The sequence below is a fragment of the Mucilaginibacter sp. P2_D11 genome (assembly GCF_056404435.1).
This window is the reverse complement of sequence record NZ_JBFUEA010000003.1, coordinates 346,028-402,287: the sequence shown is the minus strand read 5'-3', so window position 1 is coordinate 402,287 and position 56,260 is coordinate 346,028. Positions and strand designations below refer to the sequence as shown.

General features: G+C 47.8%; 62 protein-coding genes, 1 tRNA gene and 2 pseudogenes (2 of these 65 cut by a window edge). 49 read left to right on the top strand and 16 right to left on the bottom strand.

The window, feature by feature from the left end:
* On the bottom strand, positions 1-249 hold the 5' portion of the coding sequence (locus tag AC1DXC_RS06585; RefSeq protein WP_477458344.1) for a hypothetical protein. Its footprint begins 114 nt before the window's first position; only the first 249 of its 363 coding nucleotides appear in the window; its start codon is at positions 247-249; its stop codon lies beyond the left edge, outside the window.
* 629 nt (positions 250-878) lie between these two features.
* Between AC1DXC_RS06585 and AC1DXC_RS06580 the strand changes: the two are divergent.
* Positions 879-1,160: pseudogene (locus tag AC1DXC_RS06580) on the top strand (IS630 family transposase); the annotation flags it as partial.
* A 364-nt stretch (positions 1,161-1,524) separates the two neighbouring features.
* Here the strand turns inward: AC1DXC_RS06580 and AC1DXC_RS06575 are convergent.
* Genes AC1DXC_RS06575 through AC1DXC_RS06565 form a run of 3 tightly spaced genes read right to left on the bottom strand, consistent with a single transcriptional unit; the run spans position 1,525 to position 4,528 of the window.
* A complete protein-coding gene (locus AC1DXC_RS06575) occupies positions 1,525-2,220 on the bottom strand; it encodes a hypothetical protein (protein WP_477458343.1) in 696 nt (231 codons plus the stop codon).
* 10 nt (positions 2,221-2,230) lie between these two features.
* A complete protein-coding gene (locus AC1DXC_RS06570) occupies positions 2,231-3,520 on the bottom strand; it encodes an amidohydrolase family protein (protein WP_477458342.1) in 1,290 nt (429 codons plus the stop codon).
* A gap of 3 nt (positions 3,521-3,523) precedes the next feature.
* Positions 3,524-4,528: a hypothetical protein gene (locus tag AC1DXC_RS06565; RefSeq protein WP_477458341.1), complete on the bottom strand. Its 1,005-nt coding sequence runs from the start codon at positions 4,526-4,528 to the stop codon at positions 3,524-3,526.
* A gap of 350 nt (positions 4,529-4,878) precedes the next feature.
* On the opposite strand from AC1DXC_RS06565, the gene AC1DXC_RS06560 reads away from it, so the two are divergent.
* The 5 genes from AC1DXC_RS06560 (at position 4,879) to AC1DXC_RS06540 (ending at position 9,548) form a co-directional block, all read left to right on the top strand.
* Entirely contained in the window at positions 4,879-6,090 is a 1,212-nt protein-coding gene (locus tag AC1DXC_RS06560) for a dipeptidase (RefSeq protein WP_477458340.1), read from the top strand.
* Positions 6,091-6,105: 15 nt separating this feature from the next.
* The gene (locus tag AC1DXC_RS06555) at positions 6,106-7,386 is read left to right on the top strand and encodes a metallophosphoesterase family protein (protein ID WP_477458339.1); all 1,281 of its coding nucleotides are present in this window, start codon (positions 6,106-6,108) and stop codon (positions 7,384-7,386) included.
* A gap of 122 nt (positions 7,387-7,508) precedes the next feature.
* Positions 7,509-7,592, top strand: coding sequence for an Lrp/AsnC ligand binding domain-containing protein (locus AC1DXC_RS06550; protein ID WP_477458368.1), 84 nt, complete (start codon positions 7,509-7,511; stop codon positions 7,590-7,592).
* A 123-nt stretch (positions 7,593-7,715) separates the two neighbouring features.
* A complete protein-coding gene (locus tag AC1DXC_RS06545) occupies positions 7,716-8,333 on the top strand; it encodes a DNA/RNA non-specific endonuclease (RefSeq protein WP_477458338.1) in 618 nt (205 codons plus the stop codon).
* Positions 8,334-8,765: 432 nt separating this feature from the next.
* Complete coding sequence (locus AC1DXC_RS06540) at positions 8,766-9,548, top strand: DNA/RNA non-specific endonuclease (protein ID WP_477458337.1); 783 nt, start codon at positions 8,766-8,768, stop codon at positions 9,546-9,548.
* On the opposite strand, the gene AC1DXC_RS06535 is transcribed toward AC1DXC_RS06540, so the two are convergent.
* The 4 genes and pseudogenes from AC1DXC_RS06535 to AC1DXC_RS06520 form a co-directional block, all read right to left on the bottom strand.
* Positions 9,545-9,769, bottom strand: a complete 225-nt coding sequence (locus AC1DXC_RS06535) for a hypothetical protein (protein WP_477458336.1) — start codon at positions 9,767-9,769, stop codon at positions 9,545-9,547. The two genes, AC1DXC_RS06540 and AC1DXC_RS06535, sit on opposite strands and share 4 nt — an antisense overlap.
* A 304-nt stretch (positions 9,770-10,073) precedes the next feature.
* A pseudogene (locus AC1DXC_RS06530) lies at positions 10,074-10,136 on the bottom strand (DUF2256 domain-containing protein); the annotation flags it as partial.
* Between the two features lie 347 nt (positions 10,137-10,483).
* On the bottom strand, positions 10,484-10,780 hold the full coding sequence (locus AC1DXC_RS06525) for an RNA recognition motif domain-containing protein (protein ID WP_477458335.1): 297 nt from the start codon (positions 10,778-10,780) through the stop codon (positions 10,484-10,486).
* A gap of 812 nt (positions 10,781-11,592) precedes the next feature.
* The gene (locus AC1DXC_RS06520) at positions 11,593-11,736 is read right to left on the bottom strand and encodes a hypothetical protein (protein WP_477458334.1); all 144 of its coding nucleotides are present in this window, start codon (positions 11,734-11,736) and stop codon (positions 11,593-11,595) included.
* Between the two features lie 562 nt (positions 11,737-12,298).
* Between AC1DXC_RS06520 and AC1DXC_RS06515 the strand changes: the two genes are divergently transcribed.
* The 36 genes from AC1DXC_RS06515 to AC1DXC_RS06340 all read left to right on the top strand — a co-directional run bounded on the left by AC1DXC_RS06515 (position 12,299) and on the right by AC1DXC_RS06340 (position 41,696).
* Positions 12,299-12,772 (top strand): hypothetical protein, encoded by a 474-nt coding sequence (locus AC1DXC_RS06515; RefSeq protein WP_477458333.1) that lies wholly within the window; start codon positions 12,299-12,301, stop codon positions 12,770-12,772.
* Between the two features lie 22 nt (positions 12,773-12,794).
* Positions 12,795-12,935: a hypothetical protein gene (locus AC1DXC_RS06510; RefSeq protein ID WP_477458332.1), complete on the top strand. Its 141-nt coding sequence runs from the start codon at positions 12,795-12,797 to the stop codon at positions 12,933-12,935.
* A 228-nt stretch (positions 12,936-13,163) separates the two neighbouring features.
* Complete coding sequence (locus AC1DXC_RS06505) at positions 13,164-14,684, top strand: Fic family protein (protein ID WP_477458331.1); 1,521 nt, start codon at positions 13,164-13,166, stop codon at positions 14,682-14,684.
* 150 nt (positions 14,685-14,834) lie between these two features.
* On the top strand, positions 14,835-15,260 hold the full coding sequence (locus AC1DXC_RS06500) for a plasmid mobilization protein (RefSeq protein ID WP_477458330.1): 426 nt from the start codon (positions 14,835-14,837) through the stop codon (positions 15,258-15,260).
* 76 nt (positions 15,261-15,336) lie between these two features.
* Positions 15,337-16,386, top strand: coding sequence for a relaxase/mobilization nuclease domain-containing protein (locus tag AC1DXC_RS06495; RefSeq protein ID WP_477458329.1), 1,050 nt, complete (start codon positions 15,337-15,339; stop codon positions 16,384-16,386).
* Between the two features lie 15 nt (positions 16,387-16,401).
* Positions 16,402-17,025, top strand: a complete 624-nt coding sequence (locus AC1DXC_RS06490; protein WP_477458328.1) for a ParA family protein — start codon at positions 16,402-16,404, stop codon at positions 17,023-17,025.
* Positions 17,018-17,329, top strand: coding sequence for a hypothetical protein (locus tag AC1DXC_RS06485; protein ID WP_477458327.1), 312 nt, complete (start codon positions 17,018-17,020; stop codon positions 17,327-17,329). Before AC1DXC_RS06490 ends, AC1DXC_RS06485 begins: the two co-directional genes overlap by 8 nt.
* Entirely contained in the window at positions 17,326-17,628 is a 303-nt protein-coding gene (locus AC1DXC_RS06480; RefSeq protein WP_477458326.1) for a hypothetical protein, read from the top strand. The genes AC1DXC_RS06485 and AC1DXC_RS06480 overlap by 4 nt, the downstream gene beginning before the upstream one ends.
* Positions 17,629-17,631: 3 nt before the next feature.
* Positions 17,632-17,883, top strand: coding sequence for a DUF4134 domain-containing protein (locus AC1DXC_RS06475; protein ID WP_477458325.1), 252 nt, complete (start codon positions 17,632-17,634; stop codon positions 17,881-17,883).
* 30 nt (positions 17,884-17,913) lie between these two features.
* Positions 17,914-18,219, top strand: a complete 306-nt coding sequence (locus AC1DXC_RS06470; RefSeq protein WP_477458324.1) for a DUF4134 domain-containing protein — start codon at positions 17,914-17,916, stop codon at positions 18,217-18,219.
* A gap of 2 nt (positions 18,220-18,221) precedes the next feature.
* Entirely contained in the window at positions 18,222-18,527 is a 306-nt protein-coding gene (locus AC1DXC_RS06465; protein ID WP_477458323.1) for a plasmid transfer protein, read from the top strand.
* Positions 18,505-20,934: a TraG family conjugative transposon ATPase gene (locus AC1DXC_RS06460; RefSeq protein ID WP_477458322.1), complete on the top strand. Its 2,430-nt coding sequence runs from the start codon at positions 18,505-18,507 to the stop codon at positions 20,932-20,934. The genes AC1DXC_RS06465 and AC1DXC_RS06460 overlap by 23 nt, the downstream gene beginning before the upstream one ends.
* Complete coding sequence (locus tag AC1DXC_RS06455) at positions 20,931-21,596, top strand: hypothetical protein (protein WP_477458321.1); 666 nt, start codon at positions 20,931-20,933, stop codon at positions 21,594-21,596. Before AC1DXC_RS06460 ends, AC1DXC_RS06455 begins: the two co-directional genes overlap by 4 nt.
* A gap of 85 nt (positions 21,597-21,681) precedes the next feature.
* Positions 21,682-22,314, top strand: coding sequence for a hypothetical protein (locus AC1DXC_RS06450; protein ID WP_477458320.1), 633 nt, complete (start codon positions 21,682-21,684; stop codon positions 22,312-22,314).
* A complete protein-coding gene (locus AC1DXC_RS06445; RefSeq protein WP_477458319.1) occupies positions 22,311-23,015 on the top strand; it encodes a hypothetical protein in 705 nt (234 codons plus the stop codon). Before AC1DXC_RS06450 ends, AC1DXC_RS06445 begins: the two co-directional genes overlap by 4 nt.
* Entirely contained in the window at positions 23,012-23,761 is a 750-nt protein-coding gene (locus AC1DXC_RS06440) for a hypothetical protein (RefSeq protein WP_477458318.1), read from the top strand. The genes AC1DXC_RS06445 and AC1DXC_RS06440 overlap by 4 nt, the downstream gene beginning before the upstream one ends.
* A complete protein-coding gene (locus tag AC1DXC_RS06435) occupies positions 23,761-24,924 on the top strand; it encodes a TraJ family protein (protein ID WP_477458317.1) in 1,164 nt (387 codons plus the stop codon). Before AC1DXC_RS06440 ends, AC1DXC_RS06435 begins: the two co-directional genes overlap by 1 nt.
* A gap of 14 nt (positions 24,925-24,938) precedes the next feature.
* Positions 24,939-25,553, top strand: a complete 615-nt coding sequence (traK, locus tag AC1DXC_RS06430) for a conjugative transposon protein TraK (protein ID WP_477458316.1) — start codon at positions 24,939-24,941, stop codon at positions 25,551-25,553.
* The gene (locus AC1DXC_RS06425) at positions 25,531-25,947 is read left to right on the top strand and encodes a hypothetical protein (protein WP_477458315.1); all 417 of its coding nucleotides are present in this window, start codon (positions 25,531-25,533) and stop codon (positions 25,945-25,947) included. The genes traK and AC1DXC_RS06425 overlap by 23 nt, the downstream gene beginning before the upstream one ends.
* A complete protein-coding gene (locus tag AC1DXC_RS06420; protein ID WP_477458314.1) occupies positions 25,944-27,047 on the top strand; it encodes a conjugative transposon protein TraM in 1,104 nt (367 codons plus the stop codon). The genes AC1DXC_RS06425 and AC1DXC_RS06420 overlap by 4 nt, the downstream gene beginning before the upstream one ends.
* 4 nt (positions 27,048-27,051) lie before the next feature.
* Positions 27,052-27,840, top strand: a complete 789-nt coding sequence (locus AC1DXC_RS06415; protein WP_477458313.1) for a DUF4138 domain-containing protein — start codon at positions 27,052-27,054, stop codon at positions 27,838-27,840.
* Between the two features lie 44 nt (positions 27,841-27,884).
* Positions 27,885-28,313: a hypothetical protein gene (locus AC1DXC_RS06410; RefSeq protein ID WP_477458312.1), complete on the top strand. Its 429-nt coding sequence runs from the start codon at positions 27,885-27,887 to the stop codon at positions 28,311-28,313.
* 55 nt (positions 28,314-28,368) lie between these two features.
* Entirely contained in the window at positions 28,369-28,584 is a 216-nt protein-coding gene (locus AC1DXC_RS06405) for a hypothetical protein (protein WP_477458311.1), read from the top strand.
* A gap of 345 nt (positions 28,585-28,929) precedes the next feature.
* The gene (locus tag AC1DXC_RS06400) at positions 28,930-29,247 is read left to right on the top strand and encodes a hypothetical protein (RefSeq protein ID WP_477458310.1); all 318 of its coding nucleotides are present in this window, start codon (positions 28,930-28,932) and stop codon (positions 29,245-29,247) included.
* A gap of 54 nt (positions 29,248-29,301) precedes the next feature.
* Positions 29,302-29,622: a hypothetical protein gene (locus AC1DXC_RS06395; protein WP_477458309.1), complete on the top strand. Its 321-nt coding sequence runs from the start codon at positions 29,302-29,304 to the stop codon at positions 29,620-29,622.
* A gap of 59 nt (positions 29,623-29,681) precedes the next feature.
* Entirely contained in the window at positions 29,682-35,120 is a 5,439-nt protein-coding gene (locus AC1DXC_RS06390; protein WP_477458308.1) for a helicase-related protein, read from the top strand.
* Positions 35,117-35,542 carry a hypothetical protein gene (locus AC1DXC_RS06385; RefSeq protein WP_477458307.1) on the top strand — a complete coding sequence of 142 codons (426 nt, stop codon included), beginning with the start codon at positions 35,117-35,119 and terminating at the stop codon, positions 35,540-35,542. The genes AC1DXC_RS06390 and AC1DXC_RS06385 overlap by 4 nt, the downstream gene beginning before the upstream one ends.
* A complete protein-coding gene (locus AC1DXC_RS06380; protein WP_477458306.1) occupies positions 35,526-37,502 on the top strand; it encodes a type IV secretion system DNA-binding domain-containing protein in 1,977 nt (658 codons plus the stop codon). Before AC1DXC_RS06385 ends, AC1DXC_RS06380 begins: the two co-directional genes overlap by 17 nt.
* A 3-nt stretch (positions 37,503-37,505) precedes the next feature.
* On the top strand, positions 37,506-37,919 hold the full coding sequence (locus AC1DXC_RS06375) for a hypothetical protein (protein WP_477458305.1): 414 nt from the start codon (positions 37,506-37,508) through the stop codon (positions 37,917-37,919).
* Positions 37,916-38,341: a M23 family metallopeptidase gene (locus AC1DXC_RS06370; protein WP_477458304.1), complete on the top strand. Its 426-nt coding sequence runs from the start codon at positions 37,916-37,918 to the stop codon at positions 38,339-38,341. The genes AC1DXC_RS06375 and AC1DXC_RS06370 overlap by 4 nt, the downstream gene beginning before the upstream one ends.
* Positions 38,334-39,353 carry an ArdC-like ssDNA-binding domain-containing protein gene (locus AC1DXC_RS06365; protein WP_477458303.1) on the top strand — a complete coding sequence of 340 codons (1,020 nt, stop codon included), beginning with the start codon at positions 38,334-38,336 and terminating at the stop codon, positions 39,351-39,353. Before AC1DXC_RS06370 ends, AC1DXC_RS06365 begins: the two co-directional genes overlap by 8 nt.
* Positions 39,350-40,105: a DUF4099 domain-containing protein gene (locus AC1DXC_RS06360; protein ID WP_477458302.1), complete on the top strand. Its 756-nt coding sequence runs from the start codon at positions 39,350-39,352 to the stop codon at positions 40,103-40,105. The genes AC1DXC_RS06365 and AC1DXC_RS06360 overlap by 4 nt, the downstream gene beginning before the upstream one ends.
* Entirely contained in the window at positions 40,105-40,710 is a 606-nt protein-coding gene (locus tag AC1DXC_RS06355; RefSeq protein WP_477458301.1) for a hypothetical protein, read from the top strand. The genes AC1DXC_RS06360 and AC1DXC_RS06355 overlap by 1 nt, the downstream gene beginning before the upstream one ends.
* A complete protein-coding gene (locus AC1DXC_RS06350) occupies positions 40,667-41,140 on the top strand; it encodes a PH domain-containing protein (protein ID WP_477458300.1) in 474 nt (157 codons plus the stop codon). The genes AC1DXC_RS06355 and AC1DXC_RS06350 overlap by 44 nt, the downstream gene beginning before the upstream one ends.
* Complete coding sequence (locus AC1DXC_RS06345; protein ID WP_477458299.1) at positions 41,140-41,544, top strand: hypothetical protein; 405 nt, start codon at positions 41,140-41,142, stop codon at positions 41,542-41,544. The genes AC1DXC_RS06350 and AC1DXC_RS06345 overlap by 1 nt, the downstream gene beginning before the upstream one ends.
* Positions 41,541-41,696 (top strand): hypothetical protein, encoded by a 156-nt coding sequence (locus tag AC1DXC_RS06340; RefSeq protein WP_477458298.1) that lies wholly within the window; start codon positions 41,541-41,543, stop codon positions 41,694-41,696. The genes AC1DXC_RS06345 and AC1DXC_RS06340 overlap by 4 nt, the downstream gene beginning before the upstream one ends.
* Before the next feature lie 129 nt (positions 41,697-41,825).
* On the opposite strand, the gene AC1DXC_RS06335 is transcribed toward AC1DXC_RS06340, so the two are convergent.
* Positions 41,826-42,464 (bottom strand): TetR/AcrR family transcriptional regulator, encoded by a 639-nt coding sequence (locus AC1DXC_RS06335; RefSeq protein ID WP_477458297.1) that lies wholly within the window; start codon positions 42,462-42,464, stop codon positions 41,826-41,828.
* A gap of 166 nt (positions 42,465-42,630) precedes the next feature.
* Between AC1DXC_RS06335 and AC1DXC_RS06330 the strand changes: the two genes are divergently transcribed.
* Positions 42,631-43,110, top strand: coding sequence for a magnesium chelatase subunit ChlI family protein (locus AC1DXC_RS06330; protein ID WP_477458296.1), 480 nt, complete (start codon positions 42,631-42,633; stop codon positions 43,108-43,110).
* On the opposite strand, the gene AC1DXC_RS06325 is transcribed toward AC1DXC_RS06330, so the two are convergent.
* On the bottom strand, positions 43,079-43,531 hold the full coding sequence (locus AC1DXC_RS06325) for a hypothetical protein (protein WP_477458295.1): 453 nt from the start codon (positions 43,529-43,531) through the stop codon (positions 43,079-43,081). The genes AC1DXC_RS06330 and AC1DXC_RS06325 overlap by 32 nt on opposite strands.
* A gap of 141 nt (positions 43,532-43,672) precedes the next feature.
* Here AC1DXC_RS06325 and AC1DXC_RS06320 point away from each other — a divergent pair, with 141 nt between their 5' ends.
* The 5 genes from AC1DXC_RS06320 (at position 43,673) to AC1DXC_RS06300 (ending at position 46,545) form a co-directional block, all read left to right on the top strand.
* Positions 43,673-43,933, top strand: coding sequence for a DUF3276 family protein (locus AC1DXC_RS06320; protein ID WP_477458294.1), 261 nt, complete (start codon positions 43,673-43,675; stop codon positions 43,931-43,933).
* 2 nt (positions 43,934-43,935) lie between these two features.
* Complete coding sequence (locus AC1DXC_RS06315; RefSeq protein WP_477458293.1) at positions 43,936-44,610, top strand: UPF0758 domain-containing protein; 675 nt, start codon at positions 43,936-43,938, stop codon at positions 44,608-44,610.
* Positions 44,600-44,767, top strand: coding sequence for a hypothetical protein (locus tag AC1DXC_RS06310; protein WP_477458292.1), 168 nt, complete (start codon positions 44,600-44,602; stop codon positions 44,765-44,767). Before AC1DXC_RS06315 ends, AC1DXC_RS06310 begins: the two co-directional genes overlap by 11 nt.
* A gap of 264 nt (positions 44,768-45,031) precedes the next feature.
* A complete protein-coding gene (locus AC1DXC_RS06305) occupies positions 45,032-45,418 on the top strand; it encodes a single-stranded DNA-binding protein (RefSeq protein WP_477458291.1) in 387 nt (128 codons plus the stop codon).
* 59 nt (positions 45,419-45,477) lie between these two features.
* Positions 45,478-46,545: a DUF932 domain-containing protein gene (locus AC1DXC_RS06300; protein ID WP_477458367.1), complete on the top strand. Its 1,068-nt coding sequence runs from the start codon at positions 45,478-45,480 to the stop codon at positions 46,543-46,545.
* Positions 46,546-46,815: 270 nt separating this feature from the next.
* Here AC1DXC_RS06300 and AC1DXC_RS06295 read toward each other — a convergent pair whose 3' ends face one another.
* Positions 46,816-48,039, bottom strand: a complete 1,224-nt coding sequence (locus AC1DXC_RS06295) for a site-specific integrase (protein ID WP_477458290.1) — start codon at positions 48,037-48,039, stop codon at positions 46,816-46,818.
* Between the two features lie 307 nt (positions 48,040-48,346).
* Positions 48,347-48,420: transfer RNA gene (locus tag AC1DXC_RS06290), tRNA-Pro, on the bottom strand.
* 357 nt (positions 48,421-48,777) lie between these two features.
* Between AC1DXC_RS06290 and AC1DXC_RS06285 the strand changes: the two genes are divergently transcribed.
* The gene (locus AC1DXC_RS06285; RefSeq protein ID WP_477458289.1) at positions 48,778-53,013 is read left to right on the top strand and encodes a hybrid sensor histidine kinase/response regulator; all 4,236 of its coding nucleotides are present in this window, start codon (positions 48,778-48,780) and stop codon (positions 53,011-53,013) included.
* A 48-nt stretch (positions 53,014-53,061) separates the two neighbouring features.
* Here the strand turns inward: AC1DXC_RS06285 and AC1DXC_RS06280 are convergent, their stop codons facing one another.
* The 4 genes from AC1DXC_RS06280 to rpe all read right to left on the bottom strand — a co-directional run.
* Complete coding sequence (locus AC1DXC_RS06280; protein ID WP_477458288.1) at positions 53,062-53,595, bottom strand: DinB family protein; 534 nt, start codon at positions 53,593-53,595, stop codon at positions 53,062-53,064.
* Positions 53,596-53,934: 339 nt separating this feature from the next.
* Positions 53,935-54,888, bottom strand: a complete 954-nt coding sequence (locus AC1DXC_RS06275; RefSeq protein ID WP_477458287.1) for a D-2-hydroxyacid dehydrogenase — start codon at positions 54,886-54,888, stop codon at positions 53,935-53,937.
* A gap of 82 nt (positions 54,889-54,970) precedes the next feature.
* Complete coding sequence (gene serC / locus AC1DXC_RS06270; protein ID WP_477458286.1) at positions 54,971-56,038, bottom strand: 3-phosphoserine/phosphohydroxythreonine transaminase; 1,068 nt, start codon at positions 56,036-56,038, stop codon at positions 54,971-54,973.
* Between the two features lie 148 nt (positions 56,039-56,186).
* Positions 56,187-56,260, bottom strand: partial view of a ribulose-phosphate 3-epimerase gene (gene rpe, locus AC1DXC_RS06265; protein ID WP_477458285.1) — the final stretch only. 583 nt of this gene lie beyond the right edge of the window; 74 of the gene's 657 nt are visible here — the last part of the coding sequence; its start codon lies off the right edge, out of view — the gene reads right to left on this strand; it ends in the stop codon at positions 56,187-56,189.

Here is a 56,260-nt window from a genome sequence, read left to right as displayed (position 1 = left end):
TTTTTCATCGGGTGCAAGCGTGCTGTCTTGCATTATCCGGGCCATTTCCTGCTGATGGTAGTTCAGTGCATCCTTTATCTCGCCGGCCTTTTTCTTACTCACCGAAAGGCGTTTGATCAGATTATTAACCACGCTATCCGCGTCGTTTGCGTCCTTTGTTTGCGCCTTTAACGCGGTGCCTGATATCAGCAATAACAGCAGCAGCGGCATATTTTTGCAGTTGCTTCGGATCCATTGTTTTATGGCCATATTGATCGTTTGAAAATGTGATTTGTTTAGATATTGATTACGGTGTTTTTTATTGTGCGGGTAAGTTCAATTACGAAGTGGGGTTTCGATAAAAATATGTTTTGATTTAAAGGCTTTATTTTTAAGAAATAATTAAGTGTTCAAAACTCGGTACAAAGACAATTATAATACATGGACACGGGCACTGAAGGGTGGTACTGTAATGGTTATAGCGCTGAAACGCAACCACGATGGCCCAACGGGCTACATCATGTTAATAACATTGGCCGCGAAATGATAATTCCTTCGATCTGACAATAAGCGTGAATCAATTTTGCAGTAAAAATGGCTTGCACTGCTCGAGAAAAAGAGTGATAGGAAACCGCCGACATAATATGATAAGGTATAAGGGTTTATAGTTCGCTAAAGATACTGGTTTCCCTACAGCTGGCAGGGGGTACATTTGTTCCAAAATAGGGCGACTTATGTTAATTTTGCGTGGTTTAAAGGCAAATAACCAAGTCGATATATGATTTCAAAGCGCCCTGCCTAACATGTGGACGGCCTGAAGTTAAAATCCAAAAACCGATATGCAAATCGGAATGATTTATTTTGACGCGTAATCTCAAAATAAATGTACCGGCTATGATGTGTACGAGGCTTTTGAGCCGAAAGCCAAACGCCTAAGGGATAGGTATGAATTTGTTTATACCCCTAAGCATGGAAGCTGGTTGAAGATGGCGGAAATAGGACTTGAACGTTTTGATGGGCAATGCTTAAATCGGAGAATTGACAATATCCAAAAAATGCAAAAAGAAGTATTGGCGTGGCAAACCCACCGAAACAATAAAGAAGCCACAATTAACCGGCAATTCACCAATGAAGATGCAAGAATCAAACTCAAAAGATTTTATCCGGCAATTTTAGATTGACGTGACACTAGAATGGTCTATCTAAAATTCCGTCCCTTTCTGCTGTCAACAATACTTTGAAATCATCCATGATAAGGTTGGAATTTTGGTAATTTATTAAACTAAAGCAAATTACATATTTAGCTTATTAACTTTGAAATTAATATATAAAAATTGGCGCTGCGTATAGAGCCTTTGAAAAAGGATTCCTTAATATGCTTGTGTGCTTCCGTCTTGCGTTCATCAAGCAATTATGCAACGAGGATTTCATCTTCATTTTGGCGGTCTGGCGATTCTCCGGCTGGCCCGCTTTCAAACCAGCAACGCTCCTATTCCGCATAAATTGCTTAAAGTGTGTCAGGATGCCATGATACCTGGCACCTAATTACTGTGGGTGCTTTAGGTTCTTCAAATCCCTGAACCACCAGTCTTTGCTATCGGTCATGACCCAATAGTACTTTTTATAATAGTTAAGATAAAGCCAGATACTCCACAATACCGGGAACACAGAAACGGCCCAAAAGGTGAACCCGCCCAGTCCATGTAACCGGACGCTACAGATCAGGTTTGTTTTAAAGCCGAAAGAAAGCAGCATTAACAGGTGCAGCAATGCGATGCCGAAATAGAACATCCGGTTGAATTCAGGCTGGTAGTCGGCCAGGTTCCGTCCTGCGGGGTTAAAAGATATTTTCCCGAAATAATCGGCATACTCAGACCGGAGGTTTTTCCGGCGGAAGTTATAGATGACCTTTTGGTCCCGGCGGAAGCCGTAACCCATATTGAGGATGACCGTACCCAACAAGGTCAGGATGAGCTGCGCTATAATATAGGTGCCGAACAAATGTAAAAACGAAAAACTGGTCATTGCTGGATTGGTCCCAGGCAGCTGCTTGAGGTCGATCAACTCTGCCAGTGCCGAGGTATTGGCAAAAATATAACCGTATCCTGTCAGCACCACCAAGATTGCGGAGAGGAACTGGATAAATATGGTCTGATGGTGGTTCTGGTTAGTAGCGAACTGTTCGTAGAACGAAAATATTATTTTATCGGACATCTGTTCGGGCTTCGGAGATTTATTCATGGGTTTGGATTTAGGCTATCAGGGTACTGCGCGGTTGATACGTACTTTCCAGGAAATCGTAAATATTGTTCTTTGCAGCCTGATCCCAGGCCGTTATGTTACCATAGTTGGTCAGCGGGACCGCTAAGGCTGCTTGTTTGAACGTTTCGAAAAGCATCTTTTCAGGCTGGTCGCGTTCGGCCAGGAAGTAGTCGGTTCCATACATGATGCGACTGCCGATATCCGGGTCATTAAGATCTGTGGTAATATAAGGATGCACGCTTTTATCGGCCAGCGTGTAAGCGATATCGGTATAAACGCCCGGATAATTTTGCATCAATTCCCGTACCTGCTGGTACCAGTTCTTTTTAAGGATGCCATAAAGCTGCTTTTCCTCTTTGTCGGGCAACCTGCTGCCGTGCTGGATACCCATCATTTCGCTGCCGCCAAAATGCGCCAGGCACAGCTTCAGCGGCTTTTCCTTCTTGCTGAAATATTTAAAGACCTCCTCGTAACCATGTGGTTCCAGGAAGTAGGAACAGGTATTGCTATTGTTATAGGCAGCATTCGTGCCGAGCAGCCATCTCCCCCATTTGCGTTGCGCGATGTAGCTTGCACCGTGAGCGGTATTGGTAAACGGGTTGATGACATTGATATTGTTACGGAGGTAAGCCTCGTCATTGTTATAGATCCCGCCGCGATAATAACAATGACTCAACACTGGTACACCCTTGTCTGCGGCCCATTCATAGGTTTCCATCAGGTTTTTGTCGAAAGCGTAAAAACCCATGCTTGGATAAAGCTTAAGTCCCGTAAAAGGCGCAACCGTTTGCCCCTTGCCTACCGCCAGACGCTGGTCGAAGTAAGCTTCTACCGTTTTCCTGAGTTGGGTACCGTTTAATTTCCAGCGGGGATCTATGCCCATAAAAAGATGCAGGCGCTCGGGGTACTGTTTCTTTATCGTGATCAATTCCTCGAGCTGGCCTTCGAAACCACTCGACGAGCTGCCCGCGCCGCATTTTTCCATATACATGCTCAGCGCGATGAAACGCATCTGCTGATCATCGTATTGCCGGAGCAGGTTCTCGAATACTTCCAATTGGTTCTTGCTTTTGCCGATACGCAGGAAACTGGCGTACCGTTTGCCACCGGCCCCGAAAACAGGCAAAGAAAGGAGGCGCGACAAGGCCGCTGCTCCGGCGCTGGTATTCGTCACTTTATCGATTAAATCCGCAGCGATATCAGGCAGGTATAAATGCAGAAAACGCTCCGGCGCATTGCTCATAGTAAAGACATGGCTATGGATATTGTAAGCAGGCATGGTTTAGGGATTAGGTTTGCTATATATTTTTTTGATGACATCGAACCAGAACGGCGCGCCGAAACTTGCCGCAAAAGCACTGATGAGCAGGCCCAATAAACGGAGCGCTATGCTTCCCCAAGCGCCATATCCGGCACTCGCTTCAGCCCCGCCCCGCTCCGGCCAGCCCAACGGGATCGCACTTGAAGCCGCAAGGGTATCAAGTTGCGCTTTCAGTGCGATGGAAATCACGTTCAGTGAATCCTTTGCCTTCTGTCGTTCCCGAGCATCTGCGTCCAGGGACGCAGCGATTGAAGAAAGCTCCCGTTCATGCCGGTAGTAAAAGGCAATCAGCGAAGCTCTAGCTGCCGTATTTTGATTATAATACCGGAACAAACGGATTGAATCGGCATTGAGCAGGCATGCCAGGACCAAGCCGAGGATAAACAGGCGCTGCCGGGTTTTCTTTTTATACCAGTATCCAATACGACCGGTAAGCCCGGTGAACCAATCAGAGATATTGCCAAGCAGGTGCTGATAAATCAGTGCCTCGTCAAGCCCCCCGTCCGAAGTGGCTCTCAACTCGGCATCACGCATGGCTTGTGCCAGGAAAGCAGCCACATCGCTTGGCTTAAGCACGAGCGTAGCGGCTTTGAAATCATCCAATAAACTGTTTTTATAAATAAGCCTGTCCTTTACGGCGGCTTTATTCATCTGTACCAAATGCGCGCCGCCTACGACCTCCACGAGCGCGCGGGCAAAAAGTTCGGGCGGGATATCATTGGTCGGTTTTTCGGGCGCCCGGCTTAGCAGGTCCACGGCACCATTCAAATAAACAAGGGAACCCCAATTCACCCCGTTGGGCAAATCCTGCAGTTGCTGAAAAAGGTACTTCTTCATAAAACGGCCCCTTTCTGCTTTCAATTGCGCAATAGCTTCATTGATAAAACTGCAGCAAATAGCAAATAAAGCCCAGCAAATCAAAAGGCAGAACACAGTGGATATTAAGGGAATGCCGGATAGGTCCATGGCTGATAAGGTTTAGTTTTTAAGTGAGTTAAATATAATAAATATTTAAACAAAATAAAAAAATACATAAAAGCTGCCGAAATTCTTTGGATGGGGCAATATCGCTTTAACCGGAAGTTTTACAGCGGGCAAAGGCTTCCTCCAACTATCATTATCAGGCACACTGGTTAAAAAGCGACCTTGTTACAGATAATTAATCGATTTTTATTCGAAAATAATTTATATATAATATATTTTATATATTTACCTATTAGCAATCTATTGCCAAAACGGCCTGCCGACCTTTTGCGGCTTCGGAAACAGCAGTGACGGCGGTTCGCTTATATATTCAACCTTAACCCTTATTCTATATGGATGCAACATTTCCCATCATCGACGTTCATTGTCACCCTTCGCTTAAAGTCTATTTATGCAATACGGATATCAGCCAGGAACATCGGCCAAAAGACGATTTCGTCCCCGGAGGCATGCATGTAGATTTGCCGGGGATGCAGGAGGGGAACGTAAAAGTGATTATTTCCTATCAGTATGTACCGGAAGCCGGCCTTCGTCATATGCGGAACGTAGCCTGGCTGGCTACTATACTGCGGAAGCTCCGGGTAAAAATGATTGAAAAATTCGAATCCGGCGATGATGGGCTTGACTGTTTCGAAAAGGCGATGGGCGGAATTAACCTACTTAACGGACAAGTGGCCGCCTCTGCAACAGCTTTTAACGTTACCAGCCCCAAATCCCTGTCGGAATTCGATGCGGCGATGGCCGATGGCAAAACTATTATCCTGCATGGCCTCGAAGGCGGGCACCATCTCGGCAAAAATCTTGATACCGTACAAGCCTATATAGATAACCTTCAGCAAATGAAATCGGCAGGTGTATGCGTGCTGACGCTGGCCCACTTTTTCCAGAACAGCCTTTGCGATTCTGCAGGGGGCATTCCGCCAAGCGAGGCACACTTGCTAGGATACAAGCGGCCTGTATCTCTCAGCAACGGCCTTACAGAGGCTGGCAGGGCCGTCGTAGGATGGTGCCAGGATAACGGGATGATCATCGATCTGGTGCATTCTACGATCGAAACCCGCCGCCAGGTTTACGCGATACTGGACGAGCGCAAGCGCACCGGGAAGACCGTCAGGCCGTTCATGTTCTCGCACACCGGCGTGCGTACGCGCGTAGAACCACGGATGATCAGCGAAGAGGACCGGCAGATCCTGCCGGATGTTGACGACATGATCAAGGTAAAGGAACACGGCGGCATCCTTGGACTGATCCTGATGAATTACTGGCTGAGCGGCGAAGAAGACAACGGTATTTTTGCCCATGCGAAAGCTATCGACAACGTCATCGGAACCATGAAATGGATCCGTTACGCCTGTACGGACGACGTAAGCAATATCGCCATCGGGACCGACCTGGACGGCTTCACCCAGGTTCCGGGCGATGTCAAGCATATACGGTTTATCGGCCTCCTGCGTTACGCGATCGTCAAAGAATTCGGTGCTGAAGAAGCTGCAAAAATCTGCTCAGGCAACGCCCTGCGCGTAATCCGTGCTAATTTAACCTAAACTTCAGATAATTTTATGCGAGACACCAAAGACCTGATCAATATCGACCGGATGCCCACGGCAAGCCGGTTAAAAAGCATACAAGACGTATTGCTACATGGCAAACCACACTATAATATGTTCGGGTTGGTCGAAGAAAATGTGCTGTCCTGGCTTTTCCGCAACTTGTGGAACCTGGGGAATACGCATTATCGTTATGGGCGTTACCTGGACCAGCGCAAGGGCGGGATTTTTAAAATCATCGGGGACGGCGGAGAACCAGCAAAAATCGCTCTGCTAAGCGACTGGGCATCCGACACTCCTGAATCGCATTTGATCGCGGCGCAATGCGGCCAACAGGATTATAGCATCCACATGGGTGATACTTATTTCGTTGGCAACGACAAAGAAATTGCTTACAATTTCAGCCGCATGAACGGCAGCTGGCCTTATGGCAGCCTGGGCAGCTTCGCGATGCTGGGCAACCATGAGATGTATTCGGGCGGCAAGAGTTATTTTACGCAATTATTGCCATTTATGGGCATTTATGAACCAGGTACCGAAACAGTACTGGAGCAACAGCGCGCAAGTTACTTCTGCCTGGAGAATAAATATTGGCGTATCATCGCACTGGATACAGGTTATTATTCCTTAAAAGGGTGGCTGGGTTTAAAACCCGATGAAAACCTTAAATTACATCCCGAACAGGAGGCCTGGTTGCGGGACGTCGTCCGCTTAGGCGACCCGGACGATAAACGGGGAATTATTATCTTATCCCACCATCAAAGCTTATCTGCTTTCGAATCCGAATTCCCCTACCCGATGCAGACAATTTCTTCGTTGATCGGCGCGGGACGCAAAATCATCTGGCTTTGGGGCCATGAGCATTGGTGTTCTGTTTATGGCGCAAACCCGATGCATCACGGCTCAACGGTCTACGCACGCTGCATAGGAAACAGCGGCATGCCGGTGGAGCTTAATCACCAGGGGCAAGCCAAGGCGCCAAAAACGAAAGCGGGTATCGTACCGGCATACCGGAACCTGGTTATGTACGACAAGCGTCAACGGGAAAAGCTCGGCGACATACAGCTCGGTCATAACGGCTACGTTATCCTGGGCCTAAGCGGTGATGAGCTGGCGATCAACTACTATGACGATAACTTCCGGCAACCAAAATCGCGGCCTACGCTTCGGGAAACATGGCGCATCGACTTAGGAACTGGTCAACTAGGGGGTATGCATATCGAAGATTTTACGACAAATGACGAATTTAGCCTAAGTCGTTTTAATGGCAATATCAATGAGGCGATACGTTAGGTCCGGTTAAATAGTTAAAAACCCATCAGGATCTTGGCCAAAGCATATCCGATTGCGAGTGCATCCGCATCCTGTGTGGACACTCGTCCGGTTTGTATAGATTAATAGGCGCAGATGAAGTCATGGAATATTACCATATGTCCGGCGACTTTGATTTTATACTGAAAGTGGCGACTAAAGACATGAACGCTATTATGATTTTTTGATGAACAAACTCTTTAAGGTGATGGAGATCGGCTCCCTCCATAGTACCTTTGTGATGAAGGGCGCCAAATCCGAGCCAGCCTTTATTTTGGACGTCGCGAAAGCAAAATAAAAACAAACCCGCTATGTTAAACGGCTATTACCAGCTTTTCAGCGAATTGCCCGGGGGCGATTATGAAACCTGCGTCAATTTCTTAAAGAAAGAGCTGGCATCCGCTTTGGAAGGTGCGTACCAGGAAGAATTCGGGAACGCCGACATCAGGCATTTCAACGATACCGCGCGGCGCCTGTATACCTTATACTTCGACTGCACGGAAGATAATGAAAGTACAGATTTCTATAGCCGCAGCGCAAGGGTTGTCTTTGTTTTCGGCCTATCCGCCCCTGCCACCGGTATACGGAACCAGAAACGTATGCGGCAATGGCTCGGGGCATTCCGGGATCAGCAAGAATATACGGGTTACGACAAAGGACATTACATAGCTCATTGCAATGACGGGCAAGTGGACCAGAATCTTTATCCGCAATTACGGGAGCTGAATCGCGGGATCTCCCAGCAGGGAAAGCTCTATCGTTCCATGGAGCGCTACCTGGCACAAAACCCCGGCGTCTTCTATTTTGTGCGGCCATTATACAGCGACCTGACCTGGATACCCGATCAGATAGATTTTGGCATTTTTACAAAAGAAAAAGGCCTGCTGCTAAACCGGTTCGATAATAGGGCGCCAAAATCCGGCAATTGAACCGATAATAACCATATTTGATTATGCCTATCGTAATCCTCCTGATCATTACCGCCTTGATGCTATACTTTTATTTAAAGTGGGACAAAGATCTACCTGCCTGACCCTTTGTTTTTAACAACCGGTTGCTTTAATATTGCGGCATGGTCGTATGTAAAGGAAATGACTATCAATTATCCGTATATTTGAAATGCCAGTTATAGCCGAAAATAAGAGAAATATATTTTTCACTTAATATCAACGGTTATGAATCCCCCTTCAAAACTCCACTGCATTTGCGGTACCACCAATTGGTTCCGGATTCCCCGCCCGTTATGGGTCAAAATCATGTTCTTTTGGCTACCCCTGAAATGGTATAAGTGCTACATGTGTGACCGTAAGAAATGGGTACTCGGCAGATAACAACATGAGTCAAAATATCTATATTTGACTATGTCTAAGCCGGTACTGTTCGTTTTGTTATTCGGGATTTGGGGTAGCAGTTATGCCCAGGAAATCAATGCAGCTTATGTCAAAGCGCTTTATGCCCGTTACCCTACCCAGAAATCCGATCATTGCGCCAGTTGTAAATTATGGATAAACCCCTATTACAAATCCATCGCTGATACTGCAGCGCACATGCCGCTCCTCACCTACTATGTTTATACCAAAGCGCATCGTTTAGAACAAGAGGCATTGGATTTGCCGCGTGAAGGAATCTATAGTTCATGGCACTCCGCTTACAGACAGCCAAACGAGACAACCTTATACAGCTATGCCAATAAAAATTCCGCAGACATGATTGCCAAAGGCCATTGCCAGGCCTGGATCCTCATGGCCTGGTCAGCCGATGCTGCCATACTTTCAGACACCTATACCTTCAACGCCGCCATGGAATACCAGGGGCAAAATATCGGTACAGAAATAGAAACAGAAGAATTTTGCAGGGAACTCACCGGCCATAAAGGCGAATCAATCACGGACAGTGTAAAGATCTGGTGCGGCACCTCTGGCACACTCAAAACATATACCCTTAAAAAGCTGACGGCAACCGTCCCCGCTTACTATTATAAGATTATTCAGTACCGGGACCACAACGTTGGCGGCGATATTGTTCTCTGTTACTGGATGCCAAATGACCCATCCGAGAACCGCGCCAAGTTAAAGCAGCGCCTGATCAGTTATCCCGAACTGGTAGCTAAACTTGGGTTCGAGCCGAAAGCGATCTTTAATTAGAGTTTGATGTAAGGCGCCAGCCGCGCCACGCTGGTAAAGCCTTCGTAACGCAGGATCTCGTTTTGCAGCGGGTCATAAAACACCTCGATGTAAAAGTTGTCCAGTCGTTGCAGTTGCACAACAACAGCGCCTTGCTGCCGGTCTCCCAGGAAAGTCCCGGTAATGGCGACGTTGGCCTGTTCTTCCAGCGCCATCTGATTAAAATCCAAAACCGTGATCATGCCGGTAAAGTTTGAAGCGCTTCTGCGGTAGCCCAAAGGAGGCCGGGGTTTGCTTGCTTGAGTTGAAAATACTGCGTCATAAAGCCGCAAAGATGGGCGATTTATTTTAAATTGAACCAGGCTTAATCAACTTTAGTTGCCGCGCCGGATACCGGCAAAAGTTACTTCCATTGTTCCCATTTCCCCTGCGTTCATCTAATATTTTCCAGGTCGCTATCCGGGCAGCTACGCTGGAAGCTGGTGGCAAACAGTCAAATGCGCCTTTAAAAAGTTCCGCCTAAAGCATCCATCCGTAACCTTACTGTCAAAGGCCTGTTCTCTGAGTTCTGCATCTGTCTGAACAATACTTCACCAAATCCCAACATTTTCCCTACCGGCCGATCTCCGGCATATAGCGTTAACCAATCGGCACGCCCTGCTCACCCCTCCGGCCCGGTACAATTCCGGATGTTCCCCGTGATTAAAATCTGGTTTCAAGAATATTCTTTCCGGTCGAAATTCTCAGAACTGGCCCTTTCATATCAGCATTGCTAACGGGCACCAACGGATCCTGACAGGGATCGCACCATAGTTTAACATTTTTTTTTATTATCTACCACTAAAGAAAATTAGTCGGCTTATCTTTACACTATCTTAAAGCGGCAACTCTGCCGCATTGTGATAAGGTTTAGGTTTAAAGTCCCCGGCGGCGAGCGTTCGGGGGCTTTTATTTTTTTACCGCCTTGGCCGCTTCGCTCTTGGCGCGTCGGATCGGCCCGGCACCGGCGCCTTTTCTTCGGCGAAACGGACGCTGATCGTCCTCCCGCCGATGCTCGCACCATTCAGAGCGGCAATAGCCCGTTGCGCACCCGCATCGTCCATAACCGTTACAAAACCGTAACCCTTACTTTCACCACGCTGCAGGTCTGTTACAATTGTTACGGTATTAACCGTGCAATGGATACTGAACATTTCCAGCAATTGGATCTCCTGCATATCCTTTGGAATCCCAACAATAAAAAGCTTCGCCATACTACAAATATAACCGGCATAATTGTTTAAAAACTTTTCTACCCGTATAAAACACCTTTACACCGCTATCCCACACTACGTTTGCAGTAATAAAACTCAAATCATGAAAACCGCAACCCTATTCTTCCTTGTACTATTCCTGTTCACCTTACCCTCCCGAGCGGGCTGAGTGCCAAAAACCCGTTGCCAACCTTCGCCGCCGTCATCCACATCTGGATCATCTACAACACCCTCATGTGCCCTCTACGCAGGCGCGGCAATACCGGCGCAAATGGAAGTGCCTCGAAGTCCAATACATGCGCACCTTCATCCGCAATAACCGGTATTACTAATTATCTACCACCACCAGCTATATTGCTATATAACCTTGTAACATGAAACATATCGTGATAGAAGATATCCACCGACGAAACAACCGGCAGGAATTACATGATCAGCTATATCGACAAATCAGTCATCTATATCGACGTACTGCACACACAAACGCGGTTCTTCGAACTCGATATATAACCATATAGCATGAAACACTTCATCATCGGCGACCTGCATGGCAGGGATATTTGGAAAAAAGTCAATTTTGCTGACTACCAAAAAGCAATATTCCGGGTGATGATGTAGACAGTTACTTGCGTTCCGATAAACAAATCCGGCAGAACTTAAAAGACATCATTACCCTCAAAAAATCGGCCTCTACGGATCAGGTTATTATGGGGTAACCACGATGTGCAGTCTCTCCACTACCCCAATATTTTTGCCCTGGTTTTCACCCTTCCATGCAACAGGAGATTAGCCTTTCTTCTCCGCATACACCGTCACCTGTTCCAGATGGCCTGCCAGCGCCGGAATATGATCTGTACCCATAGCGGCATCACCAATACCTGGTACCGCCGGTTTTGGAATTCCGATGCAGCAATGAAAGCGATGTCCTGAACCGGTGGGATCGCAGGCCTGCTCAATGCAGTAGAACTATCCGATTACCGGGATATCCTCTAGAACCCAAGCCCTTATTGAACCGGTCAAGATGATAACGGCAAAATACTATTCATGGAAAAGCAAGTCCACCGCCTACCTCAATTTGATTCATAGACAGCATTATTTTCATAAGCTACATTGCTAACCAGTCAATTTCTCCGAAGTAGGGTAATTACAATTGTTGCTTATTCAGATCACCTTGGAAATATTTAACTCCAAATTATTGAAAATCAGTCACAAAGGAATTTATTGCAATATTTTGCAGGTCTCCACCCATCTTGCTACCCAAAGCCCCATCCCGAACCAGCCAACTTTGTCCTGTCGCCGGCCGCCATCTGTAAGCCCGGCGACATGACGTTATTTGACATCCAGGGAAGAAACATTACTCTGCTAAACACAGAGAATCCGGCGAAAGTGAGCGTAAAACCGCAAGACCCGAAAGCGCCGGGGCAGGCTGAAATGCCCGTATCGTAGGATATGACGCGAGTAATCCCGAAAAAAGATATTTAAAGGGAGCCCCTCAAAAGGCTCCCTTTTGTTTTGTATATGGACTACAAACGCAAACGCAGGCACGCCAGGAAGCTCCCGCACTACCAGATATCTGAGATAAAGCCACTTGGCCAAAACAGGGAGAGCGAAACCTTTTTACGTGCTTGCGGTATCTGGACAGCAGCCAAATACCGGATGGAAGAAATTCACTATTATGTACAGGACGACAACGGTAAACAGAAGCATTTTTCAGCGGCTGGTTGGCTCAACGAACTCGGGCACTGGCAAGTCACCGCACCAAATTTCACGGGCTGCCTGGGACATGCCGCGCTGACTATTTTTCCAGGTTCAACCAGCGAAGCCTGGTTGTTTGACACCATATTTGACTTTCTCCGTCACCCGGAGCACAAAAGCACTAATGCGCAGATCATCATCCTTAACCACCGGAATTTAATGCAAGCCGGATTAGCCAAAGCCAGGACTTTCAGCAGTATCCGGACATTTTTCAACAATCCTTTGCCGGACATCTAAAACGCTTAAATTTGGGAAACCAATGCAAACCATCGAACACGAATACATCAGCCAGCCAACCGATATTCCCGGCCAATTCATCCACGAATACCCAAACGGACGACGTGTACTCGTTGAAGTGGATCCCATCAGTGGCAAAGAAACATTTATCCGGGAATTATAATCCTTATCTACCACCAATCATCGATGTCGCCATTGATTTTGAAACATGGCTAAAAACAGGTTTGGGAAATGCCCCCCGGGAAAAATTTAAGAACTGATCCGACCAACAGCAGAGCATGTTCTATAAAATACCCATCAGCTTATATAGCCGCTTAATCTGAAAAATTTTCCAAAAAGGGCCGCTTAATCTGAAAAATTTTCCAATTACCTGCTTTTTAACTATTTTAGCATGAAAAATTTTCCAAACCAGATTGAAATGGCAGACCTATCCCATTTGTTACCTGAAATTGTTTTTTCTGCAAAAGATAGCAATACGAGCAAGCAAATTAGTAAATGGGTCAAAGACGGCACATTAAAAAAGCTCGCTCCGAGAGTTTATACGTCCAGGGTAAACGATAATCCTGAAGCAATTGTTAAACGAAACCTCTTCGCAATAGCAGGGCATTTATTCCCGGGTATTTTGGTAAGCCACAGATCCGCTTTTGAGTTTGAACCAACAAAAACAGGTAAGTTCTTCTTGACCTATTCGCATTACCGAAAGGTTCAACTTCCCGGCATATCATTGGAAATAATGAGCGGTCCGTCACCAATGGCAGGCGACAATCAACTTGCACCAGGCCTTTTTGTTTCCAGTCAAGCACGTGCCTATCTTGAAAATCTACAACAATCCCGAAAACCCGGACCAGATTCAAAAACGCTAACGCTGCCTGAAATAGAAGAGAAAATCGAAAGAATTATTCGTGTAAGGGAAGAATCCGGAATTAATTTAATCCGGGATGAGGCTAAGTTAATAGCGGAACAACTCAAAATGGAAGCCGAGTTCGAAAAGTTCACCAAATTAGTAAGCGCCGTTCTTAACACGAACCCAACACATAAATTAAGCTCGCCCATAGCCATAGCAAGGAAATTTGGGAAACCATACGATCCAGAAAGATTAACGCTTTTTACAACACTGTTCAAAGCCTTAAATGAGCCATTTGAAAGCAGGCCTGATAAAAACCTGGATGCTGTTTCCTTCAAAAATTTTGCTTTTTTTGAGGCGTATTTTTCTAATTACATTGAAGGTACTGAATTTGAAGTAGATGAGGCAAAGGAAATTGTTTCGTCAGGTAAACCGCTCCCGACAAGAGACGAAGACTCTCATGATATACTCGGTTCTTATAAAATCATGAGTGACCGTCAAGGTTTAAGCCTCACACCATCAAACCCTGAAGAATTGGTACAAATATTACAATACCGGCATCAAGTGATGCTTAGCTCCAGGGTTAAAGCAAATCCCGGACAATTTAAAGATAAAAACAACCGGGCCGGAACCACAACATTTGTTGATAGTGAATTGGTAAGAGGAACTTTAATCCAAAGTTTTGATTTATATAACAATTTACAAGAACCGTTTGCTAAAGCGGTATACATGCATTTTATGATTAGCGAGGTGCATCCCTTTCTCGACGGTAATGGACGCATCTCCCGCGTGATGATGAATGCGGAATTAGCAAAAGCTGATCAAACCAGGATTATCATACCAACAGTCTATCGGGAAGATTATATCGGAGCTGTTAAAAAATTGACGAAACAGCAGGACCCGTCCCCGTATATTCGAATGATGAATAGAGCCTGGCAATTTAGCGCATCAATTACAGGTGCCGACATGAATACCATGCAAGACCAGTTGGAGCGAAGTAATGCCTTCCAGGAACCCGACAAAGCCAAATTGCAAATCCACGAATCTCAAAACGGCTTCAACAGGTAATCCTCCCAAAATCCCCCCTTCCAGCTACACCGCTATATTTTGTTTTTTATCGGAGCAAGATGTCCTTTTGTCGGACGGAAACAGAGTTCCGCCGCAAAAGGAATCTTGCCCGTAGACGGGTAGCTGAAAAACTGCGCAACTTGTTTTTCTATGCCAGATGATCCAAAACGAAAAGGCCGTCCGCCTTTGCAGGAAGGCAAGCGGACGTTCAAAATCGATGTCAGGTTTACAGATACGGAATATAAACTCATCACGGAAATGGAAAGGGCCTTAGGTGTCAGTAAGACCGACCTGGTCAGGTCAAAGGTACTGCATAATGGAGCCGGTACTGTTATCAATGCAAAGGAGCTCATCCGCGAATTGAATCGGATCGGTACTGAACTTGGCAGGTCCGGCAACAACATCAACCAGCTCGCGCATTATGCGAATACATTAAAGTTGAAGAGCAGGTTATCCCCTCCTGTTGCCGAGCAGCTTAACCGCTTGCTGGAAGCGCATTTAAAAAACAGGGCAGATTTAAGGATCGCGCTCCGAAAGCTGATCCGCATCCTGGGACATGGAGATAAGCTTATATAACTTTTGAGCATGCTATGTACCATCCTATCCCGCTCTATCGCCTGATATTTGGATATATATCGTTACACAGCGTTACATGATCGTCAAATTTCTTAAAGCCTCTGCCACCTTTCGCGGAGTCGGCTATAACTTTGATAAGATTGCTGCCGGCATGGCTGAACTGTTGTCAGTTACGAATTTCGGTGTGCTTGACGCGCTCGAGGAGATACGCCCAAGTGACTATTTACATTATTTAGCCGCTTTAAGCGCGCGAAATAAGGGTATCAGCGAACCGCAGCTACATGTCACTATTTCAACGGCCGGCAGGCAGCACGACAAAACGGAACTAACGAATATCGCTGCGGCATGGATGGCAAAAATGGGTTACGGAAAGCAGCCCTATTTCGTTGTCTTCCACCGGGATACAGACAATAACCACATTCATATCGTCAGCACCCGGATAGACCATGATGGCCGGAAGATAAGCAGCGGCTTTGAACATGTACGCGGTATCAAGGTCATGAACGAAATTATGGGTCTGGATGAGCGTCAAACCGCACAAAAAGATTTAGAGAAAGCGATGGCTTATCGTTTTTCTACCGTTGCCCAGTTTAAGCTGATCCTGGAACGGCAGGGTTATACGGTTAAAGATGACGCGCTCATCAAATTTGGAAAAAGTCTTATCAAATTTGATTCAGAAAAGGTTGGTTTAAGAACACCCGATTTGCATCGGGCCACCCAACTCAAGGCTATAGTTAAAAAGTACGCACCGCGATATGACCAACCTGGCTTTATTGATTTCCTGAAAACTAAAATGGGTGTGGAAGTCGTCCTGCATTCCAGGGATGGCAAACCCGCATACGGCTACACCATTCTTGACCATGCGCAGAAAAACGCTTACAGGGGCAGCGAAATCATGTCCTTGAAAGGGTTAAATGAAATGCTGAATACTGAGGGCGTATCGAAAACCGAAGTACGGCATTCTAAACAGCAAAACCGGCAAACCACTATCGATTTCCCCTATGTTTCTCACTCAAAAATCAATCATCCGCATTTCAACATCAGCATCGCCAATGACGTCGACGACGACCAGGTCCATGGCCCGCGACGGCGCAGGAAGAAAAAGGCCCGCACCAATACACGCTAAAATCAATAAACTAATATGATCATCCTTATCGGCAACCAGAAAGGCGGGGCAGGAAAAAGCACCACCACGCTCCTGCTGGCCAACTATCTGGCCCAGGCCAAATCAAAAGCGGTCACCGTTATCGATATGGACTACCAACAATCTGTCGCGCAGAAATATGAACGCGCCAAATTGCTGGAAAACACCGAGCCCTATACGGTCGTAGCCGCCAGCCTGGAACATTTCCCGGGTATGAAAAATATCATGTGCACAAATGAAGAGCAAATCGTGCTGATTGACCTGCCCGGTAAATTGGATGATGATGGCCTGATACCCGTATTTGAATCTGCCGATTTGGTGATCTGCCCTTTTTCCTATGACGAATTCAGCTTTGAATCGACCATCCTGTTTTCCGTCGTATTGCGGAAGATCAACGCCAATGTCCCCCTGGTGTACCTGCCCAACCGGGTAAAGGCGAATGTGAAATATGAAACGCGTATGGATGTCGACGAACAGCTCGCCAAGCTGGGCAGCGTGACCAGCCCCTTCCCCGACCGGGTGGATTTTCAACGCGTCAGCACTTTCCAGACGCCCCTTGCCATCCTACCAGTCGTGCTGAACGCCTTTGATTTTATTTATAAAGAACATTTCCATGAGTGACATCAAATCTTTAGCCGACCAGCTCCGGACCAATATCCATAAACAGGATGCGCCAAAACATCAGAATAAACCGCCACCGGTTCCCGAAATATTGCAGCGCATCCGGAAGTACGACAACCGTGACCACAAAACCCTCATGCATATCCGTTTTGACGCGGACACCATCAAACTGCTCAACCAATTTAAAATGGCGACCGGTGTGGATGTGACCAAACTCGTCGCTTTTTCCGTGCACAACTTACTCGAGCAATATCCCGAGCTCAAATCCATCATCAAAGAATTCATCCAACAAATCAACCTATGAACTGGTTTCATTTTTTAAGCTGGGTGGCGGGCCTGTACCTCGTGTATTACCTCGCCCTCATCCTGTTCGATTACGCCCGCAATAAGCGGCCCAAAACCCTCGATTCCGGAGAACTCACCTTCACCGAAGACATTCAGCCCAAAAAGATCGAGCACCTCCCCGACAAAACCGAAAGTCCGCCTCCGCCTGCTTCAAAATCCGGATCGCCCGTCATCAGCTCAGGCGGCGTCTCACTTAAAAACCTGTTTGGCCTCTGCCGGGAAGAAGCCATTATCTACACCCGTCCGGTCAGCTTTTAAACCATGAACCTTTTGCAAGTCCCGGGCCTGGACGAATTCAGCCAGGCGCAGAATCAGCTGCATAGTTCTTTTTTTTCGGCCCTCGATTTCGCCCTCGTCACCGCTGCCATCTTAGGAATTATTGGTGGCGTCCGCATTTACCATAACTGGCAAATGGGCGAAAGGGAGATCACATCGGAGGTCTCGGCCTGGTTCTTTGCCGCACTGTTTATGGTACTCGCCGGCATATTTCTCCGGGCCGTCTTTGGCCTCTAAATTAGCTAACCCCAAATATTCCAATAACAAATGAACATCCTCAAAAAAATGTGGGCGACAGCCGTGCTGTTCGTCCTTGCAAGCATCTCAGCATTCGCTCAAAACGGCGTAACCGGTTTGAATACCGCTACTTCCACCCTAAAAACTTATATCGCACCCGTGACCAATATTACGCTCGTCATCGGCGGCATTGTTGGTATCGTCGGCGCCATCCGGGTCTACTCTAAGTGGAACTCCGGAGACCAGGACATCAACAAAGAACTCATGGGCTGGGGCGGCTCCTGTGTGTTTTTGGTCGTTTCCGCGCTGGTGATCAAAGCCTTCTTCGGGCTCTAAGCATGAAACGGTACGCTGTTTATAAGGGGCTGCAAAAGCCCCTTATGTTCAAAGGCTTCAAAGGCAAATTTATTTACTGGGGCGTTGCTTGCCTGTTGGCTGGCCTGGTTTTCGGCGCGCTAACGATGGTCCTCATCAACGGCTGGCTGGGTGCCCTGGTTTTGGTAGCTTGCATTGCCGGCGGGCTTTTTTACATCGCCGGCCGCCAGAAAAAAGGCATCCACGTCAAAACCCGCAGCCTGGCTATACACATCCATTCCCCGCAATTTAAACACCTAAAACGCTATGCCCGCCCGAAAAACATTTGATTTGCCCTATATCGGCGTGGATAAAAGCGGGCCGGAGGACCTGCTTATCGGCAGCGACGGGAGTTTGTCCGTCGTTATCTCGCTGCAAAACCTGGTGGAGCGCTATTCCGCGTCGCTATCCGGCTATGAAGAGTTTCACCAGCTCATCAACAACGTCGTCAAAGTACTGGGCGATGGTTACCTCCTGCAAAAACAGGATATCATCAGTCAAAACCGCTACCCGCTGAAACCTGCCGGCGAGTACCTGCAGGAAAAGTACAACGCGCATTTTGCCGGCCGGGATTTTATCCAAATGCAAACCTATCTGACCATTACGCGGCCCGTAAAAAAAGGCGCATTCTATGTGTATGATCCTAAAACGCTTGGCAACTTCCGGCAGACCATAGCGAAAGCCACCGGCATTTTAGACGCGTCAGGAACAGCACCAAAAGTCCTTCGGGAACCGGAGATCAATCAATTGGTGATGCGCTTTTTGTCGATGGACTTTAAAAGCGGAAACATTACACTCAATAATTACCAGCCTACCGACACCGGGATCAACATGGGCGGCCAGGTCATCCGGAGTATCAGCCTGGTCAATACCGATGCCATCGACTTGCCGCAGGATATCGGCCCCCATATCGAGCTCAATGAAAAGGATACGCTCCGCGGTTTCCCGGTTGATTTCCTGTCTTTCCTGTTCAAGGTACCGGATTTCGATGTATTAGTCTTCAACCAGGTAATCGAGATACCCAACCAGGCCATGACGCTGAAAAAGCTGGAACTGAAAAAGAAAAGGCATTCCGGCATTCCCGACCCCGCCAACCAGCTTTGCGTGGAAGATATAGACCTCTTGCTGAATGACGTGGCACGCGAAAACCAGTTGCTGGTCAACGCACATTTCAACATCCTGCTGGTTTGCAGCCGGGAAAAGATACAGAAATCGGCTAATTATATTGAAAGCGCTTTGTTTGCCCTGGGTATCATCGCCAGTAAGAATGCCTACAACCAGCTGGAACTATTCCGTACGGCGCTGCCCGGCAATACCGTCGAACTCAAGGCATACGATTGGTTCCTGACCACCTGCGACGCGGCCATCTGCTTCTTCCTGAAAGAACGGATGCCGGTGGACGAGGCTTCGGATTTCCTCATCCGCTTTACCGACCGCCAGGGCGTCCCGGTCGGGATCGACCCAGCTGACCTCCCCATGCGCACGAACCGTATCAATAACCGCAACAAATTTGTGCTGGGACCATCCGGCTCTGGCAAAAGCTTTTTCATGAACGCGCTCATTGAACAGTACATGCTGTACAATATGGATATGGTCATCGTAGATACCGGCCACTCCTATTCGGGTCTGTGCGCCTATTACAATGGCAAGTACATTACCTATACTGATCAGCAGCCGATCACCATGAATCCTTTCCGCATCACCGAAGCGGAATACAATATCGAAAAGAAAGATTTTTTGGTAACACTCATCGGTGTTGCCTGGAAGGGCCCCGAAGGAACATACAACCCTGTCGAACGCGACGTGATCGCCAACGTTTTATCAGCATACTTCGCCGATGCTTTTGCGAACCAAACACTGTTGAACTTTAACAGTTTTTACGAGTATGCCGTTATCAAAATACCGCAGATCAAAACGGAAGAACGCATTCCTTTCGACTTTAACGAATTCCGTTACGTGCTCAAAAAGTTCTACAAAGGCGGTGAGTTTGAAACCATCCTGAACAAAGAAGCCGACAAATCCCTGTTCAGCGAACGCTTTATCGTCTTCGAAATTGATTCCATTAAAGAGCACAAAATCTTGTTTCCACTCGTGACGCTCATCATCATGGATGTCTTCATCCAAAAAATGCGCTACCGCCAGAAACAGCGCAAATGCCTGATCGTGGAAGAGGCCTGGAAAGCCATCGCCAGTCCGCTGATGGCAGGCTACCTGCTTTATTTGTACAAAACGGTCAGGAAGTTCTGGGGCGAAGCAATCGTTGTCACGCAGGAACTGGGCGATATCATCGGGAACGCCGTTGTAAAAGACAGTATCATCAACAACTCTGACACCATTTGCCTGCTGGACCAAACCAAGTTCAAGGATAACTACAAAGACATCGCCGCGCTGCTATCCATCAATGAGACCGAACGACGGAAGATCTTTACCATCAACCAACTGGATAACCAGGCGAACCGGGGCCGCTTTAAGGAAGTGTATATCCGGCGCGGTTCATCGGGCGAAGTTTATGGTGTAGAGGTGTCTCTTGAACAATACCTGGCCTATACCACCGAAAAGCCCGAAAAGTCAGCCGTGGAGCATTATACGAGCCAGTATGCCAGCTATGCTGAAGGCCTTGACGCATTTGTTGCCGACTTCAAAAACTGCGGGCTCAGCCTCGCGCAATTTATCAACCGTGTAAACCAAAACCCATGAAATATTTTTGCTTATTCCTGATGACTATTTTTCTGCGGGATTTTGTTAAAGCCCAGGAGGTCGTGATCGATCCAGCCACATCCGCCGCCATCATCGCCAACACCATTACGATCAACGGCCAGCTAAATACAGTCAACGGTAACCTCACAGCAATCAGCCGAGGGCAAATGGCCGTCAGCAGCCAGCTGGCCATCGTCAACGACCTCCAGAACAAGATCTACAAGGGGCTGAGCGAGGTTGCTTCCATCATCAACAACCTCAGCACCATCAAAGAGATCGGCCAGTGCGGCAGTGATATCGTCAGCGATGTCAGCGGTGCCGTGCAGCTTGCAAGATCCAACCCGGTGCTGCTGCTCTTTGCTGAACAGGGCGCGCGTGACTTTCAAACGCGCGCCCTCTCCCTGGCAACTGAAGTGAGCGCCTTTGTGCTGCAAGGCGGAAAAAATAACCTGATGGATTCCGGCGAGCGCGGTAAACTGCTGAACCATATCCAGTCGGAAATGCAGATCCTTCGCGGTATCGCGTACGGGATGAAGCAGGCAATGTACTGGGCGAAGATGAATGGGATCTGGCGTTCGCTCAATCCCTGGGCGGAATGGCAGAACCAGGATGTGCGTATCGCTACTGAAGTGTTAAATAATGCAAAGTACATAAAACATTGACATTTATATTGTTATGAATATTTCCTGCAATAAAAGTTTAAAATACAAACTGGACTCTGTGACACTCCTGTTAGTCCTTTTCTGCATGTCAAATTTCAAAGCCCTTGCGCAGTATAGTACCATCGATATAGCAGCCATGCACCAGCTGATCCCGCAAAGCATCAACGAAAACAAGCTGCAAGTCAAAGCGAAAAACCAACAGGCCGTCAATACCGCGAATGAACAGGCTAACCTAACTCTGCTGGACAAGCTCAAAAAAGTTTATCGCGACCTCCAAAACCGGTATAACACCTTAGGTACGGCCATCAATATCGCGAATATCGGTATCTACGCTACCCCGATGGTATCGCGGATCATAGCCAACCAGCGTCAAATCATGGCCCTCATCGGTGACGACCCTGCCTTATTACCCTTAGGCCTGCAAACCCAAATCGAGTTCGCCGAAAAAGCCAAAGACCTCGCCGGATATGTCGCCGGACTTAGTTTGTCACTTGGCGATGTTAACCAAATGAAAGCCTCCGACCGGAAGCTGCTTTTCGATTACGTTTTGGAGCAATTAAGTAACATCCAGCAGCTATCCGGCAACCTGCTGCTCACGCTCCAAAACAGTAATCTTAACTTGCTGATCCGTTCCATCAACCCCTTCCGGGATTATATCGACCGGGATAAGACGATCGTCGAGGAAATTATTTCAAACGCGAAATACCTGAAGCAATGAAAATAGGGCACCTATTGCAGAAAACATCAAACACCATATGCCAAACCATTTTGCAGGCCATTTTTTGCTTGCTCTGTTTGGACACCTCTGCACAAAAAATCGTATTGGACCGGGCGCGCCTGAATATCGTTGCGTCCAATGGCACGGTGCGTAACAGCGCAGAAACGGCCCACAATAACTACCTCGGCAATATCAAAAGCCGGATCGACAACATTAACATCAATGCCTCCTCCGTCGTCCTGGCCCAGCTGATCATTTACAATGGCCTCTCCCAGGTCAATTCTGCGCTCAAAGACGGGCTTGCTGTCAAAAACATCACCGTCATTTCTGCAGATATTGTGCATTACCTGGAACAGGCCTTGCTCCTGGCGCGAAGCAACCCGGCACTATTACTCGTTGCCGGCAATATCCAAAGCGAATGTCGTACCCGTGCCATCACGCTCGTCAACGATGTTTCGGGCTTTGTTTTGAAATCCGGCGGCGACATACTTGCCGATTACAATGCCCGCGATGAATTATTAAAAAAAGTCATTACCCAACTGCAGGTTATTGACGGATTAGCCTATGGTGCCTGGCGGATCATGTACTGGGCCAAAGAACGCGGCATCATCGCTACGCTTAACCCCTTCCAGAACTACATCAACCAGGACCGCAGCCTGGTGAACCAAATCATACTTAAAGCAAAATACCTGCACCCATGAAAACACTGATCATCATGCTGACGGCACTCCTATTGCACGGTTCCGTTTCCGCTCAATCCAAAATCAAAGATAATGCCGTCACGCACCAGGAGGAGCGTATGGTCTACCGTAACTGGGACCAGAAGAAATTCGACCCCACCTCTGGCTTCCTGGGCCTCAATCCCTTTTACTGGCTCGTGTGGGGCTTCTTCTACCCCAGCTACCATAAAACCGACCTTCGTCCCCTGAGCGCCAACGGCCCGCAAACCCAGCGCCTTGGGTTGGCCGGCGTCCAGAGTAGCGTAGATAATACCTATAAGCTCCAATCCGACACGGTCAAAAATACCGCGCTGTCCCAAATTGCCAGCCAGTCGGGCCTGCTTTCGGACATCGATCCCTTATGGCAATTGTATTATAAAAAGCAGTTTGCCCCATTGCTCAATAATTCTCCGGTTAACACCGGCATGATCGATGATGGCCTTTACCGTTGGTACACCGGCGAACTGGCCAGCCTCAAAGAACGGCTGAACGGGGCACGGACCACCAACCAGGACCGCGGTGCCCGCATCCTGTCCTATTACCGTTTGCTTAAAGAATATCAAACCCTGACCGGTGTATGGGCGGTCCGCCTCGCATCCGCTCAGCAAACCGTCGATATGGGCAAACAACAGCAGCGCGCGCAGCAAGGTAACCTGGCTGTTCCCAAATGGACGCCAAATTCCGATGTCGAGATCGCGAAGAAAGTACTTTTAAACAGAAAATACTGATGAAAAAATTATTCCTACTAATAGCCATAATGGCCTGCTGCACCGCTTCCTTTGCCCAGACCACGCCCATCGACACCGCCTCCTATAAAAAGTCGGTCGAGTTCCTGCAAGGCAACGGCGTCTACGAACAAGGGATGATGGTTTTCCTGGCCGGGCTGAAAGAATCCATATGGGCACATTTTGACCTCTTCATCACCGATGCCAAAGCCCTCGCAGCCATCTTCATGATTATTTTTTTCGCCATCAAATCCTATGAAATGATGTCCGGAGATAAGCAGCTGGAAGTCATGCCCCTCCTCCGGCCTTTCGGCTTAGCGATGGTGATCTTGTGGTGGGGAGCCTTCGCTAAAGTCGTCGCCTTCCCGACCGACCTTGTCGCCAGTCAGACCCAGCAAATGTTTGAAAGCGAGCAAAGCACCGTCAACAGCCTGCGCATCCAGCGGGCCAACCTGATGCTCGCCGTCGCTAACTCGCTGTACAAATACCAGGCGCAAACTGAAGTGGCCGAAAAGGAAAGCGAGACCTGGTACGGGCAGGCCTGGGATGCCGTGACCAGCACGGTTAAGGAAGGCATTTCCGAAGTCATCTCGCCGGTTATCGAGTTGAAGAACCGCCTGACCATTGGCCTTCAACTCCTGGTCACCCAGCTACTGGAACTCATTGGCATCTGGATCCTCCGTATCGCCGTCTACATCGTCTTCATGATTCAGATCATCTACTCCAGCATCCTGGTCATCCTGGGTCCCTTCGCCGTAGCAGTCAGCATATTGCCCGCCTTCCGGGACAGCTTCAGCACCTGGGTAGCACGTTTCGTCAGCGTCAACCTCTATTCCGGCATTGGCTACCTCATCATGTACCTCTGCGGTTTGATGCAGGAATACGCGCTCCAATCCGAAATCAGCAAATACCGGGAGCTGGTCGGGGAGAATGGCACAACGGCCAATATCGAGAAGATGGCCTGGTTCGCCTCGAACGGCATCCTGTCCTTCGGGACCGTCATCATCGTTTTTTTGATCGGCGCGATCTGCATGTTCACCGTCCCCAGCATCAGCACCTGGATCATCTCCACCTCCGGGATTAGTTCAGCCAGCTCCACGTTCGGGCGGCATGGGGGCGCTACCTTAACAGCCGTAAGGACCGCTGCCACCGGCAGCTTCTTTTAACCTTTTATATCCCTATGATTATCAAAAATATCGAGGCTAAGGTCCGCCTGGCCACCTACCTGTCCGCAGCCAGTTTTTTATGCGCGGTCCTGCTGAGTATCGCGGCCTTTGTATTGGCTTACCGGATGGTTGCAGACGCTCGCAAAAGCATCTACATCCTGAATAACGGCGTACCCCTACAGGCTGTGCAAACGGACATGCAGCTCAACCGGCCCGCGGAGTACCGCGCCCACATCGACCTGTTCCATTCGCTGTTCTTCTCGCTCACGCCCGATGATAAGTACATTGAATACCAGCTCAAAAAAGCCATGTACCTCGTCGACGAATCCGGCGTACAGCAGTACAATAACCTAAAGGAAAACGGGTATTTCAACTCCATCCTGTCCTCCAGTTCTGTGCTTACCCTGCAAACCGATAGCATCACAGTAGACATAGTACGCCATTACTTTAAATATTACGGCAAGCTCAAAATAGACCGCCGCAGCTCGACCGTGCTCCGTTCCCTCATTACCGAAGGCTACCTCAAGGATATCCCCCGCAGCGATAATAACCCGCACGGGGTACTCATCACTGGCTGGAAGACCCTGGAAAACAAAGATTTGGAAGATGTTCAGAAAACTACACTCTAACCGCGATCCCAAAGACACCCTGCTGTCCGAACTCCGCAAAGAATTCTTACCCTACATCGGGAAGGCATCTTCAATAATAACGCAAAAAATGCGCAAGCATCCCATACTGATCTTCAGAGTCATGATCATATCTATTCTTGTATCGGCCGGGATATCATTTACGCTTTCCCGAAATTCCGAACCGGTCGAAAGGAATAAAAGGTCCCAAATTAATATCGTGAATGATGGTTTTGACCAGATCCGCACAACCGCTAAAGCGATCAACGAAACCATCCGGCTTAAACAACAGATCGACAGCCTCAGCGCCAAACGGAACCTGAGCAAACAGGACAGCCAAACCCTGGAAAATGACCTCGATCAACTCCGGCAATTAAACCAAATCCAAAGACCATGACCATCGATTTCAAACAACCCAAGTACATCCTGCCCCTGCTTGCCCTCCCCTTCCTCTTCCTGTTCTTTTATGTCTACCAAAGCAGCAGCAAACCCAAAGCCGAAACCGGCAGACCACGGGAAGGCATCAACAGCACCGTAGGCGAAGTATCCGACGATATCAAGAAGAAAACCCTCACCGATAAACTTGATGCCTACCGGAATACCTACAAAGAAGCGGATGGCAATACCGCCGTCAGCCCCGTACCGCTCGATAGCAAACCGGATGCCCAGCAGCACCTGTTGGATTCCATCAACCGGAGCATGAAACATAGGTTCAGCGCGCCGGTGCCCGCTGAACCCAGCAGTGACAACCAGGCCATGATCGATGCTCTCAATCACATCCGCCAAAAGAAACCTGAGCAACCTGAACAACCCAAGGAGGCACCAAAAGAAAAAGACCCCATGGACCTCTTCCGGCAGCAAATGGCCATGGTCGACAGCCTCCAGAAAGCCAACGACCCCGATGCCAAAGCCGAAGCCAAAAAGACCGCTGCCGCTGAAAAGCTGGCCCTGCAAAAAGCCAATGAACATCCCTTACCTGTGACCGCGTCATCTGAAGTCGCAACAAACTTCAACACCATCAGGCCTGCCAAAGATGCCCCGCTGATCCAAGCCGTCATCGACGAGAACATCACCGGCTATGCGGGTTCCAGAATTCGTTTAAGACTGTTGGAAGACATGGAAGCCGGTAGCAATACCATCAAAAAAGGGACGTACCTGTACGCCCTCATCAACGGGTTTTCCCAGCAACGCGTCACCATGGAGATCAGTTCCATCTTTTACAATAACCAGGTCCTGCCCGTCAAACTCAGCCTGTATGATACCGACGGCCTGCCCGGGTTATATGTACCCGAATCCGCTTTCCGTGATTTCACCAAAGATCTCGGTACCAATACGATACAGGGCGTACCCATGGACGGTAGTTCCTCTTTTGTCATGAGCTCCGTCAGCAAAATATTCGAGTCCACCTCTTCGGCCATCGCCGGCATGATCCGGAAAAACAAAGCCCGGATCAAATACAACAGCTATATCTACCTCGTCGACAACTCCAAACAATAAAAACATGAAACAAATCATCTATGCCATCCTCCTGCTGCTTACCCTAAATGCTAAGGCCCAGGACACCCTGCCCGAAGTACACCTGCCCACCGACGGCGACCTGCACTTCCTTTCCCCCGAACCCATCCAGTACGTCGATATCTCCAACAAATCCATCGAAGGCGATATCGCCCTGCCCAACCTCCTGCGGCTCCGCTTTAAAGACTCCGCCAGCTACTCAGGAGCCGTAATCACTATCGCCGGCGAAAAGTTCATCGCGCAGTATCGCCTCGTACCCGTCACCTCGACCGGGCACCAGCTGGTCGAGATCACACCCGCAGACACCCGCCCGCTCGACATTTCCGGCATCGGTCTCTCCCAAGGACAGCTTAAACATTTGGCTTACAAGCTATTTTGCAGCAGCCCTAAAAAAATACACCAAATCAAATCGTTTGGAATCAAGGCCCGGCTCAACCAGGTCTACACCGCAGGCGATTATATTTTTATAGACCTCTCCTATAAAAACATGACTAACTTGCGCTACGACATCGACCATTTCCGCTTCAAGATCGAAGATAAAAAAGTCACCAAAGCCAGCAATGTCCAATCCGTCGAACTCAAACCCGAATTCGCATTGTTTGACACGCCATCATTCAGCAAAACCTACCGGAACATCTTCGTTTTCAAAAAATTAAGCTACCCCGACAATAAAGTATTCCACATCGAACTCAGCGAAAAACAAATCTCAGGCCGCGTCATCACCCTCAGCATCTCCTACAAGGACCTGCTCAAGGCCGACATTATACCTTTTTAAGCTTATCTACCACCATAAAACGCAAAATCACTGATCTTCGCGATATGATGTCAAGAAGAGAATTCGATCAGTTCCTAAAAATGACAGGCGGTTTGATCAGGCCACACTCGAAAATGGAAGGACCGGTATTTCACTATGCCTGCGAATGCGATGAAGGCTGGCTAGAACTCATCGCTGACCTGATCCGGGAGCTTACCGAGGCCGGATGGACCCGCGAAATCCGGCAGATCAAAGAAAAGTTCGGCAGACTTTGTTTCTATGCGGACGGATTACCCGAAAACGGAATTGAGCTTATCATCAAATACGAAAAGCGCTCCTTAACGGTATGCGAACGCTGTGGGAGCACTGATAAGGTTAGATTATGCGGGTATAAATGGGTGAAAACACTCTGTGACCAGTGTGCCTGGTCCTGGCTCGAACGGCAATACCAGGTTCGCCTGCGTTGCGTTCACGGGCATAAAAAAATAGAATAACTCAAATGAAAGGAACATTTTCACTATTTTTTTCAACTTATTATTATATTTGACTATGGAGCACGTAACTCAAATTGAATTACCCATCAAACGCGGTAAACTCCCTGCTAATTTTGACGACATGTCACTTGAAGAAGTAAAAGCTTGGGAAAGAGATATGCAAAAAGAAGCTGTGGATTACCTGTTTTCCATAGGCCAACCCTTAGTTTACGAAAAAGATGGTCAAATGGTAGCTCAACATGCCAATGGAGCCGTTTACCCTGTTCGTTAAGTACCCATGTCCCATATTCATATTATTGCCGGCCCTCCGGGCATAGGTAAAAGCACGCGTGGCAATGAGTATATCGAGCCCAAACTTGATATACTAAACGAGGACGAGGTCCGCCACCGCTATCGAATGAAAGGGTACGCCGATTACAATGAATACTCGCTTCAAAAAGTACGGGGAACAATACTTCAAAATTGAATAAAAAATCGAGATTTTGCTTTAGAATTAAACCTGGGTTTTGAGCATCAGTACGCCTACACATTGTCCTTAAAAAGGTTTAGCCGGGATAATAAATTAAACGTTATCTTGTTTTTCACTGATCATCTTCAGCTGTGCCAGGATCGCGCTGTGGAACGATTTAAAAACGGCTTGCATCTTGTAAAACCAGATGTCATTGAGAAGATGTACAACAATACGATACCGTTGCTCAAAGTCAATTTTCAAGCAATTGACCGCTTAGTGATGCTCGACGCCAGGAAAACTAATGAAGTATCTTTGCAAGGGATTTATTCTAAAGCGGCTGAAAACATAAAAATCTATGATGAAGGCTCATCATGGTTTAAAAACGACGTCCTACCCTTTATCCATGAACAACTTTCCATAAAACGATTTGAGAATCCATATTTGAAAAACTGGGACGATAGTGAATTAGGTCCTTCCCGATAAAAAATCATCATCATAGGCTGCCCCATCAGGCGGCCTTTTTTATTTCCAAAAATCATGGCTACAATTTTTACCCCCGGTCGGGCATCCCCCGAGCCAGACGCAACACTTGTGTCCGATCCATTCGAGCTGATGCTGGAATCAGAGGGACGGGACGCGCTCAGTTTGCGCTACGATTACATCGCCAATATCCTCGAAGAAGATTTTGAGGAAACCTATCTGAACTTCTTTTCGGCGAACATCCTGCACTACGAAGTGGTCAACCTGGTTACCCTTTGTTCCCAGCTCATGAAAGATACCGGTTTTCCCAAAAACGAGGACAGCCGTTTCCTGCGCTATTCCGTGATAGCGACCATCGCTGATTACCTAAACGATTAGAAACGTTTCTAACCGTTTATCAACGGGTTACACTGAACCCTCCCCGCAATTTTCGACATATGGCTTTTAACCCTGCGAAACAACTGCGCATTAATATTGACGCGATATGCCTGGCCCTGGACTGGGACGGCAAACACCAGTTTAAGGAACAGGAAGCATTGACCTTAAAAAAGTATGCGGGCTTTGGCGGGTTGAAAGCAGCACTGTATGCCAAGGGGCCTATTGAAAACTGGCAAAAGCGTAACGCTTCGGAAGCTGACCTGCGGCTTTACCCGCTGGTGATGGAACTGCATGAGGCGCTCGAATCCCGTTTGGATGCAGTGACTTATAGGAAAGTCATTGACGACCTGCAACGCTCCTCCCTGACCGCTTTTTATACGCCTGCCTTTGTACCGCAAGCCCTTTATGCAGCCATGCGGGAGCAAAAAATCTACCCGGCGCAAGTCTACGAACCCAGCGCGGGTGCCGGGGTGTTTATAGCGGAGGCGTTCAATGCATTTGACGATATTCAAGTTACCGCAGTTGAAAAAGACTGGTTGACCGCGAAAGTGCTGAAAGCTTACCTGAAAACCCAGTCCGATGAAGTCAATATCCGGGCCATAGGTTTTGAGGAAACACCTGCGTCCGAAAAAGGCAGGTATAACCTCATCACGAGCAATATCCCGTTCGGTAACATTTCTTTTTTTGATCCTGCCTACCAAAACAGCCCGGTCACCAGCCGCATCCATAATTACTTCTTTGCAAAAGGGCTGGATAAGCTGGCGGACGGCGGGCTGCTAGCCTATTTGGTAACCGACGCTTTTTTAAACACGCCCGCAAACGAAACCGCGCGCAAGCTCGTATTTACTTCCGCAGATTTCATCAGCGTTTCCGTATTGCCGGATAACCTGATGAAAGACAATGCGAATGTGGAAGCGCCAAGCCACCTGCTGATCGTTCAAAAAAATGACCGGAAAAAGGAGTTTACGGCGGACGAGGCCTTACTGATCGACACGGTTGACCAGGAAAACGTTGCCGGCAAATTCCGAGTCAACGCCTATCTTTCCCGGCACCCGGAGCTGATTTTAGGCGATGAGATCGGCGCAGGCACCAATCAATATGGTAAACCCTCGCAAATGGTCTGGATGAACGGCGATCTTGAAGATCTCGCCGGGCCGCTTCAGGCTCAAATTTCTGAAGGGCTCGCTACAAAGTTCAACTACGAACGATGGAACTTCTTTCAGCAAGATATTTCCGAGCAGATTTCCGCAGAAAGCAACACCCGGAAATTTACATTTCTCCCCGAACCCTTAACCAAAGTAAAAAGCATCAGCAGCGTTGCGCAGCTGGGCCTGTTCGAGGCAGCAGCACCCATCAATAATGACCGTGCGCAGGCCTACCTGGGTGAAACCGATGAGGCGACCATAGACGCAGCTTCAGCGCGGATCATCAGTACCGTCCGGACGACCGACCATCCGGAGCACGAAAGCATCATTATGCTTGCTGCGCGGATGAAAAACAACGGGCGCTATGTCTATAAACTTTATAGCAATATCGCTGAAGTCCGGTTCTCGAACAAATGGCTGGCCGGAAATGCATTAAGCTATGAGTTGAAAGCCTTATCAGCAAAACTTAAAAACTACAGCCACGACTTCCGCTATGAAGGTGACCGCAGCCTGGAGCCCGCATTTAACCTGCGAAACGACCGCCCGGAACTTTTTGAGCAAGTCAAACCATTCTATGTAAAGGACACACCGGTCATCCATCAAAATCAGGTTGGTTTGATCGGCCAGCCCGAAAAAGGCCAGGCAAAATTTAAGTCCCTAGATGAACAAAAAGATCTTGGGTTTTACAAACTGTATTTGGCGGTACGCGACCATTTTTTCGAATTAAGCGAAAAAGAGCTAAGGACATTATCGCCGCAACACCTGGAACGCTTTGCGCTAAACAGCGCGTATGAAGAATTCACGAAAAGTTTCGGCGAACTCAACAAAACCTATAATCGTTCCCGCATCCTCAAGGACCCGGCATTTGGCTTTATCATCCTTTCTTCGCTCGAACGCAAGGAAAATGAAGCCTGGATCAAAAGCGACATTTTCCAAGGCCCCGTTTATCCGAAGCAGTACGTCCTGCAAACAGATGACCCTGCAGAAGCGTTGGCCCGCAGCCTGAACGATAAAGGCGCAGTCGACCTGTCCTATATCAGCCAGATTACCAGCTTACCGGAGCATGAAATCATCCGGCAACTGGAAAAGCTCATCCTCGTGGATGCCGGCAATGGCAATTGGGTAACAACCGATGCCTATCTATCCGGCAATGTCGTTGAAAAACTAAGAGTTGCGGAACAAGCCGCCAAAGACAGGCCGGAAGACCTGCAAATCGCCAGAAGCCTTGCAGCTATCCGGAGGGTACAACCCGAACAGATACCCTTTGAGCTGCTGGATTTCAACCTCGGCGAACGTTGGCTGCCAACGTTTTATTATCAGCAATTCGCATCCTCGCTTTTCAAATTGCCGGCGAAAGTCGAATATTTTTCATCAGCCGATACCTTTAAAGTTAGTTACGCCTTTGGTAACGCAATCACGGACGAAGAATATGCGGTCCTGCCGAAGTCCGGCATCAAAATGAAAGCCCATAGCTTACTGGAGCATGCCCTCGAAAATACCAGCCCCCACTTTACCTACACCAAAATGGTCAACGGTGACGAGGTACGGGTCCCCGATAACGATGCGATCCAACTGGCGCATGAAAAAATCGAAAAAATAAGAACCGCATACCTGGACTGGCTGAGGAACTTACCGGACAAAGAAAAGCAAAGCATCGAGGAACGCTATAATGCCACCTTCAATTGTTACGTACTCCGGGAATATGACGGAAGTCATTTGACCTTCCCCGGCCTCGACCGTAAAGCGCTTGGCATCGAGAACCTATACACCTCACAGGTCAATGCCGCCTGGCGCATCATCCAGAATCGCGGAGCGCTCATTGACCACGAAGTTGGTTTAGGCAAAACCTTAACCATGGTGGTATCCGCTATGGAAATGAAACGCCTGGGCATCGTTCAAAAACCGATGATCCTGGCCCTCAAAGCCAACGTGGGGCAAATAGCGGACACCTTCCATAAAGCATATCCAAAAGCGAAGGTCTTAGCGCCCGGTGAAAATGACTTTAGCCCGGCTAAACACCAAACGCTCTTTCACCAGGTCAAGAACAACGACTGGGATTGCATCATCCTCACGCATGACCAGTTCGGTAAGATCCCGCAATCGCCGCAGATCATGAAAGAGATCATGGAGGCGGAAATGGATAACATCGAGCAGGACCTGCAAACGCTCGAAGATCTGGGTGGCGAGATCAGCCGGAAAATGCTGAAAGGCCTCCAAATCAGGAAACAAAACCTGGAAAGCAAATTGAACGGCGTGCTGTATGCCATTGAAAACCATAAGGACAACGGAATTGACTTCGGGCAAATGAATGTAGACCATCTATTCGTCGACGAGTCGCACAAGTTCAAAAACCTCACCTTTACGACCAGGCACAGCCGCGTAGCCGGCTTAGGCAACCAGGAAGGCAGCCAAAAAGCGCTCAATATGCTTTTTGCAGTGCGCACCCTCCAGCAAAAATTTGACAGCGACCTGTGCGTAACCTTTTTATCCGGTACGCCCATTTCCAACAGCCTGACGGAAATGTACCTGATTTTCAAATACCTGCGGCCAAAGGAAATGGCCCGTCAGCAAATCGATAATTTCGACGGGTGGGCAGCTGTTTTCGCACGGAAAACCATCGACTTCGAGTTTTCCGTCACCAACGAGATCATCGCCAAAGAACGTTTCCGGCACTTCATTAAAGTACCCGAACTTGCTCTATTCTATAATGAGATCACGGACTTCAAGACCGCGAAACACATCAATCTTGACAAGCCGGATCTCGATGAATCACTGGTCAATATCAGGCCGACGCCCGATCAGGAAGATTTCATTCGTAAGCTGATGGCTTTTGCGAACACCGGCGATGCCACGCTCATTGGCAGGAAACCATTGACGAAGGAGGAGGACAACGCGCGCATGCTCATTGCCACCAACTACGCCAAGAAAATGTCAGCCGATATGCGGCTCATCAATAAAGATTATGAGGACCACCCGGGCAATAAGGTCAATGTCTGCGCCAGGAAAACCGCAGAACTGTATTTTGAGAGCCATGTACATCGAGGCACGCAGATCATTTTCAGTGATATCGGGACGCCCAAACCGGACGAGTTCAATATTTATGATGCGCTGAAAATTAAACTCACAAGGGATTTTGCCATACCTGCACACGAAATCACTTTTATCCACGACTGGAAGGACAAGCAAAAACCAGAACTGTTCCGAAAAATGAACCAGGGAGAAATCCGTATCCTCATCGGTTCCACGGAAAAAGCAGGTACCGGGCTCAACGTGCAGAAACGGGTCGTGGCCATGCACCATATGGATATCCCCTGGAAGCCGGCGGAACTGGAGCAAAGGAATGGCCGTGGGTCCCGGCAGGGAAACTCGCTGGCCAAACAGTTCTATAACAATAAGGTCAGGAACTACATCTATGCCGTCGAGCAATCCCTCGACAATTACAAGTTCAACCTGCTGAAGAACAAACAGACCTTTATCAGCCAGATGAAAAACTGTGAGCTGAATGTTCGCACACTGGATGAAGGTGCCATGGATGAAAAAAGCGGCATGAACTTTTCCGAGTACATTGCCATCCTTTCCGGTGATACCCCCTTGCTTGAAAAGACGAAGATCGAAAAAAAGGTAGCTGTATTGGAAGGATCCAGGTCCGCCCATTTCAAAGAAGTTTCGCGCAGTCGCAACCGTCTGCAGGATGCCGAAAAAGAACTTCTACAAATTTCCGGGACGCTCGAAAAATTGAAAGCCGACGAAGCTTTGTATAAACAGCATCTGAAATTTGATAAAGAGGGCGCGAAAGTAAATGCCATAGCACTGAACGATATCAGCAGCGCCGAAAGCGAAGAAATCGGCAAATACATCAACAAATTGTATTTAAACTATAATGGCCCGGAGGAACAAAAAATAGGGTCTCTTTATGGTTTCGGCCTCTATGTAAGGCAGCAGAAGATCCCCTACGAAAGTAATGGCATGTTCCGGTACGAAAGCAAAAATGACCTGTACGCCGAATCGCCAAGCGGCATTAAGTACCTGTGGAACCACGGCATCCCCAACACCGACAACCCAAAACTGGCCGCGCGTTATTTCCTGAACGCCATCGACCGGGTAATAACGCTAAGAGAAAAATACGGCAAAGATTACGAAGACACTCAACTTGAGATACCCGTGCTCCTGCAATTGACCCAGCGCACCTTCGATAAAGAACAGGAACTCACCGAACTCAAAGCCGAACTCAAACGCCTCGAGAAACAAATCAGCGATAATATCGCCAAAAAAGCGGAAGGGACGGAAACCAAAGAAGCCACCATCGTGACACTCGACCATTCCGAAAACACCCGACTCAGCGTATCATCATGACCGAAAACCCCGAACTCACCGGCCAGCCCGTACTCATACATCCCCGGCTGACCCATGACCCCTTCGACAAAAAGAACAAAATCGGGGTCATCACCTCAGCCGATTTCGAAATCGACGAGATCACGGTCGACTTTGGCAATGAAGGGCGGGCCCTGTTTTCCACGGATGCGGTGCTGGTATTGCGGGACCCGGAAAAAATCCGGTCGAGCGCTGACGATGACTTTACCCTGATGCCGATCTGGGATTATGGCGAGATCATGAACATCGCCAGCCTGGTGGAGTCAGGACGGACAGATTACCACAAATATGCGATACAACTGGCGCAGAAGGACCCGGAGATCTTTGATTACATTATGAACTCCCTGCGTGACGAATGGAACCTGGAATCTAAAAAAACGATCAACTATGGAAGAAACCCGTGACCAGCAGAAGCTGCATGGCTTCCTACAATGCGGCATTTACGTCTCCATTGCGCTCGAAGCCTGCGTTTTTATTTATAAGCAAGCCCCCTTCTGGGGCTTTTTTTATGTGCCGCTCGACAAACTCAGCCACCTCATCATCTACCGGCAGCCCCTGTACAGCAAACTGGTAACCTTTGTCCTGATCTGTTTGGTAAGCGTAGGCACCTTGGCGAAGAAAAAAGTCGACCTCGACCCCAAGAAGCATATCGTCTACCCCTTGGCTTTAGGCTTATTGCTGTTTTTTGGCAGTGTTTTGTATTTGGGCCGCTCGCCGTCATTCGATATTTTCTATATCGTTTGTTCTGTTTTGGGGGCCTTGCTCAGCAGCATCGCCATGGACAACATCTCCAAGATCATTCGCTCAGGCCTGGGCAAGGACAAATGGAACGTCGAAGGCGAGAGCTTTATGCAGCAGGTCAAGCCGGTCATTACACCGTTTTCCGTTAACATACCAACACAGTTTTATTTTAAGGGCAAGGTCCGCGACGGCTGGATCAATTTGGTTAATCCCTTCCGGGGCACCATCCTGATCGGCACGCCAGGTTCCGGCAAAAGCTTTGGTATCGTCAACCCTTTTATCCGGCAACTCATCGCCAAAGAATTCTGCTGCTGCGTTTATGATTTCAAGTACCCGGATCTGGGCAAAATCGCGTATTACCATTACCTGCTGGCCAAGCAAAAAGGCAAATGTGCCAGGCACAACTTCTATGTCATCAATTTGAACGACGTGGAGAAAAGTTGCCGCACCAATCCCTGGCGCAGCGACTACCTGAAGACGCTGGCTGATGCTTCGGAGAGCGCCGAAGCCTTAGTCGAAGCCTTGAAAAAAGGCGATAAATCCGGCGGCAGTGACCAGTTCTTTACCCAATCCGCTATCAACTTCCTGGCGGCCTGCATCTTCTTTTTTTCCAAACACGAAGGCGGCAAATATTCCAGCCTGCCCCATGTGTTATCCTTTTTGAACAGGTCCTACCAGGAGATTTTTGATACGCTGTTCACCGAGCCCGAGCTGGTTTCCCTGTTGTCCCCGTTCAGGAGCGCCTACCTTGAAAAAGCATTTCCGCAGTTAGAGGGCCAGGTTGGAACCCTGAAGATCTTTATCAGCCGGCTCGCCACCAAGGAAACCTTCTGGGTATTTTCCGGCGATGATTTTAACCTGAAAATATCGGACCTGAACACGCCATCGACTTTAGTGCTGGCCAACGACCCGAATACGCAAAACATCAACAGCGCCTGCTATTCCATCATCCTCAACAGGCTGACCAAGCTCATCAACAGCAAGGGTAATTTGCCATCCGCGCTCATCATCGATGAGGTCCCAACCCTTTTCGTCCACAAAGTGGAGAACCTCATTGCCACCGCCAGGAGCAATAAAGTCGCTGTTCTCATGGGTTTGCAGGAGATCCCGCAGTTTCAGCAGCAGTACGGCAAAGATACCGCGGCGACCATCACCGCCGTCGTCGGCAATGTCCTCGCCGGATCCGTCCGCAATAAAGAGACCCTCGACTGGCTCGAAAAACTATTCGGTAAGTCCAAGCAGATCGGTGAAGGGCTGTCCATCGACCAGAACAAAACCTCCACCTCGCTCAACGAAAAGCTGGAAGCACTCATCCCTGCCGGTAAAATGGCCTCGCTCAACACCGGAGAAATGGTTGGGCTCATCGCCGCCGATGTGCAGCAAAACTATACCGGGCAATTCGAAACATCCGCCATTAACTGTCGCATCAATCTGGATCAACAGGAACTCCAAAGAGAAGAAAATAATTACCGGCCCCTGCCCGCCTTTTACGACTTCCATGGTAAAAAAGACGATGTGCTGCGCGAGAACTTCCTGCGCATCAATAAAGAGATCGAAAGCCTCGTCCAGGCCTTCAAAAAACCAGTGATCACGAACCCCGCAAAAGCCACCTTTAAAACATAAACTATGACCGCAGACGAACTCATCGGCCAACTGGCCGTCGTACACCCCGATCTGACAAGCGATCCCGCAGGCAAGCCCGGGCAAGTCGGTATCATTACCGGAACCGACCTTGAAAATGACAATGTTTTTGTCGGCTTCGGCCGCAACGGGCAGGGCCTTTACGGAACCGATGCCCTGCTGCTCCTGAAACCTGCCTACCAGATCAAACAAAACCTGGAAGCCCACAAAGCCGGGCTCAGCCTGGAAGACAACAAAGCGCTTTTCCAGATCTCCTTAATACAGGAACTGCATCCTTCAGCCGCAAACATGAAAACGGCGCTCTCGCTTGCCCTGCAAAGCGAGACCATCCGAAATCTGAGTATGCGCAGCGTCGAAGACGCTCTCGGCCTGCAGCGCGATAATTATCTGACGCGATGAAAGCGCTGACAATGTTGCTATGCTGTTGCCTTCCGCTCAAACACCTGCAGCTCAGTTCGCCCTTCGGCTACCGTGTCCACCCCGTCACCAACCGCTACAAGTTTCATTATGGCATCGACCTGCACGCCCGTCACGATACCGTTTTTGCCATCACCGGAGGCAAGGCAACCATAGGCTACAATGAATTTCTCGGCATCACGATTTCCGTTACAGATGAGAAACTCAGGTGTACCTATGGACATTTATCATACCTGCTGATAGGCAACGAAGAGATTTCTGCAGGTACGCCTTTAGCAATTACCGGTGCTACCGGCCGCGTCACTGGCGAACACCTGCATTTAAGCATCAGCTACAACGGTCAACCCGTCGACCCCTTAAAATTTCTTTACCAAATAACGATCAAATCCAATAACCATGAGTAACAACTTAAAACCCCTGAGCCAGCAAATCGCTGAGAAACTCAGCCAGCAACTCAAAGACGGCAATTCGATCTTCCAAAAAAGCGAAGCACAGCCCCTCATCATGCCCTTCAACGCCAACACCGGCAAAAACTACAGCGGCGTACCCGCCCTCATCCTGCTCATGAAGCAGGAAGCCGATCCCCGCTGGCTGACCCTGGAGCAAGGCAACTTCAGCAAAAACAACGTCATGAAAGGCGAGCAGGGCACCCTCATCAGCTTTTACAAAACACGGGACATGCAGCCGGTGGTAGAAGACGGTAAGCCCATCCTTAAAGACAACGGCAAACCCAAAATGGCATCCGTCAAACTCGATGAACCCGTGCTCACCACCGCATTCCTCTTCAACGCAAAACAGCTCAAGGATATGCCCGAGCTTGCGCCCATTCTCGCAGAACGTCAAGCTATTCCAACAGACGAACGCATCAAAACCATTATCGAGAACAGCGGCCAGGGCAAGGATGCCAGCCTGAAATCGATCATCGAAAACATCATCGCCGAAAAGCCAAACGAATCCTCCGTAAAGGACGCCTTAAAAGCAAACATCGCCGGGCTGTTGCTCAGCGCCCGGCTCCAAACCCCTTTTGAATTAGGCGACCATGTCGGCTATGCCCAGTCCTGGCAACAATTGCTTAAAGAGGAGCCCGGCGAACTCTTTAAAATCACCAACGACGCGCAATGGGTCGCAGACAAAGTCATCGGCTTTGAAAAAAAAAGGATCATCGAACAGGAAGCCGCTACCACGCTGAATAAAGGCGACGTCATCGCCTACAAAGGCGACACCATCAAAGTCCTGGACATCTTAAAAGGCAAAACCGCCCAGGTCGAAAACGGCGACGGCGCCAAATTCAAAGTCGGCCCAAAAGACGGACTGTACGCCGCGCTCGTAGCCGCCAAAAACAGCCCGGAGCGCAACGAAGCCGTCGTCCATGATATGAAACCCAGTGAAGAAACCAATTATGCCGTAGCCAGATGATCCAGGAAATATTTGAAGAAGATGACATCCCCGTAGCCGAGTTCGAAAACATCGGCCTATCCAAGGACGGCCGCATCAGCCTCGCCGAATACGACCTGAAAGCGCTCCTATCCGGCCACCGGACCAATCTGATCCGCCTGCACGATCTCGAAGACGGCGACATCAGGATCATGAACCTGGATGCCAAATTATCCCTCCAGCGCAATCAAACCGGCGGTCTTGACCTCCTCATCCATCCCGTCTACCGCGAAATGATGATGCCAGCCTATGTCACCGACGATGAAGCGGAAAAACTAGCTACCGGCGAACTATCCGCACTCGACAAAGTAGTCGAAATAAATGGCGTCAAAAAAGAAGTCCTTATTGAATTCGACCAAGACACCCGGGAGTTCGTCATCACCGACACCGAGCGCATCCTTGCCCCCGACCTGGTCAACAATGAACAACTCACAGCCGAACAAAAGCGACAGTTTAAAAAAGGCAAAGAAGTAGAATTGCCGGACGGCACCAAACTCCGTTTCTCCGCCACAGCAGCCGAAGGCATCCGCTCCAACCGGCTGCATCTCATCGCCTCGCTCATCATAGACGGCGGCATCAGCTACCTACTTTTCAAAGGCCTGAAAGCCCTAAGCAGCAAAAAAGAAGACAAAGTCAGCGAAGATTACAGCCGTAGCTATTACGAGGCCTTCGAAGACATGAACGCCAGCCAAATCAAAAACCGCATCGCACCTCTAAAAACACCTACCCGTTAATGAACTATCTGGACCAACTCGGCATCCATGCCAAAGTCCAGGCCTTTTTCCAACCCCATTCCACCATCCAAAATGAAAGCATCTATTTCAACTACGGCGGGGATTATGAACACGCCGGACCGCATTTTCACCGCATCCCAACGACCGAAGGCCACTGGACAGCCGGCGAACCCGCCATAGCCGGCCACCTCATCATCAGCAGTTCCGCCATGGACGCCATCGCCTGGCTCGACCAAAACCACACCCGCTACCCCAACCCGGGCGACCTCTGTTTTCTATCCGTCGGCAGCACACCCGCCCGAAACCATGCAGAACACATCCAACAACAAACGCCAACCAAAAAGATCCATTTCCTATTCAGCAACGACCCAACAGGAGCACTGTGCGACCTCAAATTCGCCGCCTGGATCCGCGACAAACCCTTAAAGGTCACTTATATAAACCACTATTACCATATCCATTTCGAACACCAGCATTACCAGTTTGACAGGCTTAGCCTCAACACCCTCGAAAAAGCCAGCCGCTACAACTTCCGCATTCGCACCCACAAACCCAAAAACCATGGCACCTATTATCAACAACTCCGAAGCCGATATTACCCTTAAGCCATCACCCATCTTCGCCCTCCTCAAAACCGCACCCCTCATCCTGCTAGCCATCACCGCCACCACCTTAGCCTGTAAATACCTGCCCGCCCTCATTCTGCTAAGCATTATCAGCATGCTCTTCGCGATCTACCGCTATATATTCATCCGCCGGGCTATATATCTCGTTAAACCGGAATATATCCGCATCACCACCGGCATCTTCCTCAAACGCATCGACACCGTCGAACTCTTCCGTGTCAAAGATTACACCATCATCGAACCACTACTCCTCCAGCTCTTCAAACTCATGGACCTCCAGCTCAAAACCACAGACCCCGAAACCCCCAACCTGTGGCTCAGAGGCATCCCCCAATCCGACATTATCGACATCCTCCGCCAGCGCGTACTACAGGCCCGCCAGCACAACCAGATCATTGAAATCAATTAATGAGCACAAACGACAAACTCCGTGGAACCGTCGTCCACGTACACCCGGACACCATCTGCCTGCTCTCCAAACAAAACCATATCGGCGTGATCTGTGAATCCAACATCGCCCTCGATGATTATTACGTTGACTTCGAAGACCGGTTCACCGGCCTTTACCCCGCCTGCGCACTATCCACTCTCCTACCAGCAGCGCAAATCGCACACAACCTATCACTGCTCAGCACCAGTCACGAGCACCCCATCGGCCAAATCGAAGCCCTGAATAACGACCCCAACGTATGGGCCAAAATCGAACTGATGCGCCTCGCCCGCAGCCAGCCCGAAATCCTGAAACAATGCACCTACCCCTTGCAAGAACACATCGCTCAAAACATCATCAACCAAAACCACCAAAGCCGATGAAAACCCTCCTGCACTTCCTCCTCACCTGCCTCATATCCACCGGCAGCCTCCTCGCCGCCACTAAAGCGCCAAACCCCTGGCCGCATTTCGGCATCATGATATTGGTATGGGCTTTATTCCTTTGGCGGCTAAACAGGTCCAAACCCGGCTGAACCTAAGTATCATAACACAAATTATTTGATGTATATTTTCATCATTTTTAATATGATTGGTGAAAATATACACCATGTCATTAAAAAAACACATCGCATCGGGCAGCTTAATTCCCTGAAATTATAAAATCAAACACTTACATCCTTTGCATTATCCGCAGCAGCAAATGCCCATTCTATGACCTGGCCGATCGTTGTAAACACCGCCTCAAAATCATTCTTGTTCTTCAAGTCAATACCTGCGATAGTCCCGGCATCTGCACTATCGTGTAGAACATTAAAATATATACCGCCAACAAGCATCGCCATTACCGCTTTTAGGTTCACGCCGGAATTTCTGAAGTGGCTTTCCACCAGCTCCAGCAAACGCAACCCTTCTTTCTCCCTCGCTTCACACGCTGCCCGCATTAGCGGATTATATTCGCTCACCTGCCAGTGCACCAGCCTTTGCATCTCCCTCTCCCGGTGAAAATAACAAAACTGATCCTGCAACATTTTTATAAAAAAGATTTTCATCTCTTCCACCGACGGCTTCTCCGGCAAGGCTATCCCCTCGAAATAAGCAAGCCAGGAATCTTTACGCCCAATATAGTCTTTCAGTAAACCACTATAGCTACCAAACAATTCGTAGACCATCGGTTTGCTAACACCCGCCCGCACAGCCACCTTATTCACGCCCAAACCCAAATAACCCTTTTCAATCATCGCATCCCCTACAGCCTGCATCAACCTTGACCGTTTTTCATCAGGATCCCGTTTCCTATTCATAATCAAATTCAATTTTACGTTCCTCATCATAAATTTACGCATCCAAAAATCTTGAAGTGGTAGATAACTCAAAAAAAAATGATTTGCCACCATGTTGCACAAAGCGCCAGTTTGAAAAGTGGGCTTAATCGTTTATAAACGTTTCTAATCATTTATCCTGCAGTAAGTGCCATTACGGAAATGCACTTGCAGCAGGCTGATGATACAAAAATACGCCCTGAAGATCTCCGGCCCTTTGCTTAACCGCATCGATCTGCACGTGAATGTCAACCCTGTAAAATATGCTGATCTATCCTCCGCAACAATAGAAAGCACAAGCGAAACAGTCAGGCAACGCATCATAAAAGCGCGAAAAATCCAATTTTACTGTTCAGCAGGTGCCGTCAACGCGCAAATGACCCACGAGCAAAAAAAACCCACTGCCGTTTGGGAACCAGTTGAGCAAGGGTTACTTATCCAGGCCATGGAAAAACAAAAACTTCCCACCCGATCCTACGACCGTGTCCGCAAAGTAGCCCGAACCATCTCAGATCTAGATGGTGCCGACAACATCACTCTCGATCATTTAGCGGAGGGATTGCATACCGTCGCTTCGACGGCGATTACTCCGGCTTTTAATCCACTTCCCGCTCGCGGAAAACGATAATCACAAAACCCCTGTCTTCATAATAACCATACTCAAAACAAAACCGGTAAACCCTTCCTGCCGTAGTCGGTTCAGCCTCGCTGGTTAAAAACTTCCAATTAAAACCCTTACCGATAAGATCACGCATCCTGATGCGTCCCGGCTTTTCCGGGCTGCAAAGGCTTTCCAATATCCGCCTGTTATTCAACAAAATTTCCTGTATACGGGTTATATATTCCGGCACACTCGCCTGCCCTATTTTCTGCCGCCCGCTTGCTTCACCCTGAGCTTCCTGCACCTGCTGGCCTTCCCTGCGTTTCCGATTATTGAAATTTGTCTTGCAATTACTATCGCAGTATTGACGGTCTTCCCTACCCGGCCCGAGTGATGCCCCGCAATCCTTACACGTTCGTTCCGTAGCCTCCACTATAACTGATTCCATTTAATACCTCCTTGTCACGAATATAAATCGGGGAAAATATTTTAGTGGTAGATAAGAAACGATTAGAAACGTTTGTACTCGTTTAAATCCCTTTTTAAACGCAAATCGCCCTGCAACTTTGTCGAAACAAACAGAAAGAAAATGGAAAACAAAAAAACAATGTTTGCCAACGTCCTGGATACAGAGAGATTTGGCAACGATACGAGCCAGTATTTTTTCGACATCAAAAAAGCAAAAAATATGAACAATTACCTCCAGATTACTAACCGGCAACAAAACGGGAACCACACGTACAAACGTACCCACATCATCTTGTTCGAGGACGACCTTGCCTTCTTTGTAGAAGCCTTGACCATGCTGCTCACCAGGCATGCAACCGGAAACCATGGCATCAGCTGTTAATTATGGAAACGGAAGTAACCAACATCAAGGACCTGCCAGTAGCTGACCGTCCAAGAGAACGGTTGCTCAAATTTGGCGCAAACACAATGCCCAATGCCGAATTGATTGCAATCATCCTCGGTTCAGGATCAAAAACATTTCCGCTGGCCGCTATTTGCAAGTCATTAATGGATCACCTGGGCAATAACCTGTTTAATCTCCGCAACTTGAACGTCAAAGATATTTCCAAGGTCAATGGCATCGGCGAAGTGAAAGCCATAACCCTGTTAGCAGCGCTCGAACTAGGCAAGCGAAGTTTACGACCCGGCCAACCAGTGTGCCTTGCAGACGACGAATCAATCGAACAATTTATATCGCGCTACTTTACCACTGATAAGTCGCTTCAATACCATTTGATCATGCTCAATAACAGAGATGAATTATTAGCCACGAGCGAACTTGCTACGAATAAGGGCGGGCTTCCCGACATAACCTCGCTGATGAGAATGACGCTCGACGCAGGCGCAGCCGTAATACTACTTTGCCGTAATAACTTGAAATTACCAGCCCTATTTTACAACCAGGAAAAAGCATTTATCATTCAATTAGACGCGGCAGCAAGCATGTTCAAAATAAAGTTCAGAGGCTTATTGGTCATCGATAAGGCGAAGCTTAGTAAGCAAACTGGTGAACTATAAAATTTTGCCGTTGCCCGCCTGGCGGCGCGCCGGGCTTTCCGTTATATCTGCTGCGCAGGATGCCACTCTAATCCCTAACGGTGCCGATGGCATTTTTGCTTTGCTGCAAAAGCCGTTCGGCCTACAAATTAGAATCATCAGGTATTCTACCCGATGATTTACGGAAAGTAACGGTTGAAAAGGTTCTTTTCAAGAAAACCGGACAAAAGACGCGTCCAATTTCGTGGCGGCTTGCTGTACGAACGCATAATGTCCTTCGCTTTGCTGCGGCCACCCTCCGGGACTTATAGTTCTCCCCTCCCGCCTGTGCCACGCATTTCTGGACTTTCTTTTTTACCGTTTTTTCTTTGAAAAATAACTAAGGGCAAGCGGGCGAAAGGGAAAAGCAAAACAATTTATTAATTCATTAAATACTTAATTTATGTTATTCTCAGGAAGATTGACCGCCGATGCAGTGGTCAGGAATGTCAAAGGCGACAGGAAAGTAACTGGTTTCACAGTGGCGATAAACGACCGTTTTAAAACCAAAGACGGTGAAAAGAAGGAAATTACCACCTATGTGGAATGCTCGTATTGGGTGAACCCAGGTTTGGCAGAATACCTTAAAAAAGGGGTTATCGTCGAAATCTTCGGGCGTGTCGAGGCAAGGGCATGGAAGAAACAGGATGGCGAAGCGATGGCGAACCTGGCCTGTAATGTCGGCACCATTAAATTGCTTGGTAAATCTGCAAACAATAATCTTGAAAGGCAGGACACCAAATCAACAGTAAAATCAACAGGCGCAGACGACGACGACCTGCCATTTTAATTAAACGATTTCACAACCTGACGGTACCCGCTATGGGTGCCGTCATCAAAAAATATAACATGGCACACCATCTTAATTACAACGAGCAAACAGAAAAGCATAGCTTCTTTAGCGTTAAGGAAAGAGCATGGCACGGGTTGGGCCAGATTGTAGATAAATACCCGACCAGTGCAGAGGCAATTAGATACGCAGGGCTTAATTATGAAGTTGAAAAACGCCCGCTGTTTACCAACAACTTAAACAATGATTTGTCAGAAATCGATACCGGGCTGGCTATCCCGAAAATGGGGGTACCTGGATATTTCGCTACTGTACGAAATGATAACAACGCAGTATTGGGCGTAGTAGGAAAAGACTACGAAGTCGTGCAAAACGTTGACGCCTTTACGTTTTTCGACGCTATTGTCGGCGGTGTCGATGGTATTCAATACGAGACCGCCGGTGCTTTGGGTAAAGGTGAGCGTATTTTCATAACCGCAAAATTACCGGGCTATATCCGGGTAGGCAACGCTGATCTGATCGAACAATATTTGTTCCTGACCACTTCGCACGACGGTTTTGGAAGTATCACCGCAGCCTTTACGCCTATTCGTATCGTTTGCAATAACACCTTAAACGCTGCTTTAAGGAACCATACGAATGCTATAAAAATCCGCCACACCGCGAATGCCAACGACAGGCTGAAACAGGCGCATACCTTGATGGGCATCACATGCTCACTCGGCGCAGAGTTGGAAAGGATTTTCAACCATTGGGCAAAAGTCCGTATCAGCGATAAAGAGGTGAAGCAATTGGTAGAGATTGCGATGTGCCCTAATAAAGAGGTTCTAAAGAACCTGAAAGACGGCGCAATCGACAACCTGTCTGCAACCTATAAAAATATGGTAGACAGCGTTATGAAGTACAGCCAGTCCAGCCCGACACAGCAAATGCAAACCACAGCCGGGACGATATTCGGCGCATACAATGCCATAACAGGTTATTTTCAGAACGTCCGCAAGTACAGGGACGAAGAAGCCAAATTCAAATCCATCATGGACGGCACAGGCAAGCAACGTGCGCAGGTCGCTTTTGACCTTTGCCAAAATTTTGTCCTTTACGGTGCAGATGCCCTGACACTCAATTAATGCAAACAGGGGGAGAAATCCCCCTGTTTAAAAAGAGCTATGAAAACCGTCAAAATTAAACTTTACGGGTTTTCCGAATTAGATGAGAGGGCAAGGGAAAAACGCTCAGCGTATTAAATATACCGCGCCGGGCAACCACTTTCTTCGCCTGCTCCGAAACAGATTGCCCGGTAGACAAGGCTTGAAAAATGCCTACCATCTCAACCCAGCTGTCAAATCATCTCCAAGCTACCATAGCCTTCTTTTGCTTTACGGATGTGCTGCAAATGGCTACCCACTCAGTTTTTGATTTAACAACGCCATATCTTCACTTACTTTCTTTTCAATCACTTTCGCATACACTTGCGTAGAACGCATAGTAGTATGCCCAAGCAATTTGCTCACCGTTTCCATTGGTACCCCGTTTAGTAAAGTTACTGTTGTCGCAAAAGTGTGCCGTGCAATGTGAAAAGTCAACACTTTGGTAATATCGCAACGCTCCGCCAACTCTTTCAGATAACTATTCATTTTCTGATTAGTAATCACAGGGAAGATCGTGCCATTAGCCTTAGCACGTACATTGGCTTTATAACGGTCCATGATTGCTTTGGCCTGGTCCAAAAGCGGAACATTTACCGGAACGGTGGTTTTTTGACGGGATGTTTTTATCCAAAGGTTGCCGTCCACCCCTTTGACAATATGTTCAGGCGTCAGATTCGATACGTCGACGTAAGCCAGGCCAGTGTAGCAGCAAAAAACAAAAATGTCCCTGACTCCACTTAAGCGTGGAAGAGTCAATTGCTTTTTTTCCAGCGCGGCTAATTCATCAGCGGTGAGAAATTCTTTCTCTATATGGTTAAACTTCAGCTGGAATTTCTCGAACGGGTCACGATGTATCCATTCCAGCCTATATGCCAAATTAATCATCTTGCGAAACCGTTCCAGGTGTTTCATAATACCGTTATTAGTTAGCGGCTTTTGATGGTCTACTGGTTCGCGCCTACGGAGGAAGGTTTCAAAGTCCTGAATAAATTTATAATTGAGTTCTGAGAGGAAATATGTCTTTCTCTTATGATTTGTTTTGACAAACTCTTCCACATACTTTTGCGTAGTATAATAGTTTTTCATAGTCCCATCAGCAAGCACCCCAACTGACATTTCATTATGGTAAGCCGCAATGTCTGCCAGGGTATGTTCGTCGCTACCTGTTCGTAAAAAGGCCCCTTTAACCGATTCTACGGTGATTACCTTTCTTTGCAGCTGCAAGTCCTTATAGCAATCCGTAATAGCCTGCCTAACCTGTTCCAGGTAGGCGTTTATCTTTTTGCCTTCTGCAGTACTATTTTTTCCCATTCCTTTCTTCAAATCCCAGCATTTAATGCTGATCCTCTCCTGGAGGGCCATTAATGACTTTTCACCGTTCACCGTAATACCTACGTAAATTGGGGCGCTGCCTCCCTTTTCTTTGTCTGCTCTTAGGTTAAAATATATCCCAAAACTGTTTGTTGTTTTCATATCATTTGATTTTAATTGAGTTTCATTTAATTTTTAGGTGTGTTAAACTGACTCAAAAAGGGCGCAAAACGATGTAAAAACAAGCAAAATCAAGCATTTTTGAATGCTTGTAATATGCTGTATAACAGTTAATTACATCACTTTCGCATACCTCAAAACTAAAAATAATTTTTAGGTGTGCGGTTTGGTAGCAAACAGGTTGAGAAACTATGCGTTTTTTTGATGATTTGAGGGAGGGCTATAAAGCACAAAACCCTGTAAATCAGATGATTTACAGGGTTTTGATTCTTTTTGGTATCGCTTTCTGTCGGGATGGCAGGATTCGAACCTGCGGCCTCCACATCCCAAATGTGGCGCGATACCGGGCTACGCTACATCCCGTCCCTGATTGGGTGTGCAAAAGTAGGATTTTAAATCAAGTTACAAAACTTTTTTTGAAAGAATTTACAGCTGATATCCTAACAAATTCATTTGCAAAAACTTAGCTCAAATATTTTTTTTCGATTAGGGCATTAGCGGTAAAAGCACTCAAAATAGTATAAATGTACTATTGCCAGGCCCGGGCTTGTTATGTTCGCCCCTATCCAATCCCTAAAAAACCAACCCGCGTGCACCGTTCGTGCAGATGTACACGCTTGTTGTCGTTGTTGTATCGTTAGCGTTAAATTGAAATAAAAGGCATTTATTGAACTTTTAAACAAATTTTGCGTATAATTAAACTCTCCCTCAATCACACGAATGCGCATAAAACGTTTAGTAGCCTTGTTAGCCCTCATATACACGCACATAGCACCCGCTCCTGCGCAAAACCTTGGCCAAAAGCTTACTAATGTTTACAGCTCTAACAGCATCTCGCAAAACTCTATCCAATGCATTTACCAGGATAGTTACGGTTTTATATGGTTTGGCACGCAGGATGGGCTTAATAAGTACGATGGCTACAAATTCACGGTTTATAAGCACGCTGCCGGCAACCCTAAAAGCCTTGCTGCAAACAATATTTTGTCGGTTTGCGAAGATGCTGAACGCAATATATGGGTAGCAACCCGTATTGGCGGCCTTAGCAAATACGATAGGCTTAACGATTGGTTCATCAATTACAAGTATGATGCCGCCAATAAAGGCAGCATTAGCACCAACAACATCACCTGCGTATATAAAGACAGCAAACAACGTATATGGGCCGGCACGCCCGAGGGCCTTAACTTGTACGTTGCCAAAACCAACCAATTTAAACGATATTACCATGTGGCCGGGAATGCAAACAGCCTACCGAGCCAGAATGTATTCGTAGTTTTTGAAGACAGCCATGGCAGGCTGTGGGTGGGTACAGATGGCGGACTAAGCCTGTTCAACAGCCATGATGGTACCTTCAGGAATTTTTTGCACAATAGCCGGAATAAAACAAGCATAGGCAACAATATCATCAACTCCATTACCGAAGATGAACACCACAACCTGTGGGTTGCTACCAACGAGGGCCTCAACCTTTACCATAACGCAGATTCGACCTTCAGCACCTACGATAACGATGCCGACGAACACACCATAAACGGCAAAAACCCTATCTATGCCATCGCGGCAGACCAACATGGCAAGGTTTGGGTGGGCACCAATACTACCCTGCAATTATTCGATGTGGAGAAAAAGGCCTTTGTAGATATCAACCAGCCCACTACGGAGGCCAACAATATGCCCGATGATGGCATCTATTCGTTGCTGATAGATAAGCAGAACACCCTATGGATAGGCACCAGCAGCGTTGGCATATTAAAATACGATAAAAACATCAATATTTTCCCTGCCTACAAATCATCGGGCTCCAATAATCCTTCGGTAGGCAATATCATCAGGGGCATTGCAGCAGATAAGCAAAACAACCTGTACATGGCAACAGATGCCGGACTCCATTATTTCGACCGCGCAACCAGCAAATACACGCAATACAGCCACAACAACGCGGCAAGCAAAACCATTTCCACCAACTATACCTCATGTATACTCATCAATAGGGCTAACACGTCGGTTTGGGTGGGTACCTACAGCGTTGGGCTGGATCGTTTCGACCTTAAAACCAAAACTTTCAAAAACTACAGCATCGGCACAAACCCCGGCAACATGAACAGCCCGGGAATATACGCAATGCTGGAGGATAGGAAAGGGAACATCTGGGTTGGCACGGACCATGGCGGAGTAAACGTGTTCGACCCGAAGACGGAGATCTTTAAAAAAATCATCAACGACCCGAAAAACGCAAACTCCCTTGCCGACCCCACCATCGAAGCCTTATATGAAGATAAGGCGGGCGATATTTGGATGGGTGGGTATTCTAACGGTATATCCGTTTACACGCCCGCAACGGGCAAATTTAGGCACATCAACAGCGGCAACAGCGACCTTAACAGCAATATCATCAGCTACTTTTATGAGGATAGCAAGGGGCATATGTGGATAGGCACTATGGACGGAGGCCTTAATTGCTACGATTACCGCACCAGGCAGATACAAAATTACACTGAGGCGGATGGTTTGGCCAGCAACACTATCAATTACATAGCCGAGGATGGGGCGGGCAACTTATGGCTAAGCAGCCTAAAGGGTGTAACGCGTTTCAATCCTGCGAATAAGACGACCAAGAATTTCGGCGAGCATAACGGCCTCAAAAGCCTCGAGTTCAACTTCGGGAGCGGAACCAAACTGGCTGATGGGCAAATTGCCATGGGTGGCATCAATGGGTTCGTTATTATCGATCCTCGCAAGCTCAATTTCAACCGCAACAAACCTACGGTTGTGCTCAGCGGCTTTGAGCTATTCAATAAACCGGTGCAAATACATGCGGCAGGTTCGCCTATAAAGCAAAGCATTCTTACTGCAAAGGAGGCAATATTGTCGTATTCGCAGTCGGTTTTCACCATCGAATTTTCGGCGCTCGATTATACCATTCCGCAGCGGAACCTGTATGCCTATAAATTGGATGGCTTCGACACCGAATGGCGGCAGGTAGAAAACACCCGCAACGCAACCTACACTAACCTGGATCCGGGCACCTACACTTTCATGGTAAAAGCCGCCAATAACGATGGGGTTTGGAACGATACGCCCACCACGCTTAAAATAGTGATATCGCCCCCCTTTTGGATGACCTGGTGGTTTCGTACAGCAACCGTAACGGTATTTTTAGCCTTGATATACATTGGTTACATTTTGAGGTTCAACTTCATGCAAAAGCAAAAACTGAGGCTGGAGATGCTCGTTAATGATCGTACGGAGCAATTGAGCGAGCAATCGGGACACCTTCAAGCCCTTAACCACGAATTGCAGGTACAGGCTAATGAGCTACAAGCCCAGTCGGAAGAGATGCTGGCACAGTCTGAAGAATTGTACAGGCAAAAAGTACAGGCAGAAAAAGCACACGAAGAGGCCGACAAAGCCAACATGGCCAAAAGCACCTTTTTAGCTACCATGAGCCATGAGATACGCACACCCATGAATGGTGTGCTGGGCATGGCCACGCTGTTATCAGAAACCAATCTGGATAGCGAACAGCGCGAGTATAACGATGCAATACTGAACAGTGGAGAATCGTTACTTACGGTAATCAACGATATCCTTGATTTCTCTAAAATAGAATCAGGTCACCTTGACCTTGACGATCACGATTTTGAATTGCGCAAATGTATCGAAGATATCTTTGAGCTTTTCGCCTCTAAAACCGCGCAGATTGGGTTGGATCTGGTTTACCATATTGCAGAAGACGTGCCCGCCTACATCAACTGCGATAGCACTCGGTTACGCCAGGTATTGATAAACCTTATAGGCAATGCCATTAAATTCACACACAAGGGCGAGGTATATGTAGACATTACCGCTACGGCGCTGGATAAGGACGCCTACCAGGTTAAATTTGCGGTGAAGGACACCGGCATAGGTATTGCTCAGGAACACTTTGATCACCTGTTTAAGCCATTTAACCAGGTAGACTCATCCATCACCCGCAAATATGGCGGCAGCGGGCTTGGCCTTGTGATCAGCGAGCGCCTGGTGAAGCTGATGGGAGGCCACATAAAGGCCGAAAGCAAGCAAGGCCATGGCAGTACCTTTACATTTGATATACGCTGCACAAAAGCAATAGCGCGGCTTACCGAAACCGAGGACGAAAACCAAAAGGCTTGCTTTGGCAAACAGGTGCTGATTATAGACGATAACCCTACCAACCTGCGCATCCTGAAAAAACAGTTGGAAAAACTGAAAATGATTGTTATCGCTATATCATCGGGCCAGGAGGCACTGAGGATATTGAAAACCGATAATAAGATTGACCTGGTTATCACCGATATGCAAATGCCCGATATGGACGGCGTACAGCTGGCAACACTCATAAGAACCATACCGGGCACACAACCCATCGTTTTGCTAAGCTCAATAGGCAACGAAAGCAAGAAACTGCACCCCACACTTTTCAACGCCGTACTCACCAAGCCGGTAAAACAGCAGGTTTTGTTTGATGTGGTACAGTCCGAATTAAGGAAAGATACCCTGCAGCTGGTAGAGAAAAAGAAAAACCTGTTATCGGAAAGCTTCGCGCTCGATTATCCATTCAGGATGCTGATTGCAGAAGATAACCTTATGAACCAGAAACTGATTATCAGGATATTGAATAAGCTGGGCTATCAGCCCGATTTGGCGAATGATGGCGAGGAGGTAATGGCCCTGATGAGCAAGAAATATTACGATATTATATTGATGGATGTGCAAATGCCTAATATCGACGGGCTGGAAGCAACCCGCCTCATCCGCAAGATATACGGCCTAAAAACCATGATAATGGCTATGACAGCCAACGCACTTACGGAAGACCGCGACAACTGCTTCAAAGCAGGTATGGATGGCTACATCTCCAAGCCCTTAAACGTGGAGTTGCTGATACAAACTTTAAAAGACCTTTACAACAAAGCGAATCATATCAAAGCCTGAAGGCAAGGTTAGCAGATTGGGGGTACGCGCTTGGCGCAGTCGGCCAGGCTACATCTTCAAATATTTATCTTTTATTAAAAAATAATGGTGCATTTCGTGCCCGGCTATGTGGTAGGCCAGTGCACGCACGGTAGCGTCGTTAAAGGTACCCGTGCCATGCCCCATCCTATCGAAGGCTTCCACAGGCAGGCCGTTGAATAGCGCAATAGTTGCCTGGCGCACAGCCTCGTACTCATCGAAGATATTGTCAAGCTCGCGCTTATCAGCCCCCGAATATTTTGCGTAGCTATCCTGGTCGAAACCGATAAGGTTTTGCTGTTCATTACGGGCGAAACGCAGGGCCCGGTAAGCAAAGATGCGCTCATCATCAATAATATGAACCAACGTTTCTTTGATGCTCCATTTGCCGGGTGCGTAGCGGTACAGCAAGTGTTCCGGAGGCAGCGAGTATATCAGGTCCTTCACGCGGTAAAAGTTGTTCTGCAGGTATTTCAGCACCATCCCATCGGTTGGTATCAGCTTCATATACATTTCGGCATAAGACGGGTATTCGCCGGGTTTGGGTGGCGGGATGATTCTCATTGGCATGTAGTAGGTTATTGCAAGTTACGCAAATGAGGGGGAAGCTTCACAAAAGAATGGAAAATTAAAAACTGTGGTCATTCGAACAAAAGGTACGAGGGAGAACTATCTCTTGAACGAAGTGAAAAGTTCTTGTCGGATATGCAATTGCACAATGCAATGAAAACTTGCTTAATCGCCGGCTGTTCTTACAAAATTTTTCGCTATCGCTCAAGAGGTAGTTCCTCGCAGTCCCCCTGCGCAAACCCAGCACTGGCCGCTCGACAAGATTGGGTTCGGTCGTAACAAAAACGCCCCTTGCTTTTGACAAGAGGCGTTGAAAACTATTAAAACGGCTTGTTACTTGTTAAAATGCCCGATAATCAAGCTTGCAAGCTCTACACCAATGCGCTCCTGCGCTTCGTTGGTAGCCGCTCCGATGTGCGGAGTAAGCGAAATTTTTGGATGGGCTAAAACCTCTACACGAGGGTTTGGTTCGTTATCAAATACATCTAATGCTGCGTATGATACCTGACCACTGTTCAATGCTTCAATCAATGCCAATTCATCAATTAAACCACCGCGTGAGATATTGATCAGTTTAACGCCTTTTTTCATCTGCGCCAGTTCTTCGGCACCAATAAGGGCTTTATCAATAAATGGTGTATGCAGGGTAATGAAGTCGGCTGTTTTGATGATTTCATCGAGGGTTGATGTTTTAACAGTTACGTTAACCTTGGTGCCGCCGGTACCCAAAACAATCTCCACTTCGGGGTTGAAAGGGAAAAGATCGTAAGCAATAACATCCATACCAATGCCGATAGCAATTTTTGCCACCTCGCGGCCTATGCGGCCAAAGCCTACAATACCCAGTGTTTTGCCACGCAATTCAATACCTTTAGCATAAGCCTTTTTTAGGTCGTTGAATTTAGCACCACCTTCAACAGGCATTTTGCGGTTGCTATCGTGCAAAAAGCGTACACCTGTAAACAATTGCGCAACTACTAATTCGGCAACAGACAAAGATGAAGATGCAGGTGTATTGTAAACGCCGATACCTTTTTCTTTAGCGTATTCCACGTCGATGTTGTCAACGCCTACGCCACCGCGGCCAATCAGTTTAAGATTAGGGCAGTCATCTATAAGGGCTTTACGCACTTTAGTGGCACTGCGCACGGTAATCGCATCAAACTCCTGTAAACGAACAGGCAGTTCATCCTGCGGGATGTTGTTGGTCTCAACAAAAAAGCCCGCGTCTTCTAACATTTTTTTGCCTATCGGGTCGATGCCGTCATTGGCTAGTATTTTGATCATGGTTTTATATCATTGGGTCATTGAGTCATTGAGTCATTGCCATCAAAAATGACCCAATGACTCAATGATTAATGACAGTTCGTTATTTATTCTTTTCAGCAAACTCTTGCATAGCGTCTATCAACACGTAAACGCTGGTGATAGGCAATGCGTTATAAATAGATGCGCGGAAACCGCCTACGCTGCGGTGACCTTTTAAGCCAACGATGCCTTTTTCGTCGCAAAGTTTCAGGAAAGGTTTTTCGTGCTCGGGGTTAGCAGCAACAAAGCAAACGTTCATATGCGAGCGGTCTTCTGTAGCTGCAACAGCTTTAAAGAACGGGTTGCGGTCTATTTCTTCGTAAAGTACGCGTGCTTTGGCATCGTTCTCTTTTTCTATGGCTTCTACACCGCCTTTAGCTTTCAACCAGTTCAGGGTCAACATCGATACGTAGATAGCGAAGCATGGCGGCGTGTTGTACATCGAGCCACCCTCTATCTGTACTTGGTAGTTAAACATAGCCGGTATTTTGCGGCCGGTTTTGCCCAATAGGTCATCTTTAACAATTACCAAAGTAACACCGGCAGGGCCCATGTTTTTTTGCGCGCCGGCGTATATCACACCAAAATCGGCAACGTTTACCTTACGGCTGAAAATATCCGACGACATATCGCAAACTACCGGTATAGGCGATTTAGGGAACTGCTTCAACTGTGTACCGTAGATGGTATTGTTTGAGGTAATGTGGAAGTAAGCTGCATCGGCAGGTATTTCGTAATCTTTAGGGATGTAGGTAAAGTTGCTTTCTTTTGAGGTTGCAACTACCTGTACCTCGCCAAAAAACTTGGCTTCTTTTAGCGCCTTGTTTGCCCAAACGCCCGTTTCCAGGTAGGCTGCCTTGCCACCTTCGGGCAGCAGGTTGTAGGGTGCCAAAGCAAACTGCGTGCTGGCACCGCCCTGTAAAAACAATACCGAATACCCTGCAGGAACCTCGAAAAGCTCTTTTACCAGCTTAACAGCTTCGTCCAACACAGCTTCGAACTCCGACGATCGGTGCGAAATTTCGAGCAAAGACAAACCTGTACCGTTAAAATCAATAACTGCTGCTGCAGCCTGTTTTAACACTTCGTGTGGTAATATGCCGGGGCCGGCACCGAAATTGTGTTTCATATTATGAGTTTAATTTATGCTGATGTTTGATTATCAACTTTGTAATTTGAAGTGCCGAAGTTAATAATTCCTACAAAGCCTGTAGACATTTTTTATAATTTTTAGAAATAGTTGACATAAGACAAGTTGGGCAGGCAAATGTTACGCATTAAATGCCAGCCTGTTTAAGCTTAGCAATTGCTTCTGCCTGGTCAACTGCCGAAAACACCGAATTGCCGGCTA

Excerpts from the sequence above, each read along its gene's own strand:
- AC1DXC_RS06385 (WP_477458307.1), top strand. The coding sequence starts at position 35,117 with ATGACCGAAAACCCCGAACTCACCGGCCAGCCCGTACTCATACATCCC.
- AC1DXC_RS06315 (WP_477458293.1), top strand. The coding sequence starts at position 43,936 with ATGGAAACGGAAGTAACCAACATCAAGGACCTGCCAGTAGCTGACCGT.
- AC1DXC_RS06535 (WP_477458336.1), bottom strand. The coding sequence starts at position 9,769 with ATGATCACGGTTTTGGATTTTAATCAGATGGCGCTGGAAGAACAGGCC.
- AC1DXC_RS06320 (WP_477458294.1), top strand. The coding sequence starts at position 43,673 with ATGGAAAACAAAAAAACAATGTTTGCCAACGTCCTGGATACAGAGAGA.
- AC1DXC_RS06365 (WP_477458303.1), top strand. The coding sequence starts at position 38,334 with ATGAGTAACAACTTAAAACCCCTGAGCCAGCAAATCGCTGAGAAACTC.
- AC1DXC_RS06275 (WP_477458287.1), bottom strand. The coding sequence starts at position 54,888 with ATGATCAAAATACTAGCCAATGACGGCATCGACCCGATAGGCAAAAAA.
- AC1DXC_RS06485 (WP_477458327.1), top strand. The coding sequence starts at position 17,018 with ATGAGTGACATCAAATCTTTAGCCGACCAGCTCCGGACCAATATCCAT.
- AC1DXC_RS06395 (WP_477458309.1), top strand. The coding sequence starts at position 29,302 with ATGGCTACAATTTTTACCCCCGGTCGGGCATCCCCCGAGCCAGACGCA.
- AC1DXC_RS06390 (WP_477458308.1), top strand. The coding sequence starts at position 29,682 with ATGGCTTTTAACCCTGCGAAACAACTGCGCATTAATATTGACGCGATA.
- AC1DXC_RS06285 (WP_477458289.1), top strand. The coding sequence starts at position 48,778 with ATGCGCATAAAACGTTTAGTAGCCTTGTTAGCCCTCATATACACGCAC.
- AC1DXC_RS06295 (WP_477458290.1), bottom strand. The coding sequence starts at position 48,039 with ATGAAAACAACAAACAGTTTTGGGATATATTTTAACCTAAGAGCAGAC.
- AC1DXC_RS06350 (WP_477458300.1), top strand. The coding sequence starts at position 40,667 with ATGGCACCTATTATCAACAACTCCGAAGCCGATATTACCCTTAAGCCA.
- AC1DXC_RS06445 (WP_477458319.1), top strand. The coding sequence starts at position 22,311 with ATGAAAATAGGGCACCTATTGCAGAAAACATCAAACACCATATGCCAA.
- AC1DXC_RS06435 (WP_477458317.1), top strand. The coding sequence starts at position 23,761 with ATGAAAAAATTATTCCTACTAATAGCCATAATGGCCTGCTGCACCGCT.
- AC1DXC_RS06480 (WP_477458326.1), top strand. The coding sequence starts at position 17,326 with ATGAACTGGTTTCATTTTTTAAGCTGGGTGGCGGGCCTGTACCTCGTG.
- AC1DXC_RS06300 (WP_477458367.1), top strand. The coding sequence starts at position 45,478 with ATGGCACACCATCTTAATTACAACGAGCAAACAGAAAAGCATAGCTTC.
- AC1DXC_RS06420 (WP_477458314.1), top strand. The coding sequence starts at position 25,944 with ATGACCATCGATTTCAAACAACCCAAGTACATCCTGCCCCTGCTTGCC.
- AC1DXC_RS06510 (WP_477458332.1), top strand. The coding sequence starts at position 12,795 with ATGCAAACCATCGAACACGAATACATCAGCCAGCCAACCGATATTCCC.
- AC1DXC_RS06515 (WP_477458333.1), top strand. The coding sequence starts at position 12,299 with ATGGACTACAAACGCAAACGCAGGCACGCCAGGAAGCTCCCGCACTAC.
- AC1DXC_RS06540 (WP_477458337.1), top strand. The coding sequence starts at position 8,766 with ATGTCTAAGCCGGTACTGTTCGTTTTGTTATTCGGGATTTGGGGTAGC.
- AC1DXC_RS06560 (WP_477458340.1), top strand. The coding sequence starts at position 4,879 with ATGGATGCAACATTTCCCATCATCGACGTTCATTGTCACCCTTCGCTT.
- AC1DXC_RS06345 (WP_477458299.1), top strand. The coding sequence starts at position 41,140 with ATGAGCACAAACGACAAACTCCGTGGAACCGTCGTCCACGTACACCCG.
- AC1DXC_RS06470 (WP_477458324.1), top strand. The coding sequence starts at position 17,914 with ATGAACATCCTCAAAAAAATGTGGGCGACAGCCGTGCTGTTCGTCCTT.
- AC1DXC_RS06325 (WP_477458295.1), bottom strand. The coding sequence starts at position 43,531 with ATGGAATCAGTTATAGTGGAGGCTACGGAACGAACGTGTAAGGATTGC.
- AC1DXC_RS06555 (WP_477458339.1), top strand. The coding sequence starts at position 6,106 with ATGCGAGACACCAAAGACCTGATCAATATCGACCGGATGCCCACGGCA.
- traK (WP_477458316.1), top strand. The coding sequence starts at position 24,939 with ATGATTATCAAAAATATCGAGGCTAAGGTCCGCCTGGCCACCTACCTG.
- AC1DXC_RS06475 (WP_477458325.1), top strand. The coding sequence starts at position 17,632 with ATGAACCTTTTGCAAGTCCCGGGCCTGGACGAATTCAGCCAGGCGCAG.
- AC1DXC_RS06450 (WP_477458320.1), top strand. The coding sequence starts at position 21,682 with ATGTCAAATTTCAAAGCCCTTGCGCAGTATAGTACCATCGATATAGCA.
- AC1DXC_RS06405 (WP_477458311.1), top strand. The coding sequence starts at position 28,369 with ATGGAGCACGTAACTCAAATTGAATTACCCATCAAACGCGGTAAACTC.
- AC1DXC_RS06455 (WP_477458321.1), top strand. The coding sequence starts at position 20,931 with ATGAAATATTTTTGCTTATTCCTGATGACTATTTTTCTGCGGGATTTT.
- AC1DXC_RS06495 (WP_477458329.1), top strand. The coding sequence starts at position 15,337 with ATGATCGTCAAATTTCTTAAAGCCTCTGCCACCTTTCGCGGAGTCGGC.
- AC1DXC_RS06335 (WP_477458297.1), bottom strand. The coding sequence starts at position 42,464 with ATGAATAGGAAACGGGATCCTGATGAAAAACGGTCAAGGTTGATGCAG.
- AC1DXC_RS06575 (WP_477458343.1), bottom strand. The coding sequence starts at position 2,220 with ATGAATAAATCTCCGAAGCCCGAACAGATGTCCGATAAAATAATATTT.
- AC1DXC_RS06505 (WP_477458331.1), top strand. The coding sequence starts at position 13,164 with ATGAAAAATTTTCCAAACCAGATTGAAATGGCAGACCTATCCCATTTG.
- serC (WP_477458286.1), bottom strand. The coding sequence starts at position 56,038 with ATGAAACACAATTTCGGTGCCGGCCCCGGCATATTACCACACGAAGTG.
- AC1DXC_RS06360 (WP_477458302.1), top strand. The coding sequence starts at position 39,350 with ATGATCCAGGAAATATTTGAAGAAGATGACATCCCCGTAGCCGAGTTC.
- AC1DXC_RS06340 (WP_477458298.1), top strand. The coding sequence starts at position 41,541 with ATGAAAACCCTCCTGCACTTCCTCCTCACCTGCCTCATATCCACCGGC.
- AC1DXC_RS06525 (WP_477458335.1), bottom strand. The coding sequence starts at position 10,780 with ATGGCGAAGCTTTTTATTGTTGGGATTCCAAAGGATATGCAGGAGATC.
- AC1DXC_RS06545 (WP_477458338.1), top strand. The coding sequence starts at position 7,716 with ATGTTAAACGGCTATTACCAGCTTTTCAGCGAATTGCCCGGGGGCGAT.
- AC1DXC_RS06380 (WP_477458306.1), top strand. The coding sequence starts at position 35,526 with ATGGAAGAAACCCGTGACCAGCAGAAGCTGCATGGCTTCCTACAATGC.
- AC1DXC_RS06370 (WP_477458304.1), top strand. The coding sequence starts at position 37,916 with ATGAAAGCGCTGACAATGTTGCTATGCTGTTGCCTTCCGCTCAAACAC.
- AC1DXC_RS06410 (WP_477458312.1), top strand. The coding sequence starts at position 27,885 with ATGATGTCAAGAAGAGAATTCGATCAGTTCCTAAAAATGACAGGCGGT.
- AC1DXC_RS06550 (WP_477458368.1), top strand. The coding sequence starts at position 7,509 with ATGGAATATTACCATATGTCCGGCGACTTTGATTTTATACTGAAAGTG.
- AC1DXC_RS06305 (WP_477458291.1), top strand. The coding sequence starts at position 45,032 with ATGTTATTCTCAGGAAGATTGACCGCCGATGCAGTGGTCAGGAATGTC.
- AC1DXC_RS06375 (WP_477458305.1), top strand. The coding sequence starts at position 37,506 with ATGACCGCAGACGAACTCATCGGCCAACTGGCCGTCGTACACCCCGAT.
- AC1DXC_RS06355 (WP_477458301.1), top strand. The coding sequence starts at position 40,105 with ATGAACTATCTGGACCAACTCGGCATCCATGCCAAAGTCCAGGCCTTT.
- AC1DXC_RS06465 (WP_477458323.1), top strand. The coding sequence starts at position 18,222 with ATGAAACGGTACGCTGTTTATAAGGGGCTGCAAAAGCCCCTTATGTTC.
- AC1DXC_RS06570 (WP_477458342.1), bottom strand. The coding sequence starts at position 3,520 with ATGCCTGCTTACAATATCCATAGCCATGTCTTTACTATGAGCAATGCG.
- AC1DXC_RS06415 (WP_477458313.1), top strand. The coding sequence starts at position 27,052 with ATGAAACAAATCATCTATGCCATCCTCCTGCTGCTTACCCTAAATGCT.
- AC1DXC_RS06565 (WP_477458341.1), bottom strand. The coding sequence starts at position 4,528 with ATGGACCTATCCGGCATTCCCTTAATATCCACTGTGTTCTGCCTTTTG.
- AC1DXC_RS06425 (WP_477458315.1), top strand. The coding sequence starts at position 25,531 with ATGTTCAGAAAACTACACTCTAACCGCGATCCCAAAGACACCCTGCTG.
- AC1DXC_RS06460 (WP_477458322.1), top strand. The coding sequence starts at position 18,505 with ATGCCCGCCCGAAAAACATTTGATTTGCCCTATATCGGCGTGGATAAA.
- AC1DXC_RS06500 (WP_477458330.1), top strand. The coding sequence starts at position 14,835 with ATGCCAGATGATCCAAAACGAAAAGGCCGTCCGCCTTTGCAGGAAGGC.
- AC1DXC_RS06490 (WP_477458328.1), top strand. The coding sequence starts at position 16,402 with ATGATCATCCTTATCGGCAACCAGAAAGGCGGGGCAGGAAAAAGCACC.
- AC1DXC_RS06440 (WP_477458318.1), top strand. The coding sequence starts at position 23,012 with ATGAAAACACTGATCATCATGCTGACGGCACTCCTATTGCACGGTTCC.
- AC1DXC_RS06280 (WP_477458288.1), bottom strand. The coding sequence starts at position 53,595 with ATGAGAATCATCCCGCCACCCAAACCCGGCGAATACCCGTCTTATGCC.